Origin of the sequence: Streptomyces sp. NPDC015532 (assembly GCF_043078065.1) — a bacterium.
Lineage (GTDB): Bacteria > Actinomycetota > Actinomycetes > Streptomycetales > Streptomycetaceae > Streptomyces.
This window is the reverse complement of record NZ_JBIBSY010000007.1, coordinates 173,015-230,172: the sequence shown is the minus strand read 5'-3', so window position 1 is coordinate 230,172 and position 57,158 is coordinate 173,015. Positions and strand designations below refer to the sequence as shown.

The following is a 57,158-nucleotide window of genomic DNA, read 5'->3' as shown; positions in this document are numbered from 1 at the left end:
CCGGCGCGGCCCCCCCCCCCCCCCCCCTCCCTGGGGGGGGGGCCCCCCCCCCCCCGGCGGGCCCCCCCCCCCCCCCGCCCCGAAGGCCGTGCGGCGGTTCAGTCGTCCTTGGACGCCTTGCGCCTGCGGCGCACCAGCACGAGCGGCACCGCGCCCAGCAGGGCCACCGACCCCGGCGAGGTGAACGCCGCGGCCGCCTGGTTGCTCAGGCCGGGCTGGTCGAAGGTGTCCGGGACCGGGAGGGTGCCCCACCGGTTGATGGGCCAGGCCTTGACGATGGCACGGCCGACGACGTCGTTCACCGGCACCATGCCGTGGTGCTTGTCCGCCTGGTTGTAGCGCGAGTCCCGGGAGTTCTGGCGGTGGTCGCCCATCACCCAGATCATGCCCTTGGGGACCTTGACCTTGAACTGACCGCCGTCCTCGTCCTGGCTGCACGGGGTGTTCCCCGCGTACACGTACGACGACTCGTTCAGCGCCTTGCCGTTGACCTTCAGCGGGCCCGTGTTCTTGCACTCGACCGTGTCACCGGCGACGCCGATGACCCGCTTGATGAGGTCCTTCTCCTCGGCGGACGGCATCAGGCCGATCCAGCTGAGGACCGTCTGCAGGGCGTTCGGGTCGGCCGTGGGCTCGCCCGCCAGCCAGTTGTCCGGGTCGTGGAAGACGACGACCTCGCCGCGCTCCGGCTCGGAGCCGAACCACGGGGTCAGTTTGTCGACCAGGACGCGGTCACCCTGCTGGAGGGTGTTCTGCATCGAGTCCGAGGGAATCGAGAACGCCTGCACCAGGAACGTCTTGATGATCAGCGCGAGGACCAGAGCGATGCCGATCAGGATCGGCAGCTCCTTCCAGAAGGAGCGCTGCTTGGTGGACTTGGGGTCCCGTTCGGGACGCCCTGTCGGGGCGTCCCCGTCCTCGGAGCCGCTCCCGGAACCCGAACCGGGTTCTACGGCCGGGGCAGCCGCATCCTCGGGCCGCTCCGGCTGCCCTTCGGGACCTTCGTGCCCAGAACGCGCGCCGACCGCCACATCCCCCACATCCACTCCTCACTCCGTGCCGCCGCCGGCGCCGTATTCGGCGCAGGCCCACCACTCCCATAACGAGCGGGAGTTCCGCAGGGCTCGGGAGCGGGATCAATCCGTCTGGATCCGCAGAGGCCACCCTATGCGACAGAGCTGGAGCGGAAGCCGACCCTCCAGGCGCGTCGGCCACCGTCGAGAACGTGTTCGGCTCCTGGAGACGGGTCCAGTGTCCGATGGGCCATCCGATGACCATCGCCCGGCCCACGACCGAGTCCTCGGAGACGGTGCCGGAGAACTTGTCGGTGCGGTGGTAACGGGAGTCCGCCGAGTTGCCCCGGTGGTCACCGAGCACGAACAGACGGCCCGCCGGCACCTTCACCTCGAAGGAGAAGTCCGACGGTTTGTCTCCGGCGTAGATGTACGGCTCGGTCAGAGGGGTGCCGTTCACGGTCACCCGGCCCTGTGCGTCGCAGCACTTGACGGTGTCCCCGCCGAGCCCGACGACCCGCTTGATCAGGTCCTTCTCGTTGTCGGAGGGCAGCAGTCCGATGAAGGTCAGGCCCTCCTTGAACTGCTTGACGACGACGGGGTCGCTCTTCTTCTGGGTGTCCTCGGCGGTGAGCCAGCCTCCGGGGTCCTTGAAGACGACGACGTCACCGCGCTTGGGCTCGGAGCCGAACCACGGGGTGAACTTGTCCACCAGGACGCGGTCACCGATCTGGATCGTGTTCTCCATGGAGCCCGACGGGATCACGAAGGCCTGGACGAGGAACGTCTTGAGGACCAGGGCTATCAGGACAGCGACGCCGACGAGGAGGGGTACCTCCTTGACCGCCGAGCGGCGCCTGCGCCGCTTGATCTTGCGCGCGAGTTTGCGACGCTCGACCCGGCTGGGCCGGGCGGCGCCTCCGGCCGCGCGCCGGGATCCGGTGGGGAGCAGGTTGTCGGCGGCGTCGGCGGAGACCCCGCGTGCCCGTCCACGGTTACCCATGCGCACCCCCGGCGGCCGGCACACCCGCGTAGGCGTCGGGACGCGTCAGACGGGTCCAGTGGCCCACGGGCCAGGCGATCCAGTCGGCCCTGCCGATGACATCGCCGACGGGGAGCATGCCACCGCCGGGCGAGCCCAGATGATCACGGGAGTCGCGGGAGCGGCTGCGGTGATCGCCCAGGAGGAACAGGGACCGCTCGGGCACGACGATGTCGAAGGGCACCTCGGACGGGCTGTCACCCCGATAGAGAAATGTCGACTCGTCGACCGCTCGGCCGTTCACTTCGAGTCTCCCCTCCTTGTCGCAGCAGACCACGTGGTCTCCCCCTACCCCGACGACGCGTTTGACGTAGTCCGCGTTCCCGAAATAACCGGTGCCGTCGAAGACGACGACATCGCCCCGCTGCGGCTCGGAACCGAAACGGTACGCCAACTTGTTTACGAGAACGCGGTCCCCGATCCTCAATCCGGACTCCATGGAGCCGCTGGGAATTTCGAACGGCTGCAACACGAAGCGGCTGACGAGCAGCGGAAACACCAGACAGATCAGCACGGTCAGGGTGATCCGGCCTCCGGGAAGCCACTCCGCGATCTTGTCGGAGAACGCAGAACGCGACCGCTCCTCCGGCCCCGCTGTGTCCGAGATCTCCTCGGAAGCGGAAGGGCGGGAGGAGCGGTCGCGCTCCACAGGCTGTGCTTCGGTGTCCATCGGGGCCAGATGCTATCCGGCCTCCCTGAGACACTTTCTTACCGGCCCGATCGCCGACGGGTCACCGCGGCGGACGAGCTTACTTGTCGCGCTTCTCCTTGATCTTCGCGGCCTTGCCGCGGAGCTCACGGAGGTAGTACAGCTTCGCGCGACGGACGTCACCGCGGGTCACGAGCTCGATCTTCTCGACGATCGGGGTGTGCACCGGGAAGGTGCGCTCGACGCCGACGGAGAACGAGACCTTGCGGACCGAGAAGGTCTCGCGGACGCCGGCGCCCTGGCGGCGGATGACTACGCCCTTGAACTGCTGCACACGGGAGCGGTTGCCCTCGATGACGCGAACGTGGACGTTGACGGTGTCACCCGGGCGGAAGGCCGGGATGTCGGTGCGCAGCGAGGCGCCGTCGACGGAGTCGAGCAGGTGGGACATTTTGTCTGCTTTCTTCGCTGATGCCACAGGTCATCAACGGGAGAGAGGTTCGAAGATGATGCCGTCTCGTCGGGACGGGCGTCGTGTCCCCCTGTGGCAGGGGCGCACGCCGGACGACGGAGAGCAGCGGCCTATTCTTCCACGGTCTCGGGCCTGCGCCAAAATCGGCCGTCGGGAGCCGGTCGCCAGCCCAGGATCGAGAGCATCTCGCGGTCCTTCTTGTCGAAGGCGGAGGCCTCGCAGCGCTCGATGAGGTCGGGGCGGTACGCCGCCGTACGGCGCAGGGCCTCGTCGCGGCGCCAGCGGGCGATCTTCCCATGGTGGCCGCTGACCAGCACGTCGGGGATCTCACGGCCGCGCCACAGCGGGGGCTTGGTGTACACCGGGCCCTCAAGGAGGTTGGCCATGGCGCCGGGGGCGAAGGAGTCGTCCCGGTGGGACTCGGCGTTGCCGAGGACACCCGGCAGCAGCCGGGCCACGGCCTCGGTGACGACGAGGACGGCCGCCTCGCCGCCGGCGAGCACGTAGTCGCCGATGGACACCTCGTAGACGGGCATCCTCGTCGCGTACTCGTCGATGACACGGCGGTCGATGCCCTCGTAGCGCGCGGGCGCGAAGACCAGCCAGGGGCGCTCGGAGAGCTCGACGGCGAGTTCCTGGGTGAACGGACGTCCGCTGGGGGTGGGCACCACCAGGACAGGCCCGTGGGAGCCCGTCTCGTAGCCGTCGGCGAGGGCGGAGTCCAGGGCTTCGCCCCAGGGCTCGGTCTTCATGACCATGCCGGGGCCGCCGCCGTAGGGGGTGTCGTCGACCGTGTTGTGCCGGTCGTACGTCCAGTCCCGGAGGTCGTGCACGTGCACGTTCAGCCGGCCACGCGCGCGGGCCTTGCCGACGAGCGAGACGTTCAGGGGCTCCAGGTACTCGGGGAAGATCGTGACGACGTCGAGCCGCATCAGGCGCCGGCCTCGGTGGCGTCCTCGCCGGCCTCGTCGGAGCCGTCCTCCGCGTCCCGGGTGGACACGACCTCCGCGAGGTCGTCGATCAGCCCCGGCGGCGGGTCGATGACGGCCCGCTGCTCCTCCAGGTCGATCTCGACGACGATCTCCTCGACGAACGGGATCAGCACCTCGGTGCCGTCCTCCCGCTCGACCACGAACAGGTCCTGCGAGGGCAGGTGCGAGATCTCGGTGATCCGGCCGACCGCGGAGCCGTCCGTGGTGAACACGTCCAGGTCCATCAGCTGGTGGTCGTAGTACTCCTCCGGGTCCTCCGGAGTCTCGTCCGGATCGACCTCGGCGATCAGCAGGGTGTTCCGCAGGGCCTCGGCGCCGTTCCGGTCGCGTACGCCGGCGAAGCGCAGCAGAAGACGGCCGCTGTGGACGCGGCCCGTCTCGATGGTCAGCGGTCCGGCGGAGGCCGGATCGGTGAGCAGGACGGCACCGGGTCCGAGCCGCAGTTCGGGCTCGTCGGTGCGGACCTCCACGGTGACCTCGCCCTTGATGCCGTGGGCGCGGCCGACGCGAGCGACTACCAGCTGCACTGTGCTTGATCTCCTGTCGTGTACCGACGGCAATGCTTCGGATACGGGTGCGCAGACGACTGCGGGCCGGGGACGGCTCGTAAGCCCTCCCCGGCCCGAGCCGGTGCTGCCTGTTACGTCAGCGGACGTGGTCCACGTCGACGAGGTCGACGCGGACACCGCGGCCGCCGATAGCACCCACGACGGTGCGCAGAGCGCGCGCGGTGCGGCCGTTGCGGCCGATCACCTTGCCGAGGTCGTCGGGATGGACCCGAACCTCGAGTACGCGCCCGCGGCGCAGGTCGCGCGAGGCGACCTGCACGTCGTCGGGGTTGTCGACGATGCCCTTCACGAGGTGCTCGAGAGCCTCCTCGAGCATGCTCAGGCCTCGGTCGACTCGGACTCGGCCGGGGCCTCGTCCTTCTTCTCAGCCTTCTTCTTCTGGGTGATGGCCTCACCCTTGCCCGTGTCCTCGCCACCGAGGGCGTCGAACAGCGGGCGCGCGGCCTTCGGCTCGGCGACGAGCAGCGGAGCCGGGGCCGGCAGGCCCTTGAACTTCTGCCAGTCACCGGTCAGCTTCAGGATGGCGAGCACGGGCTCGGTCGGCTGCGCGCCGACACCCAGCCAGTACTGCGCGCGGTCCGAGTCGACCTCGATGCGCGAAGGGTTCTGCACCGGGTGGTACAGACCGATCTCCTCGATGGCCCGGCCATCACGGCGGGTACGGGAGTCGGCGACGACGATGCGGTAGTGAGGCGAACGGATCTTGCCCAGACGCTTCAGCTTGATCTTGACTGCCACGGAAGTGGTGTCTCCTGGTCTTGACGGGGTTGGGCACGCAGAGATGGCCGCGTGGGGTTGCGGTACCCGAGTGCCCGATGGACGCGTCAGCCGGAGGAGAGAGGGGTCCTATGCGGCTGTCGAGTACAGCTAGCCATTCTGCCACATCCCGCGCTCCGCCCCGACCGAGGGTGGGCGAGGCCACGCCTGAGCGAGACCGCGCCTCGGCGAGACCGGCCCGAGGGGGTCCTGCCCGAGCGAGTCCCGGCCTGGGCGAGGACATGGCTGAGCGGGCCCCCGCCTGACGGGCACCCGGCGTTCCGGGTGCCCGTCAGGCGGGGGCGGCGTGGACCGGCCGCCGGGGACGGGGACGTCTCAGAGAGGTCGCCCGCGCGCACTCGTTCCTCCTGAATTCCCCCACGTACTCCAGAGCAGTGGGGGAGGCACGACTGCCCACGGGCCGCGCTGACTCGTCCGGCACCCACGAGACGCCGGTGGAGCACGCGCCTCAGCCTGCTGCTGCCCCGACCACCTCCGGAATCCGGAAGGGTTTGCCGCACCCTCCGCAGACGATCGGTGCCTGCGCGAGGACGGACGGGACCACGCGCACGTTGCGCCCGCAGTCACAGACGGCCTTGACGCGGACACCTCCTCCGGAGGAGCCGTGGCGGGCGGCCGGACCGCGGAACGAGCGGGCGGTGTCGGCGGACGTGGCGGCCGTGTGGGCCTTCAGCGCCCGCTGGAGCCGCTCGATGGTCGGGCGGTAGCGGCGCTTCGCCTCGGGATTGAGCGTGACCAGCGAGAAGCCACTGCTGGGATGCGGCTCCTCGGGATGGTCGAGGCCCAGTTCCTCGGCGATCGCCAGGAATCTGCGGTTGTGATAGCGGCCGGCGCGCGAGGTGTCGCGGACTCCACGGGCGGCGGCGATGCCGTGGACTGCTTCGTGAAGCAGTCGCTCGAAGGAGAGTTCGTGTCCGCAGGCGGACGACGACTCCCCGATCAGGGACTCTGGCGCGGCTAGATCCGGCAGTTCGGGGTGGTGCCGCTGAATGTCGGCCCACGCCCCTGCCAGCTCTGCGGCGAGAACAGGTGGTGTCGTGCTCACGTAATGAGAACGAGCGGGAGTGCCTCCGTGTTCCTATTACGGGGCATCCCAAATAATTTGCACGTACCCGTCAGTTGTTACTGATGCGTCCCGACGAGGGCGGGTGCGCTGATCTGCGGATAAGCGTCACAGCTCATACCAAGCCGGTACGTAGGCGCACGTACGCCCCGGCGCGTAGACGACATCCGCACGCCGAGGCACCTGGGGCCGGCGGATGCGCAAGAGGTGTTTCGGCCGCCCTGCTGCCTCGCTCAGTAGGCGCGGGCGACGACGGCGACGTTACCGGGTGCGTCGTCGGCGCCGGGCACCGACCCGTCCTCGGCGACCAGACACCGTACGGTCACCGCGTGCTCGGCGAGCCTGGCCTCGCCGTCTTCACCGAGGTCGGCCCAGGGAATGCGCGCCCAGCCGCCCGCCACGGCGGCCTCCACCGCCGCGTCGATCGTCGACACGTCCGAGGTACGGGACTCGCGGTGCTCGCGCGACTGGCTCAGGAGCAGCGCCTGGTCCTCTTCGAGGATGCCGGGAAGCAGGGCCACCAGCGCGTCGAGGGCCACGGGCTCCTTGCCTCCGGGGATGCGGCGGACCAGCATCGCCGTGCCGTTCTCCAGGTCACGGGGGCCGATCTCGACGCGTACGGGGACCCCCTTCAGTTCCCAGTCGACCGCGCGGCGCCCGAAGGGGGTGTCCGTACGGTCGTCGACCTGAACCCGTGCACCCGCCGCCTTCAGCCGGTCGCCGATCTCGCGGACCTTGGCCAGAACCGCCTCGTCCCCCTTGATCGCGAGGACGACCACCTGTACAGGGGCGAGCCGGGGCGGCACCCGCAACCCGCTGTCATCGCCGTGCGACATGATCAGGCCACCCACCATCCGGGTCGAGGACCCCCAGGAGGTCTGCCAGACGAGCTCCTGCTTGCCGTCCCTGGACAGGTACCGGGTGTCGAACGCCTTCGCGAAGTTCTGGCCCAGCTCGTGACTGGTGCCCATCTGGAGCGCCTTGCCGTCGCCCATCATGCCTTCGAGCGTGAGGGTGTTGATGGCCCCGGCGAACCGCTCGCCCGCCGTCTTCCGGCCGAGGACGACATCGATGCCGAGGACGTTCACCATGAAGTCGGCGTACACCTCCTTGTGGATGTGCGCGGCGTAGTCCCGCGCGTCCTCGTAGGTGGCGTGCGCGGTGTGGCCCTCCTGCCAGAGAAATTCGGTCGTTCGCAGGAACACCCGCGGCCGCATCTCCCAACGGACCACGTTGGCCCACTGGTTGATCAGCAGCGGCAGATCGCGGTAGCTCTGCACCCACTTGGAGAAGGACTCGTTGACGATCGTCTCGGAGGTGGGGCGGACGACGACCGGCTCCTCCAGCTCCTTGCCGCCGCCGTGCGTGACGACCGCGAGCTCGGGCGCGAAGCCCTCGACGTGCTCCGCCTCCCGGGTCAGGTACGACTGCGGGATGAACAGCGGGAAGTACGCGTTCTGGGCCCCCGCCTCCTTGATACGGGCGTCCATCTCCTGCTGCATCCGCTCCCACAGCCCGTACCCGTAGGGCCGGATGACCATGGTGCCGCGCACCGGTCCGTTGTCGGCGAGCTCGGCCTTGTTGATCAAGTCCTGGTACCAGCGCGGGAAATCGTCCGCCCGGGGCGTGAGAACGGGTGCCTTTGCCATGCGGGTGATGTTACGGGCCCACGTTGCCGGTATGTGAATTCTTGCGCCTTTCGCGGCCGGGGCACAAACGGGCCCCCGCGACCCCTGGACGGCACGTCGAGGGCGGAGTTACCTGACATACGGGGGGAGTGCGGGCCTCGCACGCGGGGGCGGAGAAAGGGGGCCCGGCGGTAACTCTCGGCGGATTGGGGCATTTTCGATGACACCTACGCTCGTGCGGCAGCACCTTCCTCATGCGGGCCCGTCGCCCCGCGCGGACCGGGGTGCACGCGCGCGTGACTGGGCCGAGATCCAGGAGCGGATGCTGGTACCGCTCTACGAGGCCGTCTACGAGCGGCTCGAAGTGGGCGGCGGGACACGGCTGCTCGGACTCGGCTGCGGATCGGGGCTCGCCCTGCTGATGGCGGCCTCCCGCGGCGCCGCGGTCACGGGTGTCGACTCCTCGTCGCCCGAACGGCTGGCCCTCGCAAGGGAACGTCTGCTGCCGCGGGACCGGGACCCGGGCGCCGCGATCCGGATCGTGTCCGGGTCCCCGCGGGACACGGTGGCTGAGGGAGCGCCGGCGTACGGCCTGGTGACCGCCTTCGAGCCGATCGGGTGCGTGGCCGACGACTCCGAGGGGCTCGCTTCGCTGCTCGCGGAGGCGGCACCGCTCGCCGGCCGGGGAGCGCCCGTGGTGCTGGTCGGGTGGGGGCCGCCGGAGCGGTGCAGCACCTCGGCCGTACTGCGGGTGGCCACCAAGCTGGCCGATCCCCTGCGCGGGGCGGCGGGCTGGCGTGCCGCTCGCCGGGACGACCTGGAGGACGTCGCCCAGCGGGCCGGACTGCGGCCCGACGGCTCGGGGCGCGTGTCCTGCCCGTTCGGATACGCCGATGTGGACAGTGCCGTACGCGGGCTGCTCTCGACGGGGCTCTTCGACGCCGCGGTCGCCGCCACCGACCAGGCACAGGTCGACAAGGAGGTGGCCGAGGCGCTGCATCCTCATCTGCGGCGGGACGGGACGGTCTGGATGCCGAACGTGTTCCGGTATCTGATCGCCCGTACGGCCTGAGGCCGGCCCGGGGCGTGGCGGTCAGACCTCCTTGGGCGTCGCCCGGGGCACTCCGGCGATCCGGTACGCCTCGGCCTCCTCCAGCGTCTCGTTCGCGAGGAGCGCCTCGGCCAGGGCGTCGAGCTGTCCCCGGTGCTCACGGAGCTTGCGGCAGGCCTCCTCATAGCACTCGTCGACGATGCGGCGCATCTCGTGGTCGATCGAGTCGAGGGTGCCCGGGGCCGCCGCGAGCCCGTAGGCCTGCTGCGCGTCGCCCGGCAGCGCGGACAGCCGGCCGACGCGTTCGCTCATGCCCCAGCGGGCCACCATGCCGCGGGCGAGGTTCGTGACCTGTTCCAGGTCGTTCTCCGAGCCCGTGGTGATGACGTCGTAGACGACGTGCTCGGCGGCCATGCCGCCGAGGGCGCCGATGATCCGGCCGCGCAGATAGTCCTCGGTGTACGCGTACCGGTCCGCGTCCGGCGTCGAGAGGGTGACGCCGAGCGCGCGGCCGCGCGGAACGATGGTGATCTTGCGGACGGGGTCGGCGCCGGGCCGCAGCATCCCGAGGAGGGCGTGGCCGCTCTCGTGGTAGGCGGTGCGGCGGCGCTCCTCGTAGGGCATGACCAGGGAGCGTTCGGCGCCGAGCTGGACCTTCTCGAGCGCTTCGGAGAGGTCACCCTGGGTCACCTCGGACTGCTTGCGCTTGACGGCGAGGAGGGCCGCCTCGTTGGCGAGGTTGGCCAGGTCGGCGCCGGTCATGCCCGGGGTGGTCCGGGCCACCTGGGTCAGGTCCACGCCGGGGGCGAGCGGGATGTCGCGGGTGTGGATCTCCAGGATGGCCTCGCGGCCGCCGCGGTCGGGGGGCGAGACGTTGACGACCCGGTCGAAGCGGCCGGGGCGGGTGAGCGCCGGGTCCAGGATGTCCGCGCGGTTGGTGGCGGCGATGACGATGACGCCCTCCGAGCCGGAGAAGCCGTCCATCTCGGTGAGGATCTGGTTCAGCGTCTGCTCGCGCTCGTCGTGGCCGCCCATGGCGGAGCCGCCCGACCGTGACCGTCCGATGGTGTCGATCTCGTCGATGAAGATGATCGACGGGGCCACCTTGCGGGCCTCGGCGAACAGTTCGCGGACGCGCGAGGCGCCGACGCCCACGATCATCTCGATGAACTCGGAGGCGGAGGCGGAGAAGAACGGGACTCCCGCCTCGCCCGCGACGGCCCGCGCGAGCAGGGTCTTTCCGGTACCGGGCGGGCCGGCGAGCAGCACCCCGCGCGGCATCTTCGCGCCCATCCTGCGGTACGCGTCGGGATTCTTGAGGAAGTCCACGACGTCGTCGACCTCGCCGGCCACCTCGTCGATGCCGGCCACGTCCGCGAACGTGGTGCGTTTGCCGCCGGGCACGAGCTCGACCGGTTTCGGGGGCGTCTTGCGGCCGAGCATGCCGCCCGCGCCGCCCATGCCGGAGCCCATCCGCCGGGCGATGAAGATCCACAGGACGACGAGCAGGACCATCGGGGCGAGCGAGATCAGCAGGTTGAACAGGAAGCTGCGCTCCTGGACCACCGGCGAGGCGGTCACCGTGACGTCGTGCTTCTGCAGGTTGTCCCAGAGCTTGTCGTCCGCGAAGACCGGGCGCTGGGTCTTGAACTTGGTGTATTTCCCGTCGCCGTCGGGCTTCTCCTGCGAGTCCTTGAGCTGCCCCTGGATCGCGTCGCCCTTGGCGTAGATCTTGGTGACGTTGCCGTCGTCGACCTGCCGGCTGAACTCCGTGTACGAGATCGTCGGCTCGTTGCCCTTGTTGTAGAAGGACAGCACCAGGTTGGCGATCAGGAACACGATGAGCGCGGCCAGGGCCAGGCTCCACCAGCCCCCGGGCAGCTTCCGCCGGCCGCCCGGCGGCGGTGTCGGCTCGGGTGGCGTGCCCTCGGTACGCCACGGCTGGTCCGGTGCCTTGCGCGGCGGCACAGGATTGCTCATAAGTGGACGTTACGACAGATGGCGGACACCGGCACCTGCGATCATGCCACTGGGGGCGCCCCTCGCGGCGAGGGGCGCCCCCAGTGGGCGTCACGTCCTGGCTCCGGCACGGGGCGGAAGGTCAGCGCACGAGCGTCAGCCCATGAACTTCTTGAACTCGTCCGGCAGCTCGAAGTCCTGGGCGCCCTGCTGCGGGAGGCCGAAGGCGTTGCCGCCCTGGGCGCCCGCCTCGCGGCGGGCCACCTCCTCTTCCTCCTGCTGCTTGCGCTTCATCGGGTTGCCGGAGCGCTGCTTGCCCTTGGCCTGCTTCGGCTTCTTCTTGGCGCGGCCGGGGCCGCCGCCCATGCCCGGCATCCCGGGCATGCCCGGCATCCCGCCGCCCTGGGCCATGCGGGACATCATCTTGCGGGCCTCGAAGAAGCGCTCGACCAGGCCCTTGACCGCGCTGACCTCGACGCCGGAACCCTTGGCGATACGGGCACGGCGCGAGCCGTTGATGATCGTCGGGTCCTGGCGCTCACCCGGGGTCATCGACTTGATGATCGCGCCGACGCGGTCGACGTCCCGCTCGTCCAGGTTGTTGATCTGGTCCTTGATCTGGCCCATGCCCGGGAGCATGCCGAGCAGCTTGCTGATGCTGCCCATCTTCCGGACCTGCTCCATCTGGGCCAGGAAGTCGTCCAGGGTGAAGTCCTGGCCCTTCTTGGACGCCAGCTTGGAGGCCATTTTCTCGGCCTCTTCCTGGCTGAACGTCTTCTCCGCCTGCTCGATCAGGGTGAGGAGGTCACCCATGTCGAGGATGCGGGAGGCCATCCGGTCAGGGTGGAACGCGTCGAAGTCGTCGAGCTTCTCGCCGTTCGAGGCGAACATGATCGGCTTGCCGGTGATCTGCCGGATCGACAGGGCGGCACCACCGCGGGCGTCACCGTCGAGCTTGGAGAGCACCACGCCGTCGAAGCCGACGCCGTCGCGGAAGGACTCGGCGGTGTTGACCGCGTCCTGGCCGATCATCGAGTCGACGACGAAGAGGATCTCGTCGGGGCTGACGGCGTCGCGGATGTCCGCGGCCTGCTGCATCAGCTCCTGGTCGATGCCGAGGCGGCCGGCGGTGTCCACGATCACGATGTCGTGGACCTTGGCCTTCGCGAACTCGATGGAGTCCTTGGCGACCTTGACCGGGTCGCCGACGCCGTTGCCCGGCTCGGGGGCGTAGACGGCGACGCCCGCGCGCTCGGCGACGACGCTGAGCTGGTTCACCGCGTTCGGGCGCTGGAGGTCGGCGGCGACGAGGATCGGGGAGTGTCCCTGGTCCTTGAGCCACTTGCCGAGCTTTCCGGCGAGCGTGGTCTTGCCCGCGCCCTGGAGGCCCGCGAGCATGATCACGGTGGGCGGGTTCTTGGCGAACCGGAGGCGACGGGTCTCACCGCCGAGGATCGTGACGAGCTCGTCGTTCACGATCTTCAGGACCTGCTGGGCGGGGTTCAGCGCCCTGGAGACCTCGCTGCCGAGGGCCCGCTCCTTGACGTTCTTGATGAAGGTGCGGACGACCGGGAGGGCGACATCGGCTTCGAGGAGCGCGATGCGGATCTCGCGGGCCGTGGCGTCGATGTCCGCCTCACTGAGGCGCCCCTTGCCGCGGAGGTTTTTGAACGTCGCGCTGAGGCGGTCGGAGAGGGTATCGAACACGGTGGCTTCGGTCCTCGGAGTCGGGGTCGGTTTCGGGCTGCCCTCCAGGGTATCTGGCCCCGCAAGCGATTCGTCCCCGCACACCGCATTCGGCGAGCGGGGACGAGGCCCGCGGCGGTGGAGGCAGGTGTCCACGCCCCGGGCGAAGCGGTTCCCGGCGCCCGGACGGCACCCCGGGTCACGGAGATCACATGCCCACCCGGCACCCGGCACGAACTCGGGGGTGGAAGCACACGGGGGCACGACGAGTCCCGGGGCACACCGACCGCGGGGCAGGTGCGGGCTCGCGAGGAACCAGGCCCGGAGCCAGTGCCGGTACGGGTGCCGGTGCCGGTACGGGTGCCGGTGCCGGTACGGGTGCCGGTGCCGGTACGGGTGCCGGTGCCGGTACGGGTGCCGGTGCGGGTGCGGAGCGAACCTGGGGGTGTCGGACGGGTGATCAGCCCCGGAGTGCCTCCTCCACGGCCCGCGCCACCGAGGCGGCCTCCTCCCCCGGCAGGGGTTCCCCCTTCGTTCCCGTCACGTAGAAGGCGTCGACGGCGTTCGCGCCGAGCGTGGAGACGTGCATGCTCCGTACCCGTACCCGCGCGGTCTCCAGGGCCCGCCCGATGCGGTGCAGCAGACCCGGGGCGTCGTGGGCGCGGACCTCGATGACCGTGGCCAGGCGGGACGCCGCGGGCGCGACGGTGACCCGGGCGGGGGGCGCGACCACGCCCCGGCGCCGCGGGTAGGCGGCGTCCCGCTCGGCGAGGCGGGCGCTGATGTCGAGGGAGCCGTCGAGGGCGCGTACGAGGTCGGCGCGCAGCCGGGCGGCCTGCGGCAGGGAGCCGTACTCGGCGGCGACACGCCAGTTGAGCAGCAGCACCGAGCCGTCGACGCCGTCGGGCAGGTCCAGGGCGCGCAGTTCGGCGGTGCGGACGGTCAGCCGGTGCATGGCGAGGACTCCGGCCACCGAGGGGAGCACGCCCGGCTGGTCGGGTACGGCGATGAGGAGTTCCACACCGAGCGGCTCGGGGTCGACCGGGGCGGTGGGGGGTTCGGCGTCGCTGTCGAGGGGTTCCGTCTGCGCGCGCAGGGCCAGGACGGGCCCGCCCGTGCGGTACGCCTCGATCGCGAGACGTTCCATCTCGGCGGTGGGCGCGGGGGCCTCGGGTTCCTCGGGCGCGTCCCCGGCGAGCACGGCCGAGACCCGTTTGACCAGGTCGGCGACGAGGGAGCCGCGCCAGGACGACCAGGCGGCGGGCCCGGTGGCCAGCGCGTCCGCCTCGGTGAGCGCGTGGAGCAGTTCCAGGGTGCCCTGGGATCCGACGGCCTCGGCGACCGAGCGGACGGTGGCCGGGTCCTCCAGGTCGCGCCGGGTCGCGGTGTCGATGAGCAGCAGGTGATGGCGTACGAGGGTGGCGAGCACCGCGACGTCCACGCGGTCGAAGCCGATGCGGGCGGCCACGTCACGGGCGATGATCTCCCCGGCCACGGAGTGGTCGCCGGGCCAGCCCTTGCCGATGTCGTGGAGCAGGGCGGCGACGAGGAGGAGGTCGGGGCGGCCGACGCGGCGGGTCAGTTCGGAGGCGCGGACGGCCGTCTCGATGAGGTGGCGGTCGACGGTCCAGATGTGGACGGCGTTGCGCTGGGGCCGGCAGCGCACCCGCTCCCAGTCGGGCAGCAGCCGGGTGATCAGCCCTTCGGCTTCCAGCGCCTCCCAGACCTCGATGGTCGGGCGGCCCGAGCCGAGGAGGGTGACGAGCTGATCGCGTGCCTCGGCGGGCCAGGGCGTGGGGAGGGGACGTACGGCGGCGGCCATCCGCCGAACGGCGTGCAAGGAGATCGGGAGGTCCGCCTGCGCGGCGGCGGCGGCGGCGCGCAGCGGGAGCACGGGGTCGCGCTCGGGACGCGCGGTGCGGGCGAGCCCCACCTCGCCGTCCTGTTCGACGACTCCCTCAGCGAGGGGGGACCGCTCGGCGACCGGTTTGCCGCCGCCCAGCATGGCGCGCAGTCGAGGGCGTACGGCGCGCGAGCGCAGGACGCGTCCCACTTCGCGCCAGGTGACGTCGCTGGCGTACGACACGACGCGCGCCGCCTCGTACACCTGGCGCAGCAGGGTGTCGGCGTCCAGCAGGCCGAGTTCGGCGGCGACCTGGTCCTGTTCCTGGAGCGCGAGGCGGTCGGTGGCGCGTCCGGTGGCGAGGTGCAGGGCGTCGCGGACGTCCAGGAGCCGGCGACGGGCCTCCGCGAGTCCTTCGCGCGGGGCGTCGGCGAGCCAGGACGCGGCGACGGCGCGCAGCGCGGTGGCGTCGCGCAGCCCGCCGCGTGCTTCCTTCAGGTCGGGTTCGAGGAGGTACTGGAGTTCGCCCTGGCGTTCGGCGCGCTCGGCGCACAGTTCCTGGAGCTGGGGCAGCCGCTTCGGCGCCTGGTTGCGCCAGTCGGCGAGGACGGCCGTGCGCAGTCCGGCGGTGAGGCCGAGGTCGCCCGCGATGTGACGGGCGTCGAGGAGGCCGAGCTGGACCTTGAGGTCGTCGGCGGCGGTCTTGCGGGCCTCCGCCGGTGTGCGGACCGAGTGGTCGAGATCGAGGCCCAGGTCCCACACGGGGTACCAGAGGCGGTCGGCGAGGGCGGCGACGGCGCCGGACTCGGTGCCGTCGTGCAGGAGGAGCAGGTCGAGATCGCTGCGGGGGGAGAGTTCACCGCGGCCGTAGCCGCCGACGGCGACGAGGGAGACCCCGCGCAGTCCCTGGGATCCGGCGGCGAACAGGCCGGTCAGCCAGTCGTCCGTCAGGTCCGCGAGGGCGGTACGGCGCGGCGGCCCGGACCGCGCCCCCTCCTGGAGGAGGCGCAGCCGGGCCGCCGCGTAGCCGCTGGGTCCCGAGTCCTCTGCTTCCACTCGCGTGTCCGTACTCGTCACCCAGCGACTCCTGTCTTTCTTCGTGCGGGCCTGTCCGGTCAGAGTGCGTCCGGGCCGCGCTCGCCGGTCCGGACCCGGACCGCCGTGTCGACCGGGACGGACCACACCTTGCCGTCACCGATCTTGCCTGTACGGGCCGCCTTCACGACGACGTCGATGAGCTGTTCCGCGTCGTCGTCCTCGACCAGCACCTCGATGCGGATCTTGGGGACGAGGTCGACCGTGTACTCGGCACCGCGGTACACCTCGGTGTGTCCCCGCTGCCGACCGTAGCCGCTCGCCTCGGTGACCGTCAGTCCGTGGACCCCGAAGGCCTGGAGTGCCTCTTTGATCTCGTCGAGCCGGTGGGGCTTCACGACGGCGGTGATGAGCTTCATGCGTCCACCTTCTTGGCGTCCGTGTCGGCCGGGGCGGGCACGGCGGTCCGGGCGGCGCCACCACCGGCGCCGCTGAAGTCGTATGCGGTCTCGGCGTGTTCGGCCTGGTCGATGCCGGCGATCTCCTCGTCCTCGGTGACCCGCATGCCGATGGTCTTGTCGATGAGGAAGGCGAGGATCGCGGAGACGACCAGGGAGTAGCCGAGGACGGCGAACACGCCGGCGCACTGCTTCCAGAACTGGGTCAGACCGCCGCCGTAGAAGAGGCCTTCGACGGTCGACTGACCCTTGCCGCTGGCGAAGAGGCCGATCAGCAGGGAGCCGATGACACCGCCGACGAGGTGGACACCGACGACGTCCAGGGAGTCGTCGTAGCCGAACCGGTACTTCAGGCCGACGGCCATGGCGCACAGGACACCGGCGATGGCGCCGACCGCGATGGCGCCGAGCGGGGAGACCGCGCCGCCGGACGGGGTGATGGCGACCAGACCGGCGACCGCGCCGGAGGCGGCGCCCAGGGTGGTGAACGCGCCGTGCCGGATCTTCTCGTAGAGGAGCCAGGCCAGCATGGCGGCCGCGGTGGCGATCTGCGTGTTGACGAACATCAGCGCGCCGACGCCGTCGTCGTTGCCCAGCCACGAGCCGGCGTTGAATCCGAACCAGCCGAACCACAGCAGACCGGAGCCGAGCATCACCAGCGGGAGGCTGTGCGGGCGCATCGGGTCCTTCTTGAAGCCGATGCGCTTGCCGATGACCAGGATCACGCCGAGCGCCGCGGCACCCGCGTTGATGTGGACCGCCGTACCACCGGCGAAGTCGATCACACCGAGCTCGAAGGCCCAGCCGCCCGCGCCCCACACCCAGTGGGCGACGGGGAAGTAGACGAGCGTGGCCCACAGCGTGATGAACAGCGACCACGCCGTGAACTTCACGCGGTCCGCGAGGGCACCGCTTATCAGCGCGGGCGTGATGATCGCGAACATGAGCTGGAAGACCATGAAGACGAAGACCGGGATGGTGTAGCCGTCCCACAGTTCCGTCAGGCCGATGTTGCTGAGGCCGACCCAGTCCGAGGTCCAGCCGATGAACGATCCCTTGTCCGTGCCGAAGGCGAGGGAGAAGCCGTACAGCACCCACAGGATGGTGACGATCCCCATGCTGATGAAGCTCATCATCAGCATGTTGAGGGTGCTCTTGACGCGGACCATGCCTCCGTAGAAGAAGGCGAGGCCCGGCGTCATGATGAGCACCAGGGCGGAACAGATGAGCATGAACCCTGTGTTGGCGGCAGAAAGCTTGGGTGCCTCTGCGGCAAGGGTGATGGCTGGTGCCATCGGCGTCTCCTCGTCGTTGGTACGGCCCCGTGCGGGCGAAGCCTGAGTGGGTCGTGAGGGGTGGGCCGGTTATGCGCCATGAGATTGACGCAGCGCCGTTTCCGTGGACGCCCCTCGATGTTTCGCACCAGTGACGAAGGCACTCCGTGTGTTACACGTTCATGAACTGCCTGATTGTGGTCGAAGCGATCGTTATCGTGACGCAATCTCCGGCAGGACGCTCGCGGCACCCTCGGCGAGCGAGGACATGTCCACCGTGTGGGGCATCCCCGCCCTGACCGGCCGCGTCCGCGCGAGCGGTGCCGGCCGGGGCCGCATACAGCTGAACCGGCCACGGGCGGCCGTCCGATGACCTGGCATGGGGGAGCCGAGTCGGGCAGTTCGGGACGGCCGGCCGCGGCCGGGGTACCTGGCGGGGCCGCTTCGGCGGCCTGGTGTCAGACCGCCTCGGCGGTCTCGGGCAGGTCGACGGCCAGCTGGTCGGTGAGGTCGATGACCTCGGCGAGGTCGCCGAACTCGCGGACCGCGGTGTCGACCGTCTTTCGGATACGAGTGTTGACGCGTTCGGAGCGCACTTTCCTGCCGATCCTCAGGGCTTCCTTGGCCAGGACGGCACTCTGCTCGGGCTCACGCTGGAGCAGGTGCACGGTGGCCATGCCGATGAGGTTGAGCGCGTACGACCGCTGGTGCTCGGAGTCCTTGCCGAAGCGGTCGACCGCTTCCTGCATCAGGGGCTCGGCCATGGAGGCGTAGGTGGGGCTGCGCCCGGCGACGTAGGCGAGGTCGCGGAAGGAGTGCGAGTTCTCGCCGTACAGCTCGGCCTGGGAGAAGAAGCGGATCCAGTCGGGGTCCGGGTCGTCCCACTCGTGCACGTCGGCGAAGGTGTCCTCGGCCATGCGGACGGCCCGCTTGCACTTTCCGGGCTGGCCCATGTTGGCGTAGGCCCGGGCCTCCATCGCATACAGCATCGACTGGGTGCGCGGGCTCGCGCAGTCACGGCTGCCGTACTGGGCGAGATGGACCAGCTCCAGGGCGTCCTCGGGCCGCCCGAGATGGATCATCTGGCGGCTCATGCTGGAGAGGATGTACGAGCCGAGCGGTTTGTCACCCGCCTCCTTCGAGGCGTGCAGGGCGAGCACGAAGTACTTCTGCGCGGTGGGCTGGAGGCCCACGTCGTAGCTCATCCAGCCCGCGAGCTCGGCCAGTTCGGCGGCGACCTTGAACAGGCGCTTCTCGGTGGCGGGGGGCTGCGGCTCCTGGAGGAGGTCCGTCACCTCGTGCAGCTGGCCGACGACGGCCTTGCGGCGCAGTCCCCCGCCGCACTGCGCGTCCCACTGACGGAACATCACGGTGGTGGACTCCAGGAGATCCAGCTCCGGTTGGGAGAGCCTGCCGCCGCGGCGTGTCGAGGCCGGCGGTTCGGCCGCCTCGTAAAACGTCTGCGGTGTGGGGACGAGCCAGCGCTGCATGGGCTCGATGAGGGCCGGGCCGGCGGCGAGCCCCAGCGAACTGCCGAGGAAGCCGCGCCGCGCCAGCATCAGGTCGCTGCGCGAGTACTCGCTGATCAGCGCGACGGTCTGGGGACCGGTCCACGGGAGGTCGATGCCGGACACGGAGGGTGCCTGGTGGGCCGCGCGCAGACCGAGGTCCTCCACGGCGACCACACAGCCGAACCGTTCGGAGAACAGCTCCGACAGGATGCGCGGAATCGGCTCGCGCGGGTTCTCCCCGTCCAGCCAGCGGCGCACCCGCGAGGTGTCCGTCGAAATGTGGTTGGCGCCCAACTGGCGGGCTCTGCGGTTCACTTGGCGTGCCAGCTCGCCCTTCGACCAGCCACTGCGCACGAACCACGAGCCGAGCATGTCGTTGGGGCGCTTGTCAGCGTTCGTCCCGCCTCCGCCGTTGCCGCCCACTGGAACGCCCCCACTCCCCGAGACCACTTGTCGCCGCTCTGCGCCAAGCCCTATCAGAATGCCCGTAAACGCGGCCGCGTGTCCGGTAGTTCTCACCCTTCGAACGGGAACCCGGCTTGCCCTTGGCATACTCGCGAGTAAACAAAACCCCAGGACTCGTGCACTCAAAGTAATCCTACGATCACGCGTCCAGCCACGGCGATCCGTGAAACGCCACCATTCGCCACCCCTTCGAATGAACTCCAGTCGCCCTGCTCGCGATTCACTTGACACAGAACGACCGAGGGTGGGCGAAGAAGCGCACTCCAGGGCGCACGGAGCCGATCGCACCACCCCATGCGCGACAAGGCGCTGTCTGGATCGCGCGATAACGGGCAGGCAGGAACAGAGGGTGACAATCCGGTTCCGTCACGTAACCGCGGGCGCACCGGACCCGTTGGAGGGGGCATGGGCTTCACGATCGGCAGTAGTCGGGCGATGCGCGACATCCGGACCGGCGCTCGTCGCCGCGGCCGCTCGTCGGAGGGCACCGCCGTCGCCGCGTTCACCGGACTGTGGGGATGGGACGTGGTCCCGGGTGCCCGAGCCGCCGCGGGGGCGTGCTCGTGCGGCCGGGCCGACTGTCCGGCGCCGGGTGCGCATCCCCTGTCCTTCGCCCCGACGATCCCGGCGGGCACGACGCTGGACGAGGCGACCGGCATCTGGGCCGGCTTCCCGGGCGCCGCGGTGATGCTGCCGGTCGGCCGGACCTTCGACGTGATCGAGATGGCCGAGCCGGCGGGGCGCCGCGCGCTCGTCCGGCTGGAGCGCATGGGCCTGCCGCTCGGCCCCGTGACGGCCACCGCGGACGGCCGCGCCCAGTTCTTCGTCTCCCCCGGTTCCGCCGCCGAGCTTCCCGAGCTGCTCTACCGCATGGGCTGGGACGACGCCTCCCTGGACCTGCACGGCCTGGGGCCTGGCACCTTCATCACCGCCCCGCCCTCCGACCGGGCGGGGCTCGGCCCGGTCCGCTGGCTGCGCTCCCCCGTGCTCGACTCCGCCACGAAGCCGCCTCCGGCCAGGCTGCTGCTGGGCACGCTCGCCTACGTGGCACACCGTTCGCGGGCCTGACGCGCCGGAGCGGTCCGTACAGGACGAAGCGCCCGTCCCCCGGCAGTACCGCGGGGGCGGGCGCTTCTTCGGGCACCTACGCGTTCACGCGGGTGGTCACTCGCCGATAAGGGCGTCAACGAACGCCTCCGGCTCGAACGGCGCCAGGTCGTCCGCGCCCTCGCCGAGCCCCACCAGCTTGACCGGGACACCCAGCTCGCGCTGCACCGCGATGACGATGCCGCCCTTCGCCGTGCCGTCGAGCTTGGTCAGCACGATGCCGGTGATCTCCACGACCTCGGCGAACACACGCGCCTGCACCAGACCGTTCTGCCCGGTGGTCGCGTCGAGCACGAGCAGCACCTCGTCCAGCGGGGCGTGCTTCTCCACGACGCGCTTGACCTTGCCGAGCTCGTCCATGAGACCGGTCTTGGTGTGGAGCCGGCCCGCGGTGTCGATGAGGACGACGTCCGCGCCCTCCTCGATGCCCTCCTTGACCGCGTCGAACGCGATCGAGGCGGGGTCGCCGCCCTCGGGGCCTCGGACGGTACGGGCGCCCACGCGCTCGCCCCAGGTCTGGAGCTGGTCGGCGGCCGCCGCGCGGAAGGTGTCGGCGGCACCGAGCACGACGCTCTTGCCGTCGGCGACGAGCACGCGCGCGAGCTTGCCGGTGGTGGTGGTCTTGCCGGTGCCGTTGACGCCGACGACCATCACGATGCCCGGGGTGTCGAGGTTCGAGTCGGTCTTGACCTCGCGGTCGAACTCCGGGACGAGCAGCTGGATGAGCTCCTCGCGCAGCAGGCTGCGCAGCTCGTCCGGCGTCCGCGTGCCGAGCACCCTCACGCGCTCGCGCAGCCGGTCGACGAGTTCCTGGGTGGGCTGCACACCGACGTCGGCGACGAGCAGCGTGTCCTCGATCTCCTCCCAGGTCTCGTCGTCGAGGTGCTCGCGCGAGAGCAGCGTGAGCAGCCCCTTGCCGAGCGCGTTCTGCGAGCGGGAGAGCCGGGTGCGCAGGCGCACCAGGCGCCCGGCGGTCGGCTCCGGGATCTCGATCTGGGGGGCGGCCGGAGGTTCCTCGACGACGACCGACGGGGCGGCCGGGCCGTCGGAGAGATCCACCTCCTCTATCGTGCGGCGCGGTTCTTCGCGCGGCGTCTCGGCTTCGTCGCCGACGTGCGGTTCGGCCGGAGGGGCGGTGATGTCGGGGGCGGCGGGGGGCGGCGGGGGCAGCTGCTTCCGCTTGCGACTGCCGACGACGAGCCCACCGAGTGCGCCGATCACCACCACGGCGATGACTACAGCAAGGATGATGGTTTCCATAACGCACCCAGTATCAGTCATCGCCTGTGCGGGAAGCTTTTTCCCCACACAGGGGAACTCTTGTCGTTTCCTACGAACACCACGAGCCCCGGACCGGGCTCCGGGCGCCCCTGTCCGCGTCCGGCGGCGCGTGTCTGGATCAGGGGTGCCCGCGGCTATGGCAACCTGACACCCCGTCAGCTACCGTCCCCCTCCACACACGAAGGGGGGCTCCCCATGCCCGTGACGGTCGTGCGCTTCAACCTCGTCGAACCCGACGCCACCCCCGCCTCGCTCAGCGCCCGCTACCGTGCCGCCGTCGAGATGGCCACGTACGCCGACGACCGCGGGATCACCACGGTGCAGACCGAGGAACACCACGGCGTCGCCAACAACTGGCTGCCCTCGCCCTTCGCGTTCGCGGGCGCGGTCTTCGGGGCGACCCGGCAGGTCGCGGTCACCGTCTCGGCGGTCATCGGCCCGCTGCACGACCCGCTGCGCCTCGCCGAGGACATCGCCGTACTCGACCTGCTCAGCGGCGGCCGCCTGGTGACCGTGGCCGGCATCGGATACCGGCCCGAGGAGTACGCGCAGTTCGACGTGGACTGGAAACGGCGCGGCGAACTCCAGGACGAGCTCCTGGAGACGCTGCTGAAGGCGTGGACCGGCGAGGAGTTCACGTATCGGGGCCGCACGGTACGGGTCACCCCGCGCCCGTTCTCGGACCCGCACCCCCTGCTGCTGGTGGGCGGCTCCTCCCGGGCCGCGGCCCGGCGCGCCGCCCGGCTCGGGCTGCCGTTCTTCCCGAGCGCGCACCTGCCCGAGCTGGAGGCCTACTACAAGGAGCGGCTCATCGAGTACGGCACCGAGGGCTGGACCATGATGCCCGGCGCCGAGACGCCGCTGCTGCACATCGCCGAGGACCCGGACCGGGCCTGGGCCGAGTACGGCCACCACTTCCTGCACGAGGCACGGACGTACGCCTCCTGGCAGTCCGGCGAGATCCGCTCGGCGGTGAAGTCGGCGGCCACGACGGTCGGGGAGCTGCGCGCCGAGGGCGTCTACCGCGTCCTCACGCCCGACCAGTGCGTGGAGCTGGGCCTCGACAACCTCGTCCTGCACCCGCTGTCCGGCGGGATGCCCGTGGACGAGGGCTGGCGCAGCCTGCGTCTCTTCTGCGAAAGCGTGCTGCCCCGGCTCGCGTGACCTGACGGTCCGAGCCGGGGCGGCACGCCCTCTTTTACGAGTACGAGGAGAGGGGCAGCGGGGACTTGGCCCTTCTCCCCGAGTTCGGGGGCACCACCGGCGGCCGTGGGGAGCCGCCGGTGGCACGGGCGGTCAGCCCATCTCCTCCAGGGTCTTGCCCTTCGTCTCCTTGACGAACTTGAGGACGAAGGGGATGGAGAGCACGGCGAAGCAGGTGTAGATCACGTAGGTGGCCGAGAGGTTCCAGTCGGCCAGCGACGGGAAGCTCGCGGTGATGGCCCAGTTGGCGATCCACTGCGCGGAGGCGGCGACACCGAGCGCGGCGGCGCGGATCCGGTTCGGGAACATCTCGCCGAGGAAGACCCAGACCACGACACCCCAGGAGAGGGCGAAGAAGAGGACGAAGACGTGGGCGGCGATCAGGGCGACCCAGCCCTGGGTGGCCGGCAGCTTGCCGTCGACGAGGTCGAAGGAGAAGGCCCAGGCCTCCAGGCCGAGACCGATGGCCATACCCACCGAGCCGATGAGGGCGAGCGGCTTGCGGCCGATGCGGTCCACGAAGATCATGGCGATCACGGTGCCGATGATGTTGATGATCGACGTGGTGAACGAGTAGAAGAACGAGTCCGTCGGGTCGACGCCGACCGACTGCCACAGGGTCGCGGAGTAGTAGAACGCGATGTTGATGCCGACGAACTGCTGGAAGACCGAGAGGCCGATACCGACCCAGACGATCGGCAGGAAGAGGAAACCGCCGCCGAGCAGGTCCTTGAAGGTCGACTTGTGCTCGCGCTTCATGGCGTGCTCGATCTCGGCGACGCGGGCGTCCAGGTCGATCTTGTCGCCCTCGACCTCCTTGAGCACCTCACGGGCACGGTCCCTGCGGCCGACCTCCAGCAGGAAGCGCGGCGACTCGGGGATGGCGAAGGAGAGCAGACCGTAGAGGACGGCCGGGATGACCATGACGCCGAGCATGACCTGCCAGGCCTCGACGCCGAAGAGCTGACCGCGCTGGTCCCCGTCTGCGGCGTTCAGGATGGCGTAGTTGACGAGCTGCGAGATGGCGATGCCCACGACGATCGCGGCCTGCTGGAACGAGCCGAGCCGTCCGCGGTACGCGGCCGGGGAGACCTCGGCGATGTAGGCGGGGCCGATGACCGAGGCCATGCCGATGGCGAATCCGCCGACGATGCGCCAGAAGGCGAGGTCCCAGAGCGCGAAGGGCAGCGCCGAGCCGATGGCACTGACGGTGAAGAGGCTCGCGGAGATCTGCATGCAGCGGATGCGCCCGATGCGGTCGGCCATGCGGCCGGCCACGGCGGCACCGATGGCGCAGCCGATCAGCGCGATGGCGATGACCTGGGCCAGGGCCGCGGAGCCGATGTCGTAGCGGCTCCGGATGGCCTCGACCGCGCCGTTGATCACAGCGCTGTCGTAGCCGAACAGGAAGCCGCCCATCGCGGCCGCCGCCGCGATGAAGATGACATGCCCGAGATGCTCGGGAGGAGCCGGCTTGACTCCTGGCACAGGTGCCTGCGATGCGCTGGTCACGTAAGACTCCTCGGGCCACCGGCCTCGCTGCCGGGGGTGGGGGGCGAAAGCCTTCGTTGGTGGTTACCAGTGGCGCACAGGTTCACGCGGGCCACCACCTGAAGGTAAAAGCAACGTCCGAGAGAATATGCCTTCAACTTTCGAAGTCAAACTTGGGTACTTGTGAACATCCCTTGCCGAGGTGGAGCAGTTGTGTTCAAGACTTGAACATCAAGTGCCCGAATGGTCCAACGAAGCCCATGGGGCACACCCGGCGGTGCGCTCGCCCCGCCGTGCGGAATCGGCGGAATCCACGGCGCGTCGGCTTGCCCACGGCTGCCCCGTTCGGGCGATCCGAACCACCGGATCGGGCGGTGGGCACAACGGCTGCCCCTGGGCGCCGATCACGAACGGGGCGCCCGAGTTGTGCCGTCCGGCATACGGTGGGCGGGGCCCGCGGCACACGGTGGCCGGAGGCCTCGCGGCGCGCGGGGGCCGCCGGCGATGTACGGGTCGCGGTCCCCGGGGAGGAGCGCAGGCCGCCCGCCCCGGCACCGGCCGTGTTCGCGTTGCCCGCGACCGTCCGAGCGACGAGGATCCGGGCATGCCGCAGACCACGGTCGTCAACCTCAAGGGTCACCGCGACGATCCCGCGTACGCCGATGTGGTGTACGTGGGGCGCGCCATGCACCGGGGCGGCTGGCATCTGGCCGGCTCCCCGCTGGCGAGCCCGTTCCGCCCGGGCCACGACGGCACCCGGGAGGAGGTCGTCGAGATGTACCGCGCCTATCTGCTGGCGCGCCCGGAACTGCTGGCCCGCCTCCCCGCCCTGCGCGGCCACCGCCTCGGCTGCTGGTGCGTCCCCGAGCGCTGCCACGCCGAGGTGCTCGCCGAACTCGCCGACGAGGGCGTGGGCGCCGATCTGCCGGAACCGGACGATCAGCCGTAGGCGACGGCCCGGTGACGCGCCCGGCAGTCAGCGCAGGCATCGGCTGATGACCCGCCGGACGGTCGGCACAGACGGCCGGCCGATGAGCCGCCCGGCGGTCAGCGCAGGCGCTGGCTGATGACCTTCGAGACGCCGTCGCCCTGCATGGAGACGCCGTACAGCGCGTCGGCGACCTCCATCGTGCGCTTCTGATGGGTGATCACGATGAGCTGGGAGGCCTCCTGAAGCTCCTGCATGATCCTGATCAGCCGCTGGAGGTTGGTGTCGTCCAGCGCGGCCTCGACCTCGTCCATCACGTAGAACGGGCTGGGGCGCGCCTTGAAGATCGACACGAGCAGCGCCACGGCGGTCAGCGACCGTTCGCCGCCGGAGAGCAGGCTGAGCCTCTTGACCTTCTTGCCCGGCGGCCGGGCCTCGACGTCGACGCCCGTGGTGAGCATGTTGTCGGGGTCCGTCAGGATCAGCCGCCCGTCACCGCCGGGGAACAGCCGGCTGAACACGCCCTCGAACTCCCGGGCGGTGTCCCGGTACGCCTCGGTGAACACCTGCTCGACCCGCTCGTCGACCTCCTTGATCACCTGGAGGAGGTCGGCCCGCGTCTTCTTCAGGTCCTCCAGCTGCTCGCTGAGGAACTTGTGGCGCTCCTCCAGCGCGGCGAACTCCTCCAGGGCCAGCGGATTGACCTTGCCGAGCTGCTGGTACGCGCGCTCGGCCGACCTCAGCCGCTTCTCCTGCTCGGCGCGGTGGAACCGCCGGGGCTGGTTGCGCGGGTGCTCGGGGTCCTCGGGCAGTTCCTCGCCCTCGGCCGGCAGCGACGGCGGTACGAGCTGGTCGGGGCCGTACTCCGCGACGAGTCCCGCCGGTTCGACGCCGAGTTCGTCCAGCGCCTTCGCCTCCAGCTGCTCGATGCGCATCCGCTTCTCGGCGCCGAGCACCTCGCCCCGGTGCACCGAGTCGGTGAGCTTGTCGAGTTCCGCCTTGAGATCGCGGCCCTGGCCCCGCGCGGCCACGAGCTCCTGCTCACGGCGGGCCTTCGCGCTGTCGGCCGCGGTGCGCTCCTCCTCGGCACGGGCGAGCGAGATCTCGACGTGCGCGAGCAGTTGCCGTGCGCCGGAGGCGACGGCCGCGGCGACGGCCGCCTCGTGGCGGAGCCGGGCGCGCCGCTGTTCGGCACGCGCGCGTGCCTCGCGTTCGGCGCGGGCGGCGCGGTCCAGCGAGTCGGCCCGGCCGGCGAGTCCCTTGACCCGCTCCTCGTGCGTGCGCACCTGGAGGCGGGCCTCCATCTCCGTCTGCCGCGCGTTGGCGCCGTCGGCGGCGAGCCGGTCCCGTACCGAGGTGTCGGGTTCCTCCTCGACGGGCATCTCCTCGGCCACGGCGAGCCGTTCGGCCAGTTCCTCGGCCTCGGCCACGGCCCGGTCGAGCGCTTCCTGCGCCCGGGCGGCCGCCGCGGTGCTCCGCTCCGCCTCGCCCGTGGCGCCCCGCGCCTGCCCGGCCAGCCGGCCGAGCTGCTGCGCGACGGTCGACTTCTCCCGCTCGGCGGCCCGCCGGCGCTCCCCCAACTCCTCGACGAGCGCGGCCCGTTCCGCGCGCTGCTCGGTCGCCAGCCGCTGCGCCTCGGCCAACTCCTCGCAACGTACGGCCAGTTCCTCCAGCTCGGCCGCCGCCTCGTCCACGGAGGCCTGCACTTCGAGCAGGCTGGGCGCTCCGGCGGACCCGCCGTGCGCGAAGTGCGCCCCGAGCAGGTCGCCCTCGGCGGTCACCGCGGTGAGTGCGGGCCGGGCGTAGACCAGGTCCTCGGCCTCCTCCAGGGTGCCGACGACGACGATCCCGCGCAGCAGCCGTCGTACGGCGGGCATCAGTTCGGCGGGGCCCCGGACGAGATCGGCGGCGTGGGGCGGCGCGTCGGGGTCAAGGGGTACGTCGCTGGTGGCGCCGTCCGCCGGTCCGGCGCCGGTGTGGGTCCCGGCGCCGGGTTCCTCGGGGGTTCCGGCGAGCAGCAGGGCCGCGCGACCCGCGTCCTGTTTGCGCAGCAGGCGGATGGCCTCGACGGCCGAGGCGGGGGTGGCGACAGCGATGGCGTCGGCGGCAGCGCCGAACGCGGCGGCGAGCGCGACCTCGAAGCCGGGGGTGACCGAGAGCAGTCCGGCGGCGGGACCGAGGACCCCGGTGAGCCGGTCCGTGGCGCCGAGCAGCGCTCCCGTGCCGTCCTTGCGCCGCAGGCCGAGGGCGAGGGCGTCACGGCGGGCCCGGGTGGCGGCCCGCTTGCGTTCGGCGGCGGTGGCGGCCTCGCGGGCGGCGGTCAGCGCGGCCTCGGCGTCGGACAGGGCCCGGCGGGCCGCCTCGTGCTGCTCGGTGAGGTCGGCGTCGCCCGCGTCGAGTCCGTCGACCTCGGCCTTCAGCTCCTCGTACTCCTCCTGTGCCGTGACCGCGCGCTCCTGGGCCTCGTCGCGGGCGGCGGCGAGCCGGTCGATCTCGGCCTGCGCGGAGGCGGCGCGCGAACGGGCGGCGTTGACCTGGCCGCCCAGGCGGGCGAGGCCCTCGCGGCGGTCGGCGATGGCCCGGGCCACGTCCTTGAGCCGGCGCTCCTCGACGGTGAGTTCGCGCTCCAGTTCGGCGCGGTGCGCGACGGTGTCCTCCAGGGCCCGCTCGGCCGCCTCCAGGGCCGCTTCGAGTTCGGCCTCCTGCTCGCGGACGCGGGCGGCCTCGCGCTCCATGTCCTCGGGGTCGCGTCCGCGCCGTTCCTCGGCGGGCACCGAGGTGGCGCTCTTCACGCGCGCGTCGGCCAGCGAGACCGTGCCGCGCACGCGCTCGGCGAGCTGGGAGAGCTCGTACCAGGTCTGCTGGGCGCGCTGGAGGCGCGGCGTGAGCTGACGTACCTCGTCCTCCAGCAGGGCCTCCCGCTGAAGCGCCTTCCTCAGCTCGGCCTCGGCGGATTCCTTGCGCTCCTTGAGCGCGGCCTCGTCGGCGATCTCGGACTGGAGCGCCCCCCGCAGACGGACGAGGTCGTCGGCGAGGAGGCGCAGCCGGGCGTCGCGCAGGTCGGCCTGGATGACGGCGGCGCGGCGGGCCACGGCGGCCTGCCGGCCGAGCGGCTTGAGCTGGCGCCGCAGTTCGTCGGTGAGGTCCTGCACGCGGGCGAGGTTCGCCTTCATCGCGTCCAGCTTCCGCAGCGCCTTCTCTTTGCGCTTGCGGTGCTTGAGGACGCCGGCCGCCTCCTCGATGAAGGCGCGGCGGCCCATCGGGTCGGCGTGCAGGACGGAGTCGAGCTGGCCCTGTCCGACGATGACGTGCATCTCACGGCCGATGCCGGAGTCGGACAACAGCTCCTGGATGTCGAGCAGTCGGCAGGTGTCGCCGTTGATCTGGTACTCGCTGCCGCCGTTGCGGAACATGATCCGCGTGATGGTGACCTCGGCGTACTCGATGGGCAGCGCCCCGTCGGAGTTGTCGATGGTGAGGGAGACCTCGGCACGGCCGAGCGGCGGACGCCCGGTGGTGCCGGCGAAGATGACGTCCTCCATCTTGCCGCCGCGCAGCGACTTGGCCCCCTGCTCGCCCATGACCCAGCTCAGGGCGTCCACGACGTTGGACTTGCCCGAGCCGTTGGGGCCCACGACACAGGTGATGCCCGGCTCGAACCGCAGCGTGGTCGCGGAGGCGAACGACTTGAACCCGCGCAGGGTCAGGGCCTTGAGGTGCACGCCGCTGGACTCTACCTTTCGGGCCGGTCTCACTCCATGAGCGCGCGGTTTCGCCCATGAACACGCAGGGCACACCAGACGTTAAAGAGGGGGAGGGCTGCGCGGGGGAAAGAAAGAAGGGACGCCGGACGGCGTCCCTTGCAAATCTGACAACTTAGCGGTTGATTCGGGCTGCCCGACCACTGCTGTCATGGTGCGGTTGCTGTCATGGTGCGGTGCAGTGGTCAGGTGAGCGCAGGCTCCGCCTGGGGTACGTCGATGCTCTCGAGAAGCGAGTCGTGAGAAGCGGCAGCCGCGAGCGCGTCGTTCTCGGCCTGAATCCGTACGAGCTCGGATTCGAGGTCCTGGACGCGCTGCTGGAGCCGTCGCATCTCGGCAATGAGTCGCGGGTCGGAACCGCCGACGTAACCGAGAAGCGCCTTTGCCATGATGGATGGTCCTCCACACTGAGTGACCGACCGAAGCGGTGTGGGTCGTGAGGGAATCGCACCCGCGATGCTTGACACTGCTGATGTCCTGCTGCCGTTCCACATGCCAAACAGCTAAGGTGCGCGGGGCTTTCAGCGTCTCACCAAAAAGTTTGACGGTCAACACGATCACGCCCTGTATCGGCGGGCAACCCACTGTCGCGCGGCTTGTGAAGCGGCGGCGCTGCGACTCCGGCGGGGCCCTCAGGGCGTCGGGATCATCGTTATCTCGGGAGCCTGCCACTTCGCGTCGTTCTTGGCAACCACCAGGCCGTTTCCACTACTGACGGGTGCCACCGGCATACGCCACGCCACCTTTCGGGGGCTTTCGCGGGCATCTCCGTCAGCGGATGGCGAAGCTGTCGTAGATCCCTCGGGGCGTGTCCCAGATCTCAGTCACTCCGTCCACCCGGCCGGGCGTGTCGTCTCCCTGGAGCCAGTCGAGCAGACTCTGGCAGCCGGCCCGGGGGCCCTCCGCGACCACTTGGACGCGTCCGTCGTCGAGATTGAGAGCAAAACCACTCAGCCCCCCGATCTCCAGCGCCCTGGCCCGTGTAAACCAGCGGAAACCCACACCTTGGACCCGTCCGCGGACCCAGACGACCAGCCGTGAAACGTCGTTCATGGCTGCACGCTAACCGGACAATGTCCCCTGGAGCACATCCTCCCCATGCGCCATGGGGTACCGTCCCGATCCAATGAGTCTCATTAGAAACTCACTCTTTAGGGTGAGGTTCGGATGAGGATCGCTGACTCAAGATCGAGGAAGGCCCAAGAGATGGGACGCCACCGACGCTCCGACGCCGGCCGCGCCGCCACAGGGCGCGCCACCGGAGTCACAGAAACGAGCGGGACCCGCACGGAAAGCTACGGCCCGGAGAACCTGTACGGCTACGCGGCCGTCGCCGATCTCCCGTCCGCCGCGGCCGCCCGCTCGCACCGCAAGCGCAAGGGTCCGAGCCCGGTCAAGACGGGACTGCTCGGCGTCTCGGCGGCCGTGGCCCTCGGCACCGTGGCCGTCGCGGCCGGTGTCGTACCCGGCGCCGACAACTACGCGCTCGGTGGTGGCAGCAACAACTCCGACAGCGTCCAGGCGGCGAGCTCGCCCTCCAGCGTGGAGAGCCAGCAGGGCGGCACCTCGGGCAGCGCGGACGCCCGTGAGGGCACCTCGACCAGCCGTGGCTCCGGTCGCGCGACGACCCCCTCGACCGTGGCCCCCTCGGCCTCCGCGACGCCGTCGGCCCCTCCGAGCACCACGGAGCCGTCGAAGGAGCAGGGCAACGGGGCCTCCAAGGAGGAGAAGACGAAGGAGCCCAAGGCTCCCCAGGCTTCGAAGCCCTCCAAGAAGGAGACGAAGGCCCCGGTCGCCAAGGCCCCGGTCGACGTGTCCGCGGAGACCGCCGCCGAGGCCGAGGTGCTCAAGCTCGTCAACGACGAGCGCGCCAAGGTCGGTTGCAGCCCGGTGGCCGCGAACAGTTCCCTGACGGATCTGGCCCAGGCCTTCAGCGAGGACATGGCGTCGCGCGACTTCTTCGACCACACCGACCCGAGCGGGCTCAGCCCGTGGGACCGTGCGGCGAAGTCCGGGATAACCATCCTGGGCGGCGAGAACATAGCCCGCGGCCAGGCCGACGCGGCAGCCGTCATGGAAGCCTGGATGAACAGCCCCGGCCACAAGGCCAACATACTGAACTGCGACTTCAAGACCCTCGGCGTCGGAGTCCACTTCGCCGAGGGCGGCCCTTGGTGGACACAGGACTTCGGCTACTGAGACAGCCGCTGATCGCATGGCCGACCCGCTCGGGGGGTCGGCCATGTCGTGTTTCCGGGACACCCGGCGCCCACCGTTCGCGGTCTCCTGAAGCGGTGGCTGTGCGCCCCGCCGGGCCGACCCGAACAGGCCGCCGACGCGGCGGCATCGTCAACCGCTAATCCTGGACGGGAAGATCAGGATGGGTGGCCAGGAAGACGATGTAGGTGATCGCCGCCGCTGCCCCCAGGAGGGACAGCACGCCACCCACCAGCGCTCGCGTCCCGTTCGCTCGGCCCGCCTTTGACGCGTGGTGCTCGACGAAGGCCCGCACGACGCCGGCGAGTGCCAGAGGCAGTGCGACCAGACTGACCAGGATCCAGAACGGGCAGCAGAACCAGCACGCCAGGGACGCTCCGCCGAACCAGACCGCGAGCTCCGCCTTCTCTCGTGTCTCGTCCGGTGCGCCGCCAGGAATCATGAACCGATCCAAGCAGAGCCCTTCCTGCGGCACAGCAGCGAGGTGCAGCAACCGTCGCGACCGGAGTCGACCGCCGCGGTCCGACCAGCTGAGCAGACCTCGTTGACCTCCGTCTCGGTCATGTCTTCCATGGTCACCTCAAGGGTGTCTGCCGACAGCTGACACACCCGTGGTCGTCGCTACATGCCCGCCGCGGGGTCGCCGTCGCCGAGGCCTATCCACCAGTGCCCGTCGTCCTTCACCAGCAGCAGCTCCTGCCGCTGACCGGTTTCCCCGTACGCCACCGTCACCGAGTTGAAGTAGCTGACGACCCCCTCCCGTACGGTGACTTCGACGGGGCCGCCCGCTGCCCGGCCGTACTCGCGCACGTACTTGGCCGCGGTGGGCCCGGGCCGCTCGTAGGCGGGCCCGGCGAGATGCGCGATTCCCTGCGCGTCTCCGTCCTTGAGCCGCTGGACGTAGACCCGTACGAGAGTGTCGACGTCCTCGGCCGTCTCCTGCACGTCGGGGTAAGTGGAGTCGTCCGCGCGCACCGTCACGTCGACCTTGGGTGCGTCGGCCAGGGCGTAGGGCTCGCCGGGCCAGTTCCACCCCACGGCTGCGGTGATCCCGACGATCAGCAGACCGCCGCCGAGCGAAACAGCGAGCTTGTTCATATGCGCCCTCCCCCAGTACCGACTCACGCGAAGGGCGAAAGACCCTGCTCTCAAGCAGGTCCGCTCGCACCCCTCCAGGGGATCATCCCATCCCCGGAGAAGCCGTGGCCGGCAGCGATCGCGCAGGTCACGATGGCGCCGGAGGCGGTCGTGGGACACGGCGGCCCTGCGGGGCGAGCAGTGGCGCCACCGAATCGCCGCGGCCAGAGCGGCTCTGGACGCCCTGCTGTAGACGCTGACCAGGAGTTAGTGCAATCTGCTGGACAGCGCTGTGGCTGAGTATGCTGGCGGTATGGAATCGTCAGCGCGGATCACGGAGCGCGCCGGGAGCGGCGAGGGCGCCGTGGGCGCCGACGGCAAGGACCTCGCGTACGACGTGTTCGCCCGCGGGTGTCCGTCCCGGGGCACGCTGGAGCACGTCACCGGCCGCTGGGGCTCCCTCACCCTGGGAGCGCTGTTCGAGGGCACGTTCCGGTTCAACGAACTGCGCCGCCGGATCGACGGCGTCAGCGAGAAGATGCTCTCGCAGACCCTGCACGCGCTGGAGCGCGACGGTCTGGTGCACCGTGACGCGTGGCCCACCAACCCGCCGCGCGTCGACTACACCCTCACGCCGCTGGGCCGCGAGGTCGCCGAGCGCCTGCTGGCCCTCATCGGCTTCGTCGAAGGGCGCATGGACGAGGTCCTGGAAGCCCGTGGGCGCTACGACGAGACCCGGAACCAGACGTAAAGACGTAAAGGATTCGGGGCGGCGCCCCCGGGCCGTCAGACCGCTGGGCGCGGGGCTCGCTGGCAGCGCGGGCAGAAGTAGCTGGAGCGGTTCATCCAGGCCCGTCGGCGCATCGGTGTCCCGCAGCGGCGGCAGGGTTGACCCTCACGCCCGTACGCGTCGAGCGAGCGGTCGAAGTAGCCCGACTCACCGTTGACGTTGACGTACAGGCTGTCGAAGCTCGTCCCCCCGGCGGCGAGGGCGTCGTTCATGACATCGCGTACGTGGCCGAGGAGTTCGGCGGTGCGGGGCCGGGTCATGGTTCCGGTCGGGCGTTCGTAGTGCAGCTTGGAGCGCCACAGCGCCTCGTCGGCGTAGATGTTCCCGACACCGCTGATCAGCGACTGGTCGAGCAGGGCGCGCTTGAGGGTCGTACGGCGGGCCCGCAGCGCGGTGTGGAACGCGGCGTCGTCGAAGAGGGGGTCGAGCGGGTCGCGGGCGATGTGCGCGATGACGTCGGGGAGGCCGTCCGGGGTGTTCTCGTGCAGGGACAGCCCGCCGAAGGTCCGCTGGTCGACGAAGCGCAGCTCGGTGCCGCGGTCGTCGTCGAAGCGGACGCGGATGCGCAGATGCTTCTCCTCGACGGCGTCCTCCGGCTGCACGAGGAGCTGACCGCTCATGCCGAGGTGCGCGAGCACGGAGAACGGCGAGGCGTCGAGCGGCAGCCACAGGTACTTGCCCCGGCGCATCGCCTCGCCCACCCGGTGCCCGGTGAGCGCCTTCGCGAAGCCGTCGGGGCCCGCCAGATGCCGCCGCACGGCCCGCGGATGCCGGACGTCCACGGATCGCACGACCCGTCCGGTGACCCAGCGCCCCAACCCCCGCCGCACGACTTCGACTTCGGGCAGCTCGGGCACGGGACTCCTCCTGAGGGGCGGGCTGGGCCGGTGATGCCGGAAGGGTACATCGCGCCCGGCGACTGCCGTCGGCGGGCGGTTCGTCCCGGAACCGGGGGCGGGGGCCGCCGGACGCGGGAACGCCGGAACCGGGGCGCCGGGCGCGGAACGCGCGAACCCCGCCGCGGCGCGAGTGCGCCGAGACGGGGTCCGTTGGTGCGGGTCCCCCGTACGGACCACGGAGACCGCGGTCCGTACGGGGGGTGAAGGATTCAGGCCGTGGCCGTGTCGGTGGTGGGCGTCGAGGAGGTGTCGGCGGTCTCCTCGATGTCCTGGGCCGCCTGCTGGGCGGCACGAGCCGCCTGTTCGGCGGCCTGGGCCGACTTCGCGCGTTCGTCCGCGGCGGAGTGGATGGCGAGCCACGCGGATTCCGCGGCCTGCTGCTCCGCCTCCTTCTTGCTGCGGCCGGTGCCGGTGCCGTACGAGACGCCTCCGACGCGGGCGGCAGCAGTGAAGACCTTCTCGTGGTCCGGGCCGGTCTCCGTGACCAGGTACTCGGGAACCCCGAGCCCCTCGGTCGCGGTGAGCTCCTGGAGGCTGGTCTTCCAGTCCAGGCCGGCACCGAGATTCGAGGACTTCTCGATCAGCGGGTCGAAGAGCCGGTGGACGAGTTCGCCCGCGGCCTCCAGCCCCTGGTCGAGATAGACAGCGCCGATCACCGCTTCAAGGGTGTCGGCGAGGATGGACGCCTTGTCCCGGCCTCCCGTGCCTTCCTCGCCCCGGCCGAGCCGGATGAAGGAGCCGAGTTCGAGGCCGCGGCCCACCTCCGCAAGTGCACGAGAATTGACCACCGCGGCCCGCAGTTTGGCCAGTTGGCCCTCGGGCAGGTCGGGGTGGGTGCGGTACAGCGTGTCCGTGACCACGAGGCCCAGTACGGAGTCCCCGAGGAACTCCAGACGCTCGTTGGTCGGCAGACCGCCGTTCTCGTACGCGTACGAACGGTGGGTCAGCGCACGCACCAGAAGGGCGGACTCGAGCTTGTAGCCGAGCCGCCCTTCCAGAAGCGTGTGGGACGAGGCTGTGTTGTCCGCCTTTTTCTTGGCGGTTGCATCCGCCTTGGCGTCAGACATCAGACCTCTCACCAGCCGCTCAGACCTCGAGGACCTGGCGCTTGTTATAGGTGCCGCAAGCCGGGCACGCGATGTGCTGCAGCTTGGGCTCGTGGCAGCGCTCGCACGCAACCAGGGTGGGGACCGCAGCCTTCCACTGCGACCGGCGGTGGCGCGTGTTGCTGCGCGACATCTTCCGCTTCGGAACAGCCACGGCTACTTCTCCTGCTTCTCGTCGGCGTGCGCTGATGGAAGCGCGCCGCCGCTCATCTCGTCCTTCTCGCCATCTTCGAGTGAACCGGCGAGTCCCTGCAGTGCCGCCCAACGGATGTCGACGGCGTCATGGTGGTGGTCCGGGTCGTCCGCGAGCCGGACTCCGCATTGGGAGCACAGACCCGGGCAGTCGTCCTGGCACACCGGCTGCATCGGCAGTGCGAGCACTACCGCATCACGCAGCACGGGTTCGAGGTCGAACAGTCCGTCCTCGAGAGGGAGTGTGTCCTCGTCTTCCTCGGCGTCGTCGGCCGGCTCCGCCTTGGGGCGGCCCCGGTCGTCGGCGTCAGGGTACGAGAACATCTCCTGGAAATCCGCTTCGAGCACCTGCTCAAGCGGCTCAAGACACCTTACGCACTCCCCCTCGGTCGATGCACGGGCGGTGCCTGTGACAAGCACCCCTTCCATGACCGACTCGAGACGGAGTTCGAGCTCCACCGGGGCACCTTCCGGCACTCCGATGACACCCTGGATCCCGAGATCCCTGGGAGCGTCGATCGTGCGGGTCAGGCGCTGGAGCGCGCCAGGACGCCGCCCCAGCTCGTGTGTGTCGAACACGAGAGGATTGCGGTGGTCGAGGCGGGCGTTCAGAGCCATGACTGCTTTCGGTTCTCGATCTCAGGGGATGCTGCCCCCGCTGTACCGCGGGCAGCGTTGATCGCGGACGTACACGCGACCGAAGAGCCAGGATACTGGACCTTTCGCTCTCGGCCCAATCCGGTGCGCGCCCGCCCCCCGGCCGGCCGCGCGCACCCCTCCCGGCCGCGCGGTCAGTGGCCGCCGCGCCCCTGCTCGTACGCCCTGAGCTGGTCCGCGCTGATCATGCTGGTGTCGAAGAGGCTGGCCTCGTCGAGGGCGTGGCTCTGCTGGTCCATGGCGTGGGCCTGCTGCTGGGCGTAGGCCTGCTGGCTCTGGTCGTAGCCCTGCTGGTCGTAGCCCTGCTGCTGGTAGGCGGCGTACGGGTCGGCCTGCTGGTAGCCGTACGCGTCCTGCTGCTGGGCGTACTGCTGCTGCTGATAGCCGTACTGGTCGGACTGCTGCTGGTAGCCGTACTGGTCGGACTGCTGCCCGTAGGACGGCTGGGCGGCCGGCTCCGGGGTCCGGGCGCCCTGTTCGGGATCCTCGGAGAGCTCCGCGAGGCCGGCGAGGTAGTCGGCGTCGCTGGTGTGCGCCCCCGGCGTCCCGTCGTCCGCGAAGGAGCCGAGTTCACCGAGGTCGTCGCTGGCGATCCGGCCCTGGAGCTTCTCCCGGCCGCGGCCGACGGCTTCCAGGGTCTTGGCGAGGACGGCCTCGAAGGCGCCGAGCTTGGCGTCGACGTAGTCGTCCGCGTTGCGGCGCAGGGTCTCCGGGTCGTAGCTGCGCTCGGGGGCGTCCTCGTCCTCGTACCCCTGCTCGTCGACGCCCGGACCGGTGCCGAGGAGCTTCTCGCGGCCGCGGCCGACGGAGCCGAGGGTCTTGGTGAGGACGACCTCGAAATTGGCGAGCTGGGAGTCGACGTAGTCGTCGGCCTCCGCGCGGATCTCCTCGGCCTCCCTGCGGGACTCGTTCAGGATGCGGTCCGCCTCGTTCTGCGAGCGGCGGGCGACCTCGGTGTCGGAGATCAGCGAGCCGCGCTCGGCGTGCGCGGTCTCGATGATCCGCTCGGCCTCCTGACGGGCCCGCTCGACCATCTCCTCGCGGCCGCCGATCAGCTCCTGGGCCTGGGCGAGGGAGCCGGGCAGCGCCTGGCGCACCTCTTCCAGCAACGAGAGCAGCTCGGCCCGGTTGACCACGCACGATGCCGACATGGGCATGGAACGGGCACTGCCGACCGTCTGGACGATCTCATCGAGCTTCTTCTGCACGTCCACCGTGTGCTCGCCACTCTCTACAGCTGTGATGGAGACGGACGGGACGACTGTACGACCACTCCCGTACCGTCCGACACCGGGTGACGGACTGTCAGTCGCTCAGTCCTGGCCGAGCCGCCCCTTGAGCGCCTCCAGCACCACCGGCGGCACCAGGTGGGAGATGTCTCCGCCCCAGTTCGCGACTTCCTTCACCAGGGACGAGGAGAGGAAGCTGTAGGTGGGGCTGGTCGGGATGAACAGGGTCTCGACACCCGAGAGGCCGTTGTTCATCTGGGCCATCTGGAGTTCGTAGTCGAAGTCGCTGACCGCGCGCAGGCCCTTGACGATGGCCGGGATGTCCCGCTGCTTGCAGTAGTCGACGAGGAGGCCGTGATAGGCCTCGACCTGGACGTTGCCGAACTCGGCCGTGACTTCGCGGATCAGCTCGATCCGCTCGTCGACCGTGAACAGGCCCTTCTTCGACTGATTGATCATCACGACGACGTGCACGACGTCGTACAGCGCGGAGGCGCGGGCGATGATGTCGAGGTGTCCGTTGGTGATGGGGTCGAATGACCCCGGACAGACGGCGCGGCGCAACAGTGGTCCCTCGCTCTCCGGTCCGGTCATCGTGCGTCTTCGCACGTAGAGGCGGCGCGACCGTACCAAAACGTGCCCTCGCCGTAGCGACGGGCCCTGACGGCCTCGAAACCGTCCGGCCAGCCGAATTCACCGCCTCTGGTGCTGCGCTCCACGGTGACGAGCACATCGTCCGCGAGCCAGCCCCCGGTGCGGAGTGTGAGCAGAATCTCGCGAAGATCGCCGTCCGGGACGACGTACGGAGGGTCCAGGAAGACCAGATCGTACGGTGCCTCGGGCGCCGCCGTCCTGACGATCTGCTCCGCTTTGCCCGATCTGACCTCGGCGCCGGGCAGGCCCAGCGTCTTCACGTTGTCGCGGATGACCTTGGCCGCGCGGGCGTCCGCCTCCACGAGCAGGGTGTGGCCGGCGCCGCGGCTGAGCGCCTCCAGGCCGACGGCGCCCGAGCCGGCGTACAGGTCGAGCACGCGCTCGCCCTTCAGCGGGCCGCCGAGCAGGGACTGCCAGGTGGAGAAGAGGCCCTCGCGCGCCCGGTCGGAGGTGGGGCGGGTGCCGTTGCCCGGCGGGACGGCCAGACGGCGTCCGCCGGCGCGGCCGGCGATCACGCGGGTCATGAGGGTCCTTTGCGCTGAGGGTGGTCGGTTCCTCCCAGTCTCTCAGCCGCCGGCCCCTCGCCGCCGCTCAGCCCTTGTCCAGGTACTGCTCCCGTTCCTCGTCCAGCAGGGCGTCCAGGGCGACGCGCAGGCCGGGCAGGCCCGTCAGGTCGGGGTCCGCGGCGACGACCGCGGTGGCCTCCTCGCGGGCCTCCGCGATGATCTCCTCGTCCTCGATGACGGCGAGCATGCGCAGCGAGGAGCGGACACCGGACTGGGCCTGGCCGAGGACGTCGCCCTCACGGCGCTGTTCGAGGTCGATGCGGGAGAGCTCGAAGCCGTCCAGGGTCGAGGCCACCGCGTTCAGCCGCTGGCGGGCCGGGCTCGCCTCCGGCATCTCGGAGACCAGCAGGCACAGCCCCGCCGCCGAGCCACGGCCGACGCGGCCGCGCAGCTGGTGGAGCTGGGAGACGCCGAAGCGGTCGGCGTCCATGATCACCATGGCGGTGGCGTTCGGTACGTTCACGCCGACCTCGATCACGGTCGTGGCGACCAGGACGTGTGTCTCGCCCGCGGCGAAGCGGCGCATCACGGCGTCCTTGTCGTCGGGGTGCATCCTGCCGTGCAGGACCTCGATCCGAAGCCCTTGCAGGGGTCCCCCGGCGAGCTGGGCGGCGACGTCCAGGACGGCCAGCGGCGGACGCTTCTCCGCGTCGTCCTCGGGCGAGGCCTTCTTCTTGCCCTTCTTCGGGTCGTCGTCCTCGTCACCGATGCGGGGGCAGACGACGTACGCCTGATGGCCGTTCTCCACCTCTTCGCGCACGCGCTCCCACGCGCGCGTGAGGAAGTGCGGTTTGTCCGCGGCCGGGACGACATGGCTGGCGATCGGGGACCGTCCGGCGGGGAGCTGGTCGAGCACGGAGGTCTCCAGGTCGCCGAAGACCGTCATCGCGACCGTGCGCGGGATGGGCGTGGCGGTCATCACCAGGAGGTGCGGGGGCTGTTTGCCCTTGCCGCGCAGGGCGTCGCGCTGCTCGACACCGAAGCGGTGCTGTTCGTCGACCACGACCAGGCCCAGATCGTGGAACTGCACCTTGTCCTCGATCAGCGCGTGGGTGCCGATCACGATCCCGGCCTCGCCGGTGACCAGGTCGAGCAGCGCCTGCCGACGGCCGGCCGCCCCCATGGAGCCGGTGAGCAGCACGACCTTCGTGGAGTGCTCGGCCCCGCCGAGCATGCCGCCCTCGGCCAGCTCGCCCATCATCTCGGTGACCGACCGGTGGTGCTGCTGGGCGAGCACCTCGGTGGGCGCGAGCATCGCGGCCTGCCCGCCCGCGTCGACCACGGCGAGCATGGCGCGCAGGGCCACCATCGTCTTCCCGCTGCCCACCTCCCCCTGGAGCAGGCGGTGCATCGGGTGTTCGGTGGCGAGGCCGTCGAAGATCTCCTTGGAGACCTTCTGCTGGCCCTCGGTGAGGGTGAAGGGGAGCTTGGCGTCGAAGGCGGTCAGCAGGCCGTCCGGCGCGGGGACGCGGGCGACGGCGGGGAGCTGGGCGTCGGCGTGGCGGCGGCGGGCCAGGGCGACCTGGAGGACGAAGGCCTCGTCCCACTTGAGGCGGGCGCGGGCGTCGTGGATGTCCGCCTTGGTGTGCGGGCGGTGGATCTTGAGGAGGGCCTCGGGGAGGGTGACCAGGCCGCGGCCGTCGCGCAGCGGGTCCGGGAGGGGATCGACCGCCTCGTGGGCGCTCGGCAGCACCGTCTGCACGGACTTGGCGATCTTCCAGGACTCCAGCTTCGCGGTGGCCGGGTAGATCGGGATGAGGGCGCCCGCCCAGCTGTCGACGCTCTCCGCGGCCTCGTCGCTCTCGCCGCGCAGCAGTTCGTAGGCCGGGTGGGCGAGCTGGAGGCGGCGGTTGAAGACGGAGACCTTGCCGGAGAACATCGCGCGGGTGCCGGGCAGCAGGTCCTTGTGGGGCTTGTGCACGCCGTGCCCGAAGAAGACCAGCTGGAGGCGGCCGCTGCCGTCGGTGATGGTGACTTCGAGGCGCTGGCCCTTGCCGCGGGGGGCCTTGGAGGAGGCGAAGGTGTGCAGGCGCGCGTCGGCGACCTGGGCCACCACCGTCACGTGCTCGTCCATCGGCAGGTCGGCGAGGTGGGTGAGCTGCCCGCGCTCCTCGTATCTGCGGGGGTAGTGGTGCAGCAGGTCGCCCACGGTGTGCAGGCCGAGGTGCTCGGCCATCACCTTCGCGGTGGCGGGACCGAGCGCCTTCTTCAGTGGTTCTTCGAGCACGGGCACGAGATCCATTGCACACCACGACACTGACATTGCCGTATACGTCCTGGAAATCCGCTGGTCAGACGGCTGGTTCCGGGCCTAGGATGACGCGCTCCGGCCCTCTTCGCGGTCACCGCCCCCGGGACCGCCCGACCCCGCGCGGTCGCCCGTCCCCCCACCGACCGGCGCAGCGACGATGGATTCCCAGACCTCACAGCCGTCCCAGGCCTCCCCGTCACCTCATACGTTCCAGGTCGACCTGCGCGGTCTGGTCGACCTCCTCTCCCATCACCTCTACTCCAGCCCCAAGGTCTACCTGCGCGAACTGCTGCAGAACGCCGTCGACGCGATCACCGCGCGGCGCGCCGAGCAGCCGGACGCCCCGGCCACGGTGCGGCTGTACGCCGAAGGCGGGACCCTGCGGGTGGAGGACTCCGGTGTCGGGCTCACCGAGTCCGACGTGCACAGTCTGCTGGCGACCATCGGCCGCAGCTCCAAGCGGAACGACGGCCTGGAATCGGCCCGTTCGGACTTCCTCGGCCAGTTCGGGATCGGACTGCTGGCGTGCTTCGTCGTCGCCGAGCGGATCCGGGTGGTCAGCCGCAGCGCCCGGACGCCCGACGCGGCGCCCGTCGAGTGGACCGCCGCCGACGACGGCTCGTACACCGTGCGCGTCCTGCCGCACGAGGCACGCGCCGAACCCGGCACCACCGTGCACCTGGTGGCGCGCGCCGGGGCCGGCGAGTGGCTGAGCGAGGAGCGGGTCCGGTCGCTGGCGCGGGACTTCGGCGCGCTGCTGCCGTACGACGTACGGGTCGGCGACGAGGCGATCGCGGAGCTGCCCGCGCCCTGGGACCGGCCCTATCCGAGCCCCACCGGCCGGCGGGTCGCCCTGGCCCGGCACTGCCGGGAGCTGTTCGGGTTCACCCCGCTGGACTCCATCGACCTGGACGTGCCGCTGGCCGGCATCCGGGGCGTGGCCTATGTGCTGCCGACGGCGGTCAGTCCCGCCCAGCGCGCGACCCACCGCGTGCACCTGAAGGGCATGCTGCTCACCGAGCGGGCCGAACAGCTCCTGCCCGAATGGGCGTTCTTCGTGCGCTGTGTCCTCGACACGGACAGCCTGCGGCCCACCGCGTCCCGCGAGTCGCTGTACGAGGACGAGACCCTCGCCGCCGTGCGGGAGGCGCTCGGCGAGCGCATCCGGTCCTGGCTGACCGGGCTCGCGGCGGGCGATCCGGAACGGCTGGCCGCCTTCCTGTCCGTGCATCACCTGGGTGTGAAGTCGCTGGCGCGGCACGACGCGGAGATGCTGCGCACGATGCTGCCGTGGCTGCCCTTCGAGACGACCGACGGACGGCTGTCCCTGGAGGAGTTCGCGCAGCGGCACCCGGTGGTCCACTTCACCCGGACGGTGGAGGAGTACCGGCAGGTCGCGGCGATCGCCTCCGCGCAGGGCGTCGGGGTCGTCAACGGCGGCTACACGTACGACAGCGAGCTGATCGAGGCACTGCCCGCCGTACGCCCGGGTACGGCCGTCTCGGAGCTGGACGCGGACACCGTGACGGCCCACCTGGACACGGTCGACCCGGCCGAGGAGCTGGCGCTGGCCGGCTTCCTCGCGGCCGCGCGGGCCCGGCTCGACCCGCTGAACTGCGATGTGGTGCTGCGCGCCTTCCACCCCCTGTCGGTGCCAGCCCTGCATCTGGACGACCGGTCGGCCCGCCACGAACAGGCCCGGGCGGAGGCCGAGGAGCAGGCCGACGACCTGTGGGCGGGCATCCTCGGCTCGCTGCGCGGCAGCACCCCGCGCGCGCGTCTGGTCCTCAACCACCTCAATCCGCTGATCCGCAGGATCAGTTCGCTCGGCGATCCGGACCTCGCGGGCACCGCCACGGAGTCCCTGTACGGACAGGCCCTGCTGATGGCCCAGCGCCCCTTGCGGCCCGCGGACTCGGCGCTCCTCAACCGCGCCTTCATCGGTCTCCTGGAGTGGGCCACCCACACCGACCCCGGAAAGGACGACCGCCGATGAACCCGGCCATGGACTTCGACACGCTGCGCCGGGCGATGGCGGACAACTACGAGCAGCCCGAGGGGCCCGGACGCAACGCGCGCGCGGAGCAGCTGCTCGTGGAGGCCGAGAAGCTGAACATCCCGCTCGCCGTGATCGAGGCGCTCGGACACCAGCTGAAGGTCTACAACTACAGCTCCGAGAAGGACAAGATGTTCGTGCCCTTCGCGCGCCTGCTGCGCATGTGGGACGAACACCCGGAGGACTTCGACGAGTTCGAGATCCACTCACTGCACTGGGTCTTCAAGTGGATGTCGGCGGGCATGCTCGACCAGCCGCACGTCCCGCTCGCCTCCATAGAGAAGTGGCTCGGCGAGATGGAGCGGCGCTACCGCCTCGCCGGTCACTCCGAACGGGCCGTGCGCGGCGCCGAGTTCAGCGTCGCCGCCCATCTGGGCGACCTGGAGCGCGCCGAGCGGGCGTACACCGCCTGGCTGGCGGCGGACCGTGACGCGATGGCCGACTGCCTCGCGTGCGAGCTGCACGGGCAGGGGTGGTGGCGCGCGGTGCGCGGGGCGGACGGGGACGCGCTGGAGCTGTGGGCGCCGGTGCTCGTGGGCGAGTACACCTGCGCCCATGAACCGCACACCGTCCTCGCGTCCTCCCTGCTGCCGCTGCTGCGCCTGGGGCGCGTCGAGGAGGCGCGCGCCCATCATCTGCGGGGTTTCCGGCTGGTGCGGGCCATGGAGAGCATGCGGGGCGCGTACGCGGACCATGTGGAGTTCTGTGCCCTGACCGGCAACGAGGCGCGCGCCCTGGAGCTGCTCGCGGAGCGCCCGGCCTATTTCACCGACTCCGGGGATCCGCGCAGCAAGCTGGACTTCCTGTCGGTCGTGGCGCTCGCCATGGACCGGGTGACCGCCCTCGGGCTCGGCGGGCAGCCGGTTCCCGGGCCCGCGGGGCGGGCGTGGACGGCGGCGGAACTCGCCGTGCACGCGCGCGGGGAGGCGCTCGCGCTGGCCGCGCGGTTCGACGACCGCAACGGCACGTCGTACGTCGGGGAGCGGGTCCGCGCGCGCATGGACCAGCCGGTGCTCGTCGGCCGGCTGCCGCTGGGCCTTCGCTCCGCGGCCCCGGCGCGCCCCGGGTCCCGCCCGTCCGCGCCGGTGCCCGCGCCCCCGGGGGAAGCCGTGGCCGAGGCCGCCGCGCCGGACCTGGACGCGCTGCTCGCCGAGGCCCGGCGGCTCTCGGCGCTGCGGAACCCTGACGCGGTCGAGGCGTGGGCGGCGGTCGCGCGCGCCGCCGAGGGCCACGAGACGGCGGTCCGCGACCGCGCGGAGATCGCCGATCACGCGGCGATGGGTCTCGGGCCGCAGGGCGCCGCTCTCTTCCACCGGGCCGCCGGTCTGTACGCCGAGGCGGGCGACCCGGGTGAGGCGCTGGCGGCCCGTTCCCGCGCCGCGTACGTCCAGGCGCTGTCGGGCGGATCGGTGGAGGTCCTGGAGGTCGTCGCGGAGCTGCGCGAACAGGTGCTCGCGCTGTTCGCGCGGGGCGGGACGGGGGTCTCGCAGACGGCGTCCGTGCTGGTGAGCCGGGCCCGGACGCTGTTGCTCCGGGTGGACGAGCTGGAGAGCGGCGCGGTGAGCGGGCGGACGCCCGCCGACAGCGACACCGGTTCCGGTTCCCCCTCCGAGGCCGATGTCATGGCCGCCGCCGACGAGGCCGCGCGGGAGTTGCTGGCCCTCGCGGAGGCGCACGCCGGGGACGACGTGGGCCTCGCGTCACGGGCCGCCGAGGCGTACGCGATGCTCGGGGAGCTCGCGGGCCGCGCCGACGACGCGGAGGCGGCCGCCGGACTCCTCCGGCGCGCCGTCGACGGGTTCGTGGGGGCGGGGCTGCCGTGGTTCGCCGTCGAGTACGACTCCCGGCTCGCCGGGATCGCGACGCATCTCGGCGACATGGAGGCGGCGGAACGGGCGACGCGCGACGCGCTGGATCACGGGGGCTCCCATCTGGAGCCGATGGGCCATGCCCAGCTGCATCTGCGGCTCGCCGAGACACTCGCGGCCGCCGGGCGGTTCGGACCCGCCTCGGAGCATGCCCTGGAGGCCGCGCACTGGGCCGACGAGGCGGGCGAGGCGGCCACGTTCGGGGCCTGGGCGCGCCATCACCTCGGGGGATTCCTGCTGCGCCTGGGGCGGTGGGCGGAGGCCGCCGAGATCCTGGAGTCGGCGCTTCCGGATCTGACCGCCGAGATGCACGGCGAGGGCGCGATCGTGCAGACGCGCTGGTGGCTCGGCGACTGTCTCACCGAGCTCGGCGAACACCGCGAGGCCGCCGAACACTGGCTGCGCGCCGCCGACGTGGCCCGGCACTGGCCCGAGCAGCGCGACCACGCGATGCTCGCGAACCTCGCGGCCGAGGCCCTCGCACACGCCGGGCTGACCGCCGAGGCCGATCAGGCGTACGTCCGTGCGGGCGGGCTCTGGCGTGAGCTGGGGGACGTCGACGGGCTCGTCCGCGCGCTCCGGGCGCGCGCGTGGGGCGCGGCCCGGCGGGACGGGGGGCTCGACGAGGCGCGGAAGCTCATGGCGGAGGCTATCCAGGAGTGCGCCGCGGCGGCGGGCCGGCCGGCTGCCCCGGACTCGCCGGGGGCCGGACGGCCGGGCGGAGCGGACGGCTCGTCCGAGTCGGGGGCGGCGCGGGCGGACAGCGGCGCCGGTGACGGTGTCGGGCTCGGTGTCGGGCTCGGTCTCGAAGGCGAGGACGCGGAGACGGCGCGCCGTCTCACCGCCGAACTCGGGCACACCCACCGCCAGTTCGGTGACCTGGTGGCCCGCTCGGTGCCGGACGACGCGGAGGAGGCCGTCGCACGGGAGGCCTTCGAGGAGGCTCTCGGGCACATGGTCCGGGCGATCACCGTGTTCACCTCCCTCGGCGACTCGCTGCTCGGTGCCCGGACGGGCGCCGAACTGGCGGCCGGCCGGCTGGAGGCCGACCTGGGACGCCACGAGGCCGCCTCGGCCCGCGCGCGCACGGTCCTCGCCGTGTGCGACCGGCTGGACGCGGAGATCGCCGGGACCCGGCGGGCCGAGGCCGAGAAGATGCGCGAGCTCACGAAGAAGGCCGACTAGCCGGCCAGGGGCCGGCCGTTCCCGCCGTCGTCCGCCGGGCGGACGGGAGTGGCCGGGCCCCGCAGTGGACGGACGGGCCCTGGATCCGGGTCCTCGCCGGTGCGGATCGTCTCGGCCGCGCGGCGCAGTTCGTCCAGGACCGTCCGTACGGCCTTGCGGGCCGCGTTCTCGGGACGGTGGAGCACGTCGATGCGGCGTACGGCGTGGACCCCGGTCAGCGGTCTGAGGACCAGGGCGGGATGCGGGCGCGTGGTCCAGCGGGGCATCAGGGCGAGGCCTCCGCCCGCGGCGACGGTCTCCGCGACCACCGCGAATTCGTTGATGCGGTGGACGATGTCGAGCCGCCGGTTCGCGGCGGTCGCGATGGCGTCGACGGTGGCCATCAGCGGGAAACCGTCGTGCACGGTGATCCAGGGCAGACCCGCGACATCGTCCGGGCTCAGGCTCGCCTCGCGGGCCAGTGGGTGGTCGGCGGGCAGGGCCACGTCGAGGGGTTCGCTCAGCAGCGTGGTCGCGGTGACGGTGCGCGGCCAGGGCGGGGTGTGCGCGAGGTGGTGGGCGAGGACGAGATCGTAGTCCCGGGTCAGGCGGGGGAAGTGGTCCTGCGCCACGTCCTGGTCGGCGAGCGAGAGCCGCGGGGCCGACGCGGCCCGGTCGCGCAGCAGGACCGGGAAGAACGTGGCGGCCGCGCTGTGGAAGGCGGCCACCGACACGTCCCCGGCCGGCTCCTCGACGAAGTCGTCCACGCAGTGCCGTGCCCGGGCGAGGGCGCTCTCCACCTCGATCGCCGCACCGGCCAGCACCCGCCCGGCGTCCGTGAGCACCAGCCGTCGTCCGTCGCGCTCGGTGAGCGGGACCGGGATCGAGCGTTGCAGCAGGCGCAGGTGCTGCGAGATCGCCGAGGGCGTCATCAGCAGCGCCTCCGCCACGGCGGTGACGCTTCCCAGCTCGCCCAGTTCACGCAGGATCCGCAACTGCCGCTCGTTCACCCGTTCATTGTAGTGATGCTTAAAAGACCCTGAAGAACTTCGCTCTGTGCTTCATGGTCGGTGTACGGGAGCGTGTGAGGCGTGTCCCGAGTCCGCAGCACCGACGCGGTGCTTCTCCTTGTCGCCGTCGTCTGGGGTTCCAGTTATCTGGCCGCCAAGACCGCCACGTCGGCGCTTCCCGTCCTGCTCGTCCTCTTCGCCCGGTACGGCATCTCGGCCGTCGCCTGCGTCGCCCTCGTCGCCGCCCGGCGCCGGACCCGGCGCTGCACGCGCGACGAGCTGCGCGTAGGGGCCCTGCTGGGGGTCACCCAGGCTGCGGTCCTGGTCCTGGAGACGTACGGGGTCGCGCACACCAGCGCGGCCAACGCGGGCCTGATCATCAGCCTCACCATCGTCCTCACCCCGCTGCTGGACCGTACGTCCGGCGCGGCGCGGCTGCCGCTCCGCTACTTCGCCGCCACCGGCCTGTGTCTGCTGGCCGTCGGGCTCCTGGTGTCCGGCAGCGGCTTCCACTCCCCGCGCGGCGGAGACCTGCTGATCCTCGCCGCCGCCCTGGTCCGCGCGGCCCATGTGGCCCTGGTGGGGCGGCTCACCGCCCGTCACCCGGTCCGGCCGTTGCAGGTCACGGCCGTCCAGACGGCCGTCGGCGCCGTCCTGTTCACGGTGCCCGTCGCGGGCAGCCTGACGGCGCTCGGCGGGGTCGACGCCGGCGGCTGGGCGCGGCTCTTCTATCTCGCCCTGTTCTGCGGCCTGTTCGCCTTCCTCGCCCAGACCTGGGCGGTGCAGCGCAGTTCCGCGAGCCGGGTCAGTCTGCTGCTGGGCACCGAGCCGGTCTGGGCCGTCGCGGTCGGCATCGTCCTGGGCGGCGAACACCTGACGGCCCTCACCGCCCTCGGTGCCGTGGTCATGGTCGCCGGCACCTACTGGGGGCAGGCCGTCGAACGCGAGCACCGCAGGGCCGGGGCCCTGGAGGTCCCCCGGCGGTCCGAGGTGCCCGCGGGGGCCTGACCGACGGCACCGAGGTCCGCTACTCGACCCCGATCAGCAGCAACGCGCCCTGGCGCCCGCCCCGGTAGACCACGGTGTCCACCGCGAGGTACGACTCCCGCACCCGGGCCTCCAGGCGCGCGGCGACGGTCTCGGGGGCCTCGTCGCCCAGGACGAGGGTGACCATCTCGCCGCCCGCCGCGAGCATGCGGTCGAGGACGGTCTCCGCCGTGGCGGTCACGTCGGTGCCGATGACGGCGACGTCGCCGTCGATGAGGCCGAGGACGTCTCCGGCCTGGCAGATGCCGGCCATCGTCCAGGACTGCCGCTCGGCGACGGCGACCTCGGCGTAGCGGGTGGCGCCGGCCGCCGAGGTCATGGCGACGACGTCCTCGTCGAAGCGGCGCTCCGGTTCGTGCACGGCCAGCGCGGCGATGCCCTGCACCGCGGAGCGGGTCGGGATCAGCGCGACCCGGACGCCCTCGGCGCGGGCCTGTTCGGCGGCGGCCGCCGCGGTGTGCCGCAGGTCGGCGTCGTTGGGCAGCAGCACCACCTCGCGCGCGTGGGCCCGTCGTACGGCCTCCACGAGCTCCCCGCTGGCGGGCGGCTCCCCCGGCCGGGCGAGCACGGTGGTCGCACCGGCCTCCGTGTACAGCCCGGCCAGACCCTCGCCGGGCACGACGGCCACGACGGCCCGCTGCGTCCGCTCCCGGGGCGGGCGCCCGGTCCCGGCTCCGGTGTGCACGTCACCGAGCCCGAAGTGGGTGATCCGGATGCGGTGCGGACGCCCCGCCTCGACACCCGCCTCGACGGCCGCGCCCGCGTCGTCCACATGCACGTGGACGTTCCACAGGCCGTCGCCGCCGACCACGACGAGGGAGTCGCCGAGGCCGTCGAGCCGGTCCCGCAGGCGGTCCACGGCCGCGTCCTCCGCTTCCAGGAGGTAGATCACCTCGAAGGCGGGATGGCCGGTCCCGGCGGCCGTGTCCCCGCAGGCGGCCGCCGCGTCGGCGCCGTGGCCCTCCGGCGCGTCCGGCCCGGCGGCCCGGGAGCCGCCGGTTCCGGTGTCCGCGGCGGCGGCTCCCGGGGTGCCGGCCGGACCGGGCAGGCCCGTGGTGCCGGGAAGGGCCCCCGCCGCCGGCTCGTGCGGTCCGGTGGAGGCGGCGAACGGTCTCGGCGCCTGGCCCGTGAACGTCTCGGTCAGCGCCGCGAGGACCGCCACCAGTCCTCGCCCGCCGGCGTCGACCACGCCGGCGTGTTCCAGGACGGCGAGCTGGCCGGTGGTCGCGGCGAGCGCGGTGCCCGCTCCCTCGTAGGCCGCGAGCGCGACCGTGCCGCAGTCCCCCTCGACGCCGAAGGCCGCGTCGGCGGCGGCCGAGGCGACGGTGAGGACCGTGCCCTCGACGGGGTGTGCGACGGCCCCGCGGGCGGAATCGGCGGCGTTGCGCAGTGCGAGGGACAGGCCCCGGCCGTCGGTGTGAGCGGCCTCACCGTCGGCCGTGAGCACCTGGGCCATGCCCCGCAGCAGCTGGGCGAGGATGGTTCCGGAGTTGCCCCGGGCCCCGATCAGGGCCCCGTGCGCCATGGCCCTGATGGCGTCGGCGAGGCGGACGTCACTCTCACCGGCCACCCCGGTTCCTTGGGCCGCCGCGGACGCGGGGGCGGTGCCGGACACGGGGGCGGTCCCGGGGGCCGGAGCGGCCACCGCCTCGTGACCCGCGAACACCGCCTCGACGGCCGCCGTGGCCGACTCCACCGTCAGATACAGGTTCGTCCCGGTGTCCCCGTCGGCGACCGGGTAGACATTGATCGCGTCGATCTCCTCGCGCGCACGGCCAAGGGCCTGAAGCGCGAGCCCGCACCAGGTGCGCACCGCGAGAGCATCGAATGTCTGCGGCACCTGCGCCTCCTTGAGCTGCTGGACGTGGGAGGCAGCGTAGACCCAGAACGGGTTACTGCCGGTAGAGGGTCCCGGGCCCGAGGAGGGCGGAGTGGCAACCGGCAGGTCATGGTAGTTTCGTTCTCCGGACGCAGTCGTTGTATGCTGCTCCAGTTGCCCGATCCGATCGGGCCATCCCCCTGGCAGCGCCACTCAGATCCTAGATCTTGATCCTCGGCATGCCGGGATCAACCGTAAATGCATCTGAAGTCTTTGGAGTGACCCGTGGCTGCCAACTGCGATGTCTGCGGCAAGGGGCCGGGCTTCGGCAACAACATCTCGCACTCGCACCGCCGTACACCGCGTCGCTGGAACCCCAACATCCAGCGCGTTCGTACCGTGGTGGGCGGGACGCCGAAGCGCGTGAACGCTTGCACCTCGTGCATCAAGGCCGGCAAGGTCACGCGCTGACAACCGCTAGCGCGCGGCCACTGCTGGTTCGCTTGCACTGAACCCGTCCACCTCACGGTGGGCGGGTTTTTTGCTGCCCGCGTTCCGTCGGCCGCCCGAGCGCCCGGGGATGCACCCCGGGCGCCGGGGGCTCAGGACTCGATGTCCCCGAAGTGGTCCCAGCCGCCCTTGCGCGTCCAGGGAGCGCCGTCCACGGTCACCCGGGGCAGCGCCGACGGGTTGAGGACCTCGCCGATCACCTTCCAGCGCGCGGGCAGTTTCACGTCCGGCGGGAAGGTGGCGACGATCGCGTGGTCCTCGCCGCCGGTGAGCACCCACTGGATGGGGTCGACCCCCACGGCCTGGCCGATGTCGTTCATCTGCGAGGGGATGTCGATGTCCCCGGAACGGATGTCGATACGGACCTTGCTCGCCTCGGCGATGTGCCCGAGGTCGGCGATCAGGCCGTCGCTGACGTCCGTCATCGAGGTCGCGCCGAGCCCGGCGGCGGCCGGACCCGCGTGATACGGCGGTTCGGGGCGGCGGTGCGCCTCGACGAAGGCGCGCGGCGAGCGGAAGCCCCGGGAGAGCACCGCGAACCCCGCCGCGGACCAGCCCAGCCAGCCCGTCACGGCGACGACGTCACCGGGCTGGGCCCCGCCCCGGGTGACCGGCTCGTGGTTGCGCAGATCGCCGAGCGCGGTGATCGCGACGGTGATGGTCTCCCCCCGTACGACATCACCGCCGACCACGGCGGCGCCCGCGACCTGGCACTCGTCGCGCAGCCCGTCCATCAGCTCCGAGGGCCAGGTGGCCGGGAGTTCGGCGGGCACGACCAGGCCGAGCAGCAGCGCGGTCGGCACGGCGCCCATCGCGGCGATGTCCGCGAGGTTCTGTGCGGCGGCCTTGCGGCCGACGTCGTACGCCGTGGACCAGTCGCGGCGGAAGTGCCGCCCTTCGAGGAGGATGTCGGTGCTCGCCACGACCCTGCGGTCCGGCGCTGCCACCACCGCGGCGTCGTCGCCGGGGCCGACCCGGACCGCCGGGGTGGTGGTGAGACGCGAGGTGAGCTCTCGGATGAGCCCGAACTCCCCCAACTCGCCCACGGTGCCCTTCATGATCGTCGTGCTCCCTCTGTCGCCGCTCGTGCCCGGTCGCGAGCCGTCTGAGTACTCGGTACGGTCGAGTTGACCGTCAACTTGCGCAGTCCCTCCACCCCGGCGCGCGAGCCCCAGTCACCGCGGGTCTCCCCGCGGCGAGCGGCAACGCGATACCGTGGCGTTCCTTTTCCCCACATGATCCTCGTGGCCGCCCTGGAGGTTCCGTGGTACAGGCGTACATCCTGATCCAGACGGAGGTCGGCAAAGCGTCGACCGTCGCCGAGACGATCGCCAAGATCCCGGGGGTGATCCAGGCCGAGGACGTGACCGGACCGTACGACGTGATCGTGCGCGCCCAGGCCGACACCGTCGACGCGCTCGGCCGCATGGTGGTGGCCAAGGTCCAGCAGGTGGACGGCATCACCCGCACCCTGACCTGTCCGGTCGTGCACCTGTAGCCCCCGTCTACCCTTGGCCGGTGAACTTCTTCCGTCACCGGCACGCCGCTTCCCCCGGGCTGCCCGTTCTCGCGGCACTGATCGCGATCGCGGGCTGCTCCTCAGCAGACGACAGCGCGTCCGTCGCGGTTCCGAGTCCGGACACGAAGGTCACCGAGCTGTGCCAGAACCTGGACAAGGCGCTGCCGCGTACCGTGGACGGCCGGCGCCGGAAGGACCCGGAGCCCCGGTCCGCGCTGACCGCGGGCTGGGGAAGCCCGGCGATCATACTGCGCTGCGGTGTCGAGCGGCCGCCGAAGATGATCGACCCGAAGGTCGCGGCGGGCGACGACCCGAAGGCGGTCGGCGGCGGAGTGAACGGCGTCGACTGGCTGATGGAGAAGCAGGACGACGGGACGACCCGCCTCACCACCGCGTCGCGCCTGGCGTACGTCCAGGTCACCGTGCCCGAAGGGGCCGATGTGTCCGGCGTGCTCGTCGACCTGGCCGCCTCCGTCAAGAAGGCGATCCCCGAGGGGATCGCCGACTGACGTGCGAGCGTGCGGGCCAGGCGTCGCGGGGCGGGCGGGACTTCGCGGACACGCCCCGGTCCCGCGGACCGCTCAGCGCAGTCCGGTGGACCGCCGCAGCGCCGCCTGGATCAGGCGGTCGACGAGCTCCGCGTAGCCGACGCCCGTCTCCCGCCACATCCGCGGGTACATGGAGATCGGCGTGAAGCCCGGCATCGTGTTGATCTCGTTGATCACGAACTCGCCGTCCTCGGTGAGGAAGAAGTCCGCGCGGACCAGGCCCTCGCAGGACGCCGCGTCGAAGGCCTCGACGGCCAGACGGCGGACCTCCGCGGTCTGCTCCTCGGTGAGCGGCGCCGGCACGATCCCGTCGGCGGCGTCGATGTACTTGGCCTCGAAGTCGTAGAACGCGTGCGACTGCACGGGCGGGATCTCCGCGGGGACCGAGGCGCGCGGCCCGTCCTCGAACTCCAGGACTCCGCACTCGATCTCGCGGCCGCGCAGCAGCGCCTCCACGATGATCTTCGGGTCGTGCCGCTGGGCCTCCTCGATCGCCTCGTCGAGGCCCGAGAGGTCGTCGACCTTCGTGATGCCGAACGACGAACCCGCGCGCGCGGGCTTCACGAAGAGCGGCCAGCCGTGCTCACCCGCGAAGTCGACGATCTTCTTGCGGGCGGCGGACGCGTCCTGCTGCCACTCGCGCGGCCGGATCACCACGTACGGGCCCACCTTCAGGCCGAACGAGGTGAACACCCGCTTCATGTAGTCCTTGTCCTGGCCGACGGCCGAGGCGAGCACGCCCGAGCCGACGTAGGGGACCCCGGACAGTTCCAGCAGGCCCTGGAGGGTGCCGTCCTCGCCGTACGGGCCGTGCAGCATCGGGAAGACGACGTCGACCTCGCCGAGCGCCTTGGGAACCGACCCGGGCTCGTTGTAGACGACTTCGCGGTTGGCCGGGTCGACGGGGAGCACCACGCCGCCCTCGCCGGACTCGGCGAGCTGCTCGACGCTGGGCTGCTTGCGGTCGACGATCGCCATGCGTTCCGGCTCGTCCGCGGTGAGCGCCCAACGGCCGTCCTGGGTGATGCCGATCGGCAGGACGTCGTACTTCGTCCGGTCGATCGCGCTGAGGACGGCGCCGGCCGTGACCACGGAGATCCCGTGTTCGGAGCTGCGGCCGCCGAAGACGACGGCCACGCGCGGCTTGCGAGGCGGCTGCTCAGGGGTCTGGGGGAGGTTCTCGGTGCTCATATCGGGTTGAGAGTACCCGGTGGTACGGCGGTGAGTCAGCGCCCCACGGCCGCTGTTGCTCAGCGTCGTACCCACCGTTGCGGAGCGTCGCCCACCTGGCGGTTCGGCGGGGCCGGTTCAGCGGCGTTCGGACTTGGCGCTGCGCCCCATCAGCTCCTTGAGGGCGACCACCGGCGGCTTGCCCTCGTGGACGATGCTGACGACGGTCTCCGTGATCGGCATGTCGACGCCGTGGCGGCGTGCCAGATCCAGCACCGACTCACAGGACTTGACTCCCTCGGCGGTCTGCCGGGTGACCGCGATGGTCTCCTGGAGGGTCATGCCCCGGCCGAGGTTGATGCCGAAGGTGTGGTTGCGGGACAGCGGTGAGGAACAGGTCGCGGCGAGGTCGCCGAGGCCCGCGAGGCCGGAGAACGTCATCGGGTCCGCGCCCATCACGAGTCCGAGCCGGGTCGTCTCGGCCAGGCCGCGGGTGATCAGCGAGCCCTTGGCGTTGTCGCCCAGACCCATGCCGTCGGCGATGCCGACGGCGAGACCGATCACGTTCTTGACGGCTCCGCCGAGTTCACAGCCCACCACGTCGGTGTTCGTGTACGGGCGGAAGTACGGCGTGTGGCAGGCGGTCTGGATGCGCCGGGCCACCGCCTCGTCGCGGCAGGCGACGACGCCGGCCGCGGGCATCCGCTGGGCGACCTCCTTGGCGAGGTTGGGCCCCGTGACGACGGCGACGCGGTCCGCGGAGACCTTGGCGACCTCCTCGATGACCTCGCTCATCCGCTTCACCGTGCCGAGTTCGACGCCCTTCATGAGCGAGACGAGCACGGTGTCGGGGGCGAGCAGCGGCACCCATTCCGCGAGGTTGCCGCGCAGGGTCTGGGAGGGCACGGCGAGGACGGTGAAGTCGGCGCCGCGCGCGGCCTTCGCCGGGTCGGCGGTGGCCCGCAGGTTCTCCGGGAGTTCGATGCCCGGGAGGTAGTCCGGGTTCATGCGCGTGGAGTTGACCGCGTCGGCGAGTTCGGGACGGCGTGCCCACAGGGTGACGTCGCACCCCGCGTCGGCGAGCACCATGCCGAAAGCCGTACCCCACGATCCGGTCCCGAAGACGGCCGCCCTGACCGGCTTGCTCACGTGCCCTGCCCCTCTTCCTGCTGTGCCTTCGGCTTGGCCGCGGTCCTACGGCGCTGCGCGATGCGCACCTCGCGCGGGTCGTACACGTTCTCGGGCGCCTTCTCGCCGCGGATCAGCTCCAGCTGCGCGGTGACGGCCGCCATGATGACCTCGGTGACCTCCTTCAGGAGGTCCGGGTTCATCTCCCGGTCGTAGTAGCGCGAGAGGTCCACCGGCGGGCCCGCGAGCACGCGGTGGGTCTTGCGCGGAAGGATGTCGGGCTTCTTCGCGTACGGGGGCAGCAGTTCGTTGGCGCCCCACTGGGCGACCGGGATCACCGGGCACCTGGTCTGGAGGGCGACCCTCGCCGCGCCGGTCTTGCCGGTCATCGGCCAGCCGTCGGGGTCACGGGTGAGCGTGCCCTCGGGGTAGAACGCCACGCACTCACCGCGTTCCACGGCGTCGATCGCGGCCCGGAAGGCGCTCAGGGCGTCGGTGCTCTCGCGGTAGACGGGAATCTGTCCGGTACCGCGCATCGCGGCACCGACGAATCCCTTCTTGAAAAGCCCGGCCTTCGCCAGGAAGCGCGGAACACGCCCGGTGTTGTACTGGTAGTGCGCATACGCGAACGGGTCCACGTGGGAATTATGGTTCACCGCGGTGATAAATCCGCCCTCGGCCGGAATGTTCTCCATCCCGCGCCAGTCCCGCTTGATCAGAAGCACCAGCGGCGGTTTGCAGAGAACCGCTGCGAAGCGGTACCAGAAGCCGATTCTGCGGCGGGGCACGCGGACACCTTCCTCTAGAGCCTGGGGGGCCGCACAAGTGTCGCTCCAGGCCGCCTGTCTGTCGAGAACACCGTACGCCCCGACACCCGGACCGCCAGGGTGGCCAGGTCACAATAAGGCGTGACTGGAGAGGGTGGAGCGCTCGTGCGGTGGACCTTGGTCGTACCCCTCAAACCCCTGGCGCGGGCCAAGAGCAGGCTGGCGGACACCGCTTCCGACGTACTGCGCCCAGGGCTCGCCCTCGCGTTCGCGCAGGACACCGTGGCGGCGGCACTGGCCTGCGCCGGCGTCCGCGGTGTGGCGGTCGTCACGGGCGACGCCCTGGCCGGGAGGGAGCTGGCGGCACTCGGCGCGCACATCGTCGCGGACGAGCCGGGCGGCGGCCTCAACGCGGCGCTGGCGCACGGCGCGCGGGCCGTACGGGCCCGGGATCCCGAATGCGCCGTCGCTGCCCTGAACGCCGATCTGCCCGCTCTGCGGCCTTCGGAATTGGCCCGGGTACTGGCCGCCGCGGGCGAATTCCCCCGTGCTTTTCTGGCCGATGCTGCTGCAATCGGCACGACCCTCCTGGCCGCTTCCCCGGGCCGGGAATTGCTCCCCGCTTTCGGCGGTGATTCCCGGGCCCGCCATCGCGCCTCGGGGGCCGCGGAACTCCGTCTCGACGCGGTGGATTCCGTACGGCAGGACGTGGACACCCGGGAGGATCTGCGGGCGGCGCTGACGCTCGGCGTCGGACCGCGCACGGCGGCCGCGGCGGCACGGCTGCTGATTCCCGGGCAGTAGGCGGCAAGGGGCCGACGGGCCCGGGTGGAACGAAGCGGGGGCGGAGCGGAGGAGGTCGGCGGGGCACGGGAGCCGGGGTCAAGGTCCTCGCGGCCGGGGTTCGCAGTCCGGACTTCCCGCGTCCCGCGCGGGGCGGGATCAGTAGGCTGCCCCCATGCAGGCGACCTCGTACACGTACGACCCCGAGACCCGCAGCGGACAGGTGCTGCTCGACGACGGCACCCCCGTGCCCTTCGACGGTCCGGCGTTCGACGCCGGCGGGCTGCGGCTGCTGCGGCCGGGACAGCGCGTGCGGATCGAGACCGAGGGCGAGGGCGCGGAGCTCAGGATCACCCTGATCACGCTGCAGACGTTCTGACGCCGACGTTCTGACGCGGACACTCCGGCGCAGACATTCCGGCGCAGACATTCCGAACGCGCCGCGGGCCGGGCTCCCGGTGGGAGCCCGGCCCGGCGCGTGAGGTGCCCCTCGGCCCGGCTACTAGCGGGCGGTGGCCTTCTTGGCGGTGGTGGTCTTGCGGGCCGTCGACTTCTTCGCGGGGGCCTTCTTGGCCGTGGCCTTCTTCGCCGGAGCCTTCTTGGCGGCGGTCTTCTTGGCCGCGGTCGTCTTCGCCGTCGTCTTCTTGGCGGCGGCCGTCTTCGCCGTCGTCTTCTTGGCCGCGGTCTTCTTCACGGTGGCCGTGGCCTTCTTCGCGACCGTCTTCTTCGCCGCGGTCTTCCTGACCGCCGCCTTCTTGGCGGTGGTGGCCTTCTTGGCCGCGGCCTTCTTCACCGTCGCGGAAGCGCCGCCGGAGAGGCTGCCCTTCGGGGCCTTCTTGACCGCGACGTCGTTCTTCGGGAGCTTCTTCGAGC

The 57,158-nt window shown here is 71.3% G+C and carries 50 protein-coding genes and 2 pseudogenes (1 of these 52 cut by a window edge); 14 read left to right on the top strand and 38 right to left on the bottom strand.

What is annotated here, in order from left to right; genetic code table 11:
• Positions 1-98 precede the first annotated feature (98 nt).
• The 10 genes and pseudogenes from lepB (ACF07B_RS22955) to proS form a co-directional block, all read right to left on the bottom strand.
• Entirely contained in the window at positions 99-1,040 is a 942-nt protein-coding gene (gene lepB, locus ACF07B_RS22955) for a signal peptidase I (RefSeq protein ID WP_392180302.1), read from the bottom strand.
• Positions 928-2,016, bottom strand: a pseudogene (gene lepB, locus ACF07B_RS22950) (signal peptidase I); the annotation flags it as partial. The pseudogene lepB (ACF07B_RS22950) and the gene lepB (ACF07B_RS22955), both read right to left, overlap by 113 nt.
• Positions 2,009-2,725 carry a signal peptidase I gene (gene lepB, locus ACF07B_RS22945; protein WP_392180301.1) on the bottom strand — a complete coding sequence of 239 codons (717 nt, stop codon included), beginning with the start codon at positions 2,723-2,725 and terminating at the stop codon, positions 2,009-2,011. The pseudogene lepB (ACF07B_RS22950) and the gene lepB (ACF07B_RS22945), both read right to left, overlap by 8 nt.
• A 79-nt stretch (positions 2,726-2,804) precedes the next feature.
• Positions 2,805-3,155, bottom strand: a complete 351-nt coding sequence (rplS, locus tag ACF07B_RS22940) for a 50S ribosomal protein L19 (protein WP_369484229.1) — start codon at positions 3,153-3,155, stop codon at positions 2,805-2,807.
• A 131-nt stretch (positions 3,156-3,286) separates the two neighbouring features.
• Positions 3,287-4,108 carry a tRNA (guanosine(37)-N1)-methyltransferase TrmD gene (gene trmD / locus ACF07B_RS22935; RefSeq protein ID WP_392180300.1) on the bottom strand — a complete coding sequence of 274 codons (822 nt, stop codon included), beginning with the start codon at positions 4,106-4,108 and terminating at the stop codon, positions 3,287-3,289.
• Positions 4,108-4,695: a ribosome maturation factor RimM gene (gene rimM / locus ACF07B_RS22930; protein ID WP_369484227.1), complete on the bottom strand. Its 588-nt coding sequence runs from the start codon at positions 4,693-4,695 to the stop codon at positions 4,108-4,110. Before rimM ends, trmD begins: the two co-directional genes overlap by 1 nt.
• Positions 4,696-4,813: 118 nt before the next feature.
• Entirely contained in the window at positions 4,814-5,053 is a 240-nt protein-coding gene (locus ACF07B_RS22925; protein WP_005479813.1) for an RNA-binding protein, read from the bottom strand.
• Positions 5,054-5,055: 2 nt separating this feature from the next.
• On the bottom strand, positions 5,056-5,475 hold the full coding sequence (gene rpsP, locus ACF07B_RS22920) for a 30S ribosomal protein S16 (protein WP_326785285.1): 420 nt from the start codon (positions 5,473-5,475) through the stop codon (positions 5,056-5,058).
• A gap of 487 nt (positions 5,476-5,962) precedes the next feature.
• Entirely contained in the window at positions 5,963-6,559 is a 597-nt protein-coding gene (locus tag ACF07B_RS22915; protein WP_037625093.1) for a hypothetical protein, read from the bottom strand.
• 251 nt (positions 6,560-6,810) lie between these two features.
• The gene (proS, locus tag ACF07B_RS22910) at positions 6,811-8,226 is read right to left on the bottom strand and encodes a proline--tRNA ligase (protein WP_392180299.1); all 1,416 of its coding nucleotides are present in this window, start codon (positions 8,224-8,226) and stop codon (positions 6,811-6,813) included.
• Between the two features lie 199 nt (positions 8,227-8,425).
• Here proS and ACF07B_RS22905 point away from each other — a divergent pair, with 199 nt between their 5' ends.
• Positions 8,426-9,277, top strand: a complete 852-nt coding sequence (locus tag ACF07B_RS22905) for an SAM-dependent methyltransferase (RefSeq protein WP_392180298.1) — start codon at positions 8,426-8,428, stop codon at positions 9,275-9,277.
• Positions 9,278-9,298: 21 nt separating this feature from the next.
• On the opposite strand, the gene ftsH is transcribed toward ACF07B_RS22905, so the two are convergent.
• From ftsH to ACF07B_RS22875, 6 genes are all read right to left on the bottom strand, one after another.
• On the bottom strand, positions 9,299-11,236 hold the full coding sequence (gene ftsH, locus ACF07B_RS22900; protein ID WP_384240778.1) for an ATP-dependent zinc metalloprotease FtsH: 1,938 nt from the start codon (positions 11,234-11,236) through the stop codon (positions 9,299-9,301).
• A 135-nt stretch (positions 11,237-11,371) separates the two neighbouring features.
• Complete coding sequence (ffh, locus tag ACF07B_RS22895) at positions 11,372-12,922, bottom strand: signal recognition particle protein (RefSeq protein ID WP_326785290.1); 1,551 nt, start codon at positions 12,920-12,922, stop codon at positions 11,372-11,374.
• A 439-nt stretch (positions 12,923-13,361) separates the two neighbouring features.
• Entirely contained in the window at positions 13,362-15,821 is a 2,460-nt protein-coding gene (locus ACF07B_RS22890) for a [protein-PII] uridylyltransferase (protein WP_392180297.1), read from the bottom strand.
• 38 nt (positions 15,822-15,859) lie between these two features.
• Entirely contained in the window at positions 15,860-16,198 is a 339-nt protein-coding gene (locus ACF07B_RS22885) for a P-II family nitrogen regulator (RefSeq protein WP_142192909.1), read from the bottom strand.
• Positions 16,195-17,532 carry an ammonium transporter gene (locus tag ACF07B_RS22880; protein ID WP_362391554.1) on the bottom strand — a complete coding sequence of 446 codons (1,338 nt, stop codon included), beginning with the start codon at positions 17,530-17,532 and terminating at the stop codon, positions 16,195-16,197. The genes ACF07B_RS22885 and ACF07B_RS22880 overlap by 4 nt, the downstream gene beginning before the upstream one ends.
• Positions 17,533-17,969: 437 nt before the next feature.
• Positions 17,970-19,445 carry a hypothetical protein gene (locus ACF07B_RS22875; protein WP_384240340.1) on the bottom strand — a complete coding sequence of 492 codons (1,476 nt, stop codon included), beginning with the start codon at positions 19,443-19,445 and terminating at the stop codon, positions 17,970-17,972.
• 447 nt (positions 19,446-19,892) lie between these two features.
• Here ACF07B_RS22875 and ACF07B_RS22870 point away from each other — a divergent pair, with 447 nt between their 5' ends.
• Entirely contained in the window at positions 19,893-20,555 is a 663-nt protein-coding gene (locus ACF07B_RS22870; protein ID WP_392180296.1) for a bifunctional DNA primase/polymerase, read from the top strand.
• Between the two features lie 96 nt (positions 20,556-20,651).
• On the opposite strand, the gene ftsY is transcribed toward ACF07B_RS22870, so the two are convergent.
• Positions 20,652-21,854 (bottom strand): signal recognition particle-docking protein FtsY, encoded by a 1,203-nt coding sequence (gene ftsY, locus ACF07B_RS22865; protein WP_369484712.1) that lies wholly within the window; start codon positions 21,852-21,854, stop codon positions 20,652-20,654.
• A 216-nt stretch (positions 21,855-22,070) separates the two neighbouring features.
• Between ftsY and ACF07B_RS22860 the strand changes: the two genes are divergently transcribed.
• Positions 22,071-23,039, top strand: a complete 969-nt coding sequence (locus ACF07B_RS22860; RefSeq protein ID WP_392180295.1) for an LLM class flavin-dependent oxidoreductase — start codon at positions 22,071-22,073, stop codon at positions 23,037-23,039.
• A 132-nt stretch (positions 23,040-23,171) separates the two neighbouring features.
• Here ACF07B_RS22860 and ACF07B_RS22855 read toward each other — a convergent pair whose 3' ends face one another.
• Positions 23,172-24,590 (bottom strand): sugar porter family MFS transporter, encoded by a 1,419-nt coding sequence (locus ACF07B_RS22855; protein WP_392180294.1) that lies wholly within the window; start codon positions 24,588-24,590, stop codon positions 23,172-23,174.
• Between the two features lie 583 nt (positions 24,591-25,173).
• On the opposite strand from ACF07B_RS22855, the gene ACF07B_RS22850 reads away from it, so the two are divergent.
• Entirely contained in the window at positions 25,174-25,518 is a 345-nt protein-coding gene (locus tag ACF07B_RS22850; protein WP_369484709.1) for a DUF4326 domain-containing protein, read from the top strand.
• 98 nt (positions 25,519-25,616) lie between these two features.
• Here the strand turns inward: ACF07B_RS22850 and smc are convergent, their stop codons facing one another.
• From smc to ACF07B_RS22835, 3 genes are all read right to left on the bottom strand, one after another.
• Positions 25,617-29,219, bottom strand: a complete 3,603-nt coding sequence (smc, locus tag ACF07B_RS22845) for a chromosome segregation protein SMC (RefSeq protein ID WP_392180293.1) — start codon at positions 29,217-29,219, stop codon at positions 25,617-25,619.
• Positions 29,220-29,443: 224 nt separating this feature from the next.
• Positions 29,444-29,647: a hypothetical protein gene (locus ACF07B_RS22840; protein WP_028802434.1), complete on the bottom strand. Its 204-nt coding sequence runs from the start codon at positions 29,645-29,647 to the stop codon at positions 29,444-29,446.
• A gap of 382 nt (positions 29,648-30,029) precedes the next feature.
• Complete coding sequence (locus ACF07B_RS22835) at positions 30,030-30,311, bottom strand: acylphosphatase (RefSeq protein ID WP_392180292.1); 282 nt, start codon at positions 30,309-30,311, stop codon at positions 30,030-30,032.
• Positions 30,312-30,464: 153 nt separating this feature from the next.
• On the opposite strand from ACF07B_RS22835, the gene ACF07B_RS22830 reads away from it, so the two are divergent.
• Positions 30,465-31,457 (top strand): CAP domain-containing protein, encoded by a 993-nt coding sequence (locus tag ACF07B_RS22830; RefSeq protein WP_392180291.1) that lies wholly within the window; start codon positions 30,465-30,467, stop codon positions 31,455-31,457.
• Between the two features lie 157 nt (positions 31,458-31,614).
• On the opposite strand, the gene ACF07B_RS22825 is transcribed toward ACF07B_RS22830, so the two are convergent.
• Both ACF07B_RS22825 and ACF07B_RS22820 read right to left on the bottom strand, forming a co-directional pair.
• The gene (locus tag ACF07B_RS22825; protein WP_392180290.1) at positions 31,615-31,917 is read right to left on the bottom strand and encodes a hypothetical protein; all 303 of its coding nucleotides are present in this window, start codon (positions 31,915-31,917) and stop codon (positions 31,615-31,617) included.
• 179 nt (positions 31,918-32,096) lie between these two features.
• Complete coding sequence (locus tag ACF07B_RS22820) at positions 32,097-32,573, bottom strand: hypothetical protein (RefSeq protein ID WP_392180289.1); 477 nt, start codon at positions 32,571-32,573, stop codon at positions 32,097-32,099.
• 292 nt (positions 32,574-32,865) lie between these two features.
• Between ACF07B_RS22820 and ACF07B_RS22815 the strand changes: the two genes are divergently transcribed.
• Positions 32,866-33,303, top strand: a complete 438-nt coding sequence (locus tag ACF07B_RS22815; RefSeq protein WP_392180288.1) for a winged helix-turn-helix transcriptional regulator — start codon at positions 32,866-32,868, stop codon at positions 33,301-33,303.
• Between the two features lie 35 nt (positions 33,304-33,338).
• Here ACF07B_RS22815 and mutM read toward each other — a convergent pair whose 3' ends face one another.
• The 8 genes and pseudogenes from mutM to recG form a co-directional block, all read right to left on the bottom strand.
• Positions 33,339-34,199 (bottom strand): bifunctional DNA-formamidopyrimidine glycosylase/DNA-(apurinic or apyrimidinic site) lyase, encoded by an 861-nt coding sequence (gene mutM / locus ACF07B_RS22810; protein WP_392180287.1) that lies wholly within the window; start codon positions 34,197-34,199, stop codon positions 33,339-33,341.
• Positions 34,200-34,450: 251 nt separating this feature from the next.
• Positions 34,451-35,308 (bottom strand): ribonuclease III, encoded by an 858-nt coding sequence (gene rnc, locus ACF07B_RS22805; protein WP_362391589.1) that lies wholly within the window; start codon positions 35,306-35,308, stop codon positions 34,451-34,453.
• A gap of 19 nt (positions 35,309-35,327) precedes the next feature.
• Positions 35,328-35,501 (bottom strand): 50S ribosomal protein L32, encoded by a 174-nt coding sequence (rpmF, locus tag ACF07B_RS22800; protein ID WP_006139588.1) that lies wholly within the window; start codon positions 35,499-35,501, stop codon positions 35,328-35,330.
• A 2-nt stretch (positions 35,502-35,503) separates the two neighbouring features.
• Positions 35,504-36,157 carry a DUF177 domain-containing protein gene (locus ACF07B_RS22795; RefSeq protein WP_369484699.1) on the bottom strand — a complete coding sequence of 218 codons (654 nt, stop codon included), beginning with the start codon at positions 36,155-36,157 and terminating at the stop codon, positions 35,504-35,506.
• A 173-nt stretch (positions 36,158-36,330) separates the two neighbouring features.
• Positions 36,331-37,410 (bottom strand): cell division initiation protein, encoded by a 1,080-nt coding sequence (locus ACF07B_RS22790; RefSeq protein WP_392180286.1) that lies wholly within the window; start codon positions 37,408-37,410, stop codon positions 36,331-36,333.
• Positions 37,411-37,509: 99 nt separating this feature from the next.
• Entirely contained in the window at positions 37,510-37,989 is a 480-nt protein-coding gene (gene coaD, locus ACF07B_RS22785; protein WP_362391880.1) for a pantetheine-phosphate adenylyltransferase, read from the bottom strand.
• A 26-nt stretch (positions 37,990-38,015) separates the two neighbouring features.
• A pseudogene (gene rsmD, locus ACF07B_RS22780) lies at positions 38,016-38,606 on the bottom strand (16S rRNA (guanine(966)-N(2))-methyltransferase RsmD); the annotation flags it as partial.
• Positions 38,607-38,670: 64 nt separating this feature from the next.
• Positions 38,671-40,887: an ATP-dependent DNA helicase RecG gene (gene recG, locus ACF07B_RS22775; protein WP_392180285.1), complete on the bottom strand. Its 2,217-nt coding sequence runs from the start codon at positions 40,885-40,887 to the stop codon at positions 38,671-38,673.
• 166 nt (positions 40,888-41,053) lie between these two features.
• Between recG and ACF07B_RS22770 the strand changes: the two genes are divergently transcribed.
• Positions 41,054-42,892, top strand: a complete 1,839-nt coding sequence (locus ACF07B_RS22770) for an HSP90 family protein (protein ID WP_392180284.1) — start codon at positions 41,054-41,056, stop codon at positions 42,890-42,892.
• Entirely contained in the window at positions 42,889-46,005 is a 3,117-nt protein-coding gene (locus tag ACF07B_RS22765) for a tetratricopeptide repeat protein (RefSeq protein WP_392180283.1), read from the top strand. Before ACF07B_RS22770 ends, ACF07B_RS22765 begins: the two co-directional genes overlap by 4 nt.
• Here the strand turns inward: ACF07B_RS22765 and ACF07B_RS22760 are convergent.
• Positions 46,002-46,994, bottom strand: coding sequence for a LysR family transcriptional regulator (locus ACF07B_RS22760; protein WP_392180282.1), 993 nt, complete (start codon positions 46,992-46,994; stop codon positions 46,002-46,004). The genes ACF07B_RS22765 and ACF07B_RS22760 overlap by 4 nt on opposite strands.
• Positions 46,995-47,075: 81 nt before the next feature.
• Between ACF07B_RS22760 and ACF07B_RS22755 the strand changes: the two genes are divergently transcribed.
• Complete coding sequence (locus ACF07B_RS22755) at positions 47,076-48,002, top strand: DMT family transporter (RefSeq protein ID WP_369486658.1); 927 nt, start codon at positions 47,076-47,078, stop codon at positions 48,000-48,002.
• 19 nt (positions 48,003-48,021) lie between these two features.
• Here ACF07B_RS22755 and ACF07B_RS22750 read toward each other — a convergent pair whose 3' ends face one another.
• A complete protein-coding gene (locus ACF07B_RS22750; RefSeq protein ID WP_392180281.1) occupies positions 48,022-49,881 on the bottom strand; it encodes a DAK2 domain-containing protein in 1,860 nt (619 codons plus the stop codon).
• A gap of 264 nt (positions 49,882-50,145) precedes the next feature.
• Here ACF07B_RS22750 and rpmB point away from each other — a divergent pair, with 264 nt between their 5' ends.
• A complete protein-coding gene (gene rpmB / locus ACF07B_RS22745; RefSeq protein WP_037625034.1) occupies positions 50,146-50,331 on the top strand; it encodes a 50S ribosomal protein L28 in 186 nt (61 codons plus the stop codon).
• 131 nt (positions 50,332-50,462) lie between these two features.
• Here the strand turns inward: rpmB and ACF07B_RS22740 are convergent, their stop codons facing one another.
• The gene (locus ACF07B_RS22740; RefSeq protein ID WP_362391608.1) at positions 50,463-51,428 is read right to left on the bottom strand and encodes a thiamine-phosphate kinase; all 966 of its coding nucleotides are present in this window, start codon (positions 51,426-51,428) and stop codon (positions 50,463-50,465) included.
• 206 nt (positions 51,429-51,634) lie between these two features.
• Between ACF07B_RS22740 and ACF07B_RS22735 the strand changes: the two genes are divergently transcribed.
• Together ACF07B_RS22735 and ACF07B_RS22730 are read left to right on the top strand one after the other, a co-directional pair.
• Complete coding sequence (locus ACF07B_RS22735; RefSeq protein ID WP_326785316.1) at positions 51,635-51,868, top strand: Lrp/AsnC ligand binding domain-containing protein; 234 nt, start codon at positions 51,635-51,637, stop codon at positions 51,866-51,868.
• A gap of 20 nt (positions 51,869-51,888) precedes the next feature.
• A complete protein-coding gene (locus tag ACF07B_RS22730) occupies positions 51,889-52,398 on the top strand; it encodes a DUF3515 domain-containing protein (RefSeq protein ID WP_392180280.1) in 510 nt (169 codons plus the stop codon).
• A gap of 72 nt (positions 52,399-52,470) precedes the next feature.
• On the opposite strand, the gene ACF07B_RS22725 is transcribed toward ACF07B_RS22730, so the two are convergent.
• The 3 genes from ACF07B_RS22725 to ACF07B_RS22715 form a co-directional block, all read right to left on the bottom strand.
• Positions 52,471-53,628: a D-alanine--D-alanine ligase family protein gene (locus tag ACF07B_RS22725; RefSeq protein ID WP_369485359.1), complete on the bottom strand. Its 1,158-nt coding sequence runs from the start codon at positions 53,626-53,628 to the stop codon at positions 52,471-52,473.
• Positions 53,629-53,745: 117 nt separating this feature from the next.
• On the bottom strand, positions 53,746-54,756 hold the full coding sequence (locus ACF07B_RS22720) for an NAD(P)H-dependent glycerol-3-phosphate dehydrogenase (protein ID WP_369485360.1): 1,011 nt from the start codon (positions 54,754-54,756) through the stop codon (positions 53,746-53,748).
• Positions 54,753-55,523, bottom strand: coding sequence for a lysophospholipid acyltransferase family protein (locus ACF07B_RS22715; protein WP_328447722.1), 771 nt, complete (start codon positions 55,521-55,523; stop codon positions 54,753-54,755). Before ACF07B_RS22715 ends, ACF07B_RS22720 begins: the two co-directional genes overlap by 4 nt.
• A 144-nt stretch (positions 55,524-55,667) precedes the next feature.
• On the opposite strand from ACF07B_RS22715, the gene cofC reads away from it, so the two are divergent.
• Entirely contained in the window at positions 55,668-56,306 is a 639-nt protein-coding gene (cofC, locus tag ACF07B_RS22710; protein ID WP_392180279.1) for a 2-phospho-L-lactate guanylyltransferase, read from the top strand.
• Positions 56,307-56,460: 154 nt separating this feature from the next.
• Positions 56,461-56,664 carry a hypothetical protein gene (locus ACF07B_RS22705; protein WP_326785322.1) on the top strand — a complete coding sequence of 68 codons (204 nt, stop codon included), beginning with the start codon at positions 56,461-56,463 and terminating at the stop codon, positions 56,662-56,664.
• 123 nt (positions 56,665-56,787) lie between these two features.
• Here ACF07B_RS22705 and ACF07B_RS22700 read toward each other — a convergent pair whose 3' ends face one another.
• Positions 56,788-57,158, bottom strand: the 3' portion of a protein-coding gene (locus tag ACF07B_RS22700; protein WP_369485362.1) for an HU family DNA-binding protein. 268 nt of this gene lie beyond the right edge of the window; the window shows 371 of its 639 coding nt (coding positions 269-639); the start codon falls outside the window, past its right edge; the stop codon is at positions 56,788-56,790.

Excerpts from the sequence above, each read along its gene's own strand:
- lepB (WP_392180301.1), bottom strand. The coding sequence starts at position 2,725 with ATGGACACCGAAGCACAGCCTGTGGAGCGCGACCGCTCCTCCCGCCCT.
- rplS (WP_369484229.1), bottom strand. The coding sequence starts at position 3,155 with ATGTCCCACCTGCTCGACTCCGTCGACGGCGCCTCGCTGCGCACCGAC.
- trmD (WP_392180300.1), bottom strand. The coding sequence starts at position 4,108 with ATGCGGCTCGACGTCGTCACGATCTTCCCCGAGTACCTGGAGCCCCTG.
- ACF07B_RS22925 (WP_005479813.1), bottom strand. The coding sequence starts at position 5,053 with ATGCTCGAGGAGGCTCTCGAGCACCTCGTGAAGGGCATCGTCGACAAC.
- proS (WP_392180299.1), bottom strand. The coding sequence starts at position 8,226 with ATGGCAAAGGCACCCGTTCTCACGCCCCGGGCGGACGATTTCCCGCGC.
- ACF07B_RS22905 (WP_392180298.1), top strand. The coding sequence starts at position 8,426 with ATGACACCTACGCTCGTGCGGCAGCACCTTCCTCATGCGGGCCCGTCG.
- ftsH (WP_384240778.1), bottom strand. The coding sequence starts at position 11,236 with ATGAGCAATCCTGTGCCGCCGCGCAAGGCACCGGACCAGCCGTGGCGT.
- ACF07B_RS22885 (WP_142192909.1), bottom strand. The coding sequence starts at position 16,198 with ATGAAGCTCATCACCGCCGTCGTGAAGCCCCACCGGCTCGACGAGATC.
- ACF07B_RS22880 (WP_362391554.1), bottom strand. The coding sequence starts at position 17,532 with ATGGCACCAGCCATCACCCTTGCCGCAGAGGCACCCAAGCTTTCTGCC.
- ACF07B_RS22870 (WP_392180296.1), top strand. The coding sequence starts at position 19,893 with ATGGGCTTCACGATCGGCAGTAGTCGGGCGATGCGCGACATCCGGACC.
- ftsY (WP_369484712.1), bottom strand. The coding sequence starts at position 21,854 with ATGGAAACCATCATCCTTGCTGTAGTCATCGCCGTGGTGGTGATCGGC.
- ACF07B_RS22860 (WP_392180295.1), top strand. The coding sequence starts at position 22,071 with ATGCCCGTGACGGTCGTGCGCTTCAACCTCGTCGAACCCGACGCCACC.
- ACF07B_RS22850 (WP_369484709.1), top strand. The coding sequence starts at position 25,174 with ATGCCGCAGACCACGGTCGTCAACCTCAAGGGTCACCGCGACGATCCC.
- ACF07B_RS22840 (WP_028802434.1), bottom strand. The coding sequence starts at position 29,647 with ATGGCAAAGGCGCTTCTCGGTTACGTCGGCGGTTCCGACCCGCGACTC.
- ACF07B_RS22835 (WP_392180292.1), bottom strand. The coding sequence starts at position 30,311 with ATGAACGACGTTTCACGGCTGGTCGTCTGGGTCCGCGGACGGGTCCAA.
- ACF07B_RS22830 (WP_392180291.1), top strand. The coding sequence starts at position 30,465 with ATGGGACGCCACCGACGCTCCGACGCCGGCCGCGCCGCCACAGGGCGC.
- ACF07B_RS22825 (WP_392180290.1), bottom strand. The coding sequence starts at position 31,917 with ATGATTCCTGGCGGCGCACCGGACGAGACACGAGAGAAGGCGGAGCTC.
- ACF07B_RS22820 (WP_392180289.1), bottom strand. The coding sequence starts at position 32,573 with ATGAACAAGCTCGCTGTTTCGCTCGGCGGCGGTCTGCTGATCGTCGGG.
- ACF07B_RS22815 (WP_392180288.1), top strand. The coding sequence starts at position 32,866 with ATGGAATCGTCAGCGCGGATCACGGAGCGCGCCGGGAGCGGCGAGGGC.
- rnc (WP_362391589.1), bottom strand. The coding sequence starts at position 35,308 with ATGTCTGACGCCAAGGCGGATGCAACCGCCAAGAAAAAGGCGGACAAC.
- ACF07B_RS22795 (WP_369484699.1), bottom strand. The coding sequence starts at position 36,157 with ATGGCTCTGAACGCCCGCCTCGACCACCGCAATCCTCTCGTGTTCGAC.
- recG (WP_392180285.1), bottom strand. The coding sequence starts at position 40,887 with ATGGATCTCGTGCCCGTGCTCGAAGAACCACTGAAGAAGGCGCTCGGT.
- ACF07B_RS22770 (WP_392180284.1), top strand. The coding sequence starts at position 41,054 with ATGGATTCCCAGACCTCACAGCCGTCCCAGGCCTCCCCGTCACCTCAT.
- ACF07B_RS22765 (WP_392180283.1), top strand. The coding sequence starts at position 42,889 with ATGAACCCGGCCATGGACTTCGACACGCTGCGCCGGGCGATGGCGGAC.
- ACF07B_RS22740 (WP_362391608.1), bottom strand. The coding sequence starts at position 51,428 with ATGAAGGGCACCGTGGGCGAGTTGGGGGAGTTCGGGCTCATCCGAGAG.
- ACF07B_RS22725 (WP_369485359.1), bottom strand. The coding sequence starts at position 53,628 with ATGAGCACCGAGAACCTCCCCCAGACCCCTGAGCAGCCGCCTCGCAAG.
- ACF07B_RS22705 (WP_326785322.1), top strand. The coding sequence starts at position 56,461 with ATGCAGGCGACCTCGTACACGTACGACCCCGAGACCCGCAGCGGACAG.